The 57,017-nt window shown below is 48.8% G+C and carries 61 protein-coding genes (1 of these 61 running past the window's edge); 24 read left to right on the top strand and 37 right to left on the bottom strand.

Features of this window, described 5'->3' with window-relative positions:
* Positions 1–30: 30 nt before the first annotated feature.
* The 9 genes from IEW74_RS07400 to mutY all read right to left on the bottom strand — a co-directional run bounded on the left by IEW74_RS07400 (position 31) and on the right by mutY (position 6,773).
* Complete coding sequence (locus IEW74_RS07400; protein WP_188663327.1) at positions 31–210, bottom strand: hypothetical protein; 180 nt, start codon at positions 208–210, stop codon at positions 31–33.
* Between the two features lie 17 nt (positions 211–227).
* Complete coding sequence (locus IEW74_RS07395; protein ID WP_188663324.1) at positions 228–428, bottom strand: hypothetical protein; 201 nt, start codon at positions 426–428, stop codon at positions 228–230.
* 74 nt (positions 429–502) lie between these two features.
* Positions 503–709 (bottom strand): cold-shock protein, encoded by a 207-nt coding sequence (locus IEW74_RS07390; RefSeq protein ID WP_188663322.1) that lies wholly within the window; start codon positions 707–709, stop codon positions 503–505.
* 223 nt (positions 710–932) lie between these two features.
* A complete protein-coding gene (locus IEW74_RS07385; protein WP_188663319.1) occupies positions 933–2,066 on the bottom strand; it encodes a murein transglycosylase domain-containing protein in 1,134 nt (377 codons plus the stop codon).
* A 20-nt stretch (positions 2,067–2,086) separates the two neighbouring features.
* Positions 2,087–3,391: an MATE family efflux transporter gene (locus tag IEW74_RS07380; protein WP_188663317.1), complete on the bottom strand. Its 1,305-nt coding sequence runs from the start codon at positions 3,389–3,391 to the stop codon at positions 2,087–2,089.
* A gap of 5 nt (positions 3,392–3,396) precedes the next feature.
* A complete protein-coding gene (msrB, locus tag IEW74_RS07375; protein WP_188663315.1) occupies positions 3,397–3,792 on the bottom strand; it encodes a peptide-methionine (R)-S-oxide reductase MsrB in 396 nt (131 codons plus the stop codon).
* Between the two features lie 87 nt (positions 3,793–3,879).
* Complete coding sequence (locus tag IEW74_RS07370) at positions 3,880–4,782, bottom strand: caspase family protein (RefSeq protein WP_188663313.1); 903 nt, start codon at positions 4,780–4,782, stop codon at positions 3,880–3,882.
* A 77-nt stretch (positions 4,783–4,859) separates the two neighbouring features.
* Positions 4,860–5,666: a hypothetical protein gene (locus IEW74_RS07365; protein ID WP_188663311.1), complete on the bottom strand. Its 807-nt coding sequence runs from the start codon at positions 5,664–5,666 to the stop codon at positions 4,860–4,862.
* A 63-nt stretch (positions 5,667–5,729) separates the two neighbouring features.
* The gene (gene mutY, locus IEW74_RS07360; RefSeq protein WP_188663309.1) at positions 5,730–6,773 is read right to left on the bottom strand and encodes an A/G-specific adenine glycosylase; all 1,044 of its coding nucleotides are present in this window, start codon (positions 6,771–6,773) and stop codon (positions 5,730–5,732) included.
* A gap of 69 nt (positions 6,774–6,842) precedes the next feature.
* On the opposite strand from mutY, the gene IEW74_RS07355 reads away from it, so the two are divergent.
* The 3 genes from IEW74_RS07355 to smc all read left to right on the top strand — a co-directional run bounded on the left by IEW74_RS07355 (position 6,843) and on the right by smc (position 12,007).
* Entirely contained in the window at positions 6,843–7,772 is a 930-nt protein-coding gene (locus IEW74_RS07355) for a DUF721 domain-containing protein (protein WP_188663307.1), read from the top strand.
* Positions 7,773–7,857: 85 nt separating this feature from the next.
* Entirely contained in the window at positions 7,858–8,448 is a 591-nt protein-coding gene (locus IEW74_RS07350) for a DsbA family protein (protein ID WP_188663305.1), read from the top strand.
* 97 nt (positions 8,449–8,545) lie between these two features.
* Positions 8,546–12,007, top strand: coding sequence for a chromosome segregation protein SMC (gene smc, locus IEW74_RS07345; protein ID WP_188663303.1), 3,462 nt, complete (start codon positions 8,546–8,548; stop codon positions 12,005–12,007).
* Between the two features lie 14 nt (positions 12,008–12,021).
* Here the strand turns inward: smc and IEW74_RS07340 are convergent, their stop codons facing one another.
* Positions 12,022–12,342: a BON domain-containing protein gene (locus tag IEW74_RS07340; protein ID WP_188663294.1), complete on the bottom strand. Its 321-nt coding sequence runs from the start codon at positions 12,340–12,342 to the stop codon at positions 12,022–12,024.
* 249 nt (positions 12,343–12,591) lie between these two features.
* Between IEW74_RS07340 and IEW74_RS07335 the strand changes: the two genes are divergently transcribed.
* The 4 genes from IEW74_RS07335 to IEW74_RS07320 all read left to right on the top strand — a co-directional run bounded on the left by IEW74_RS07335 (position 12,592) and on the right by IEW74_RS07320 (position 16,122).
* The gene (locus IEW74_RS07335; RefSeq protein ID WP_188663291.1) at positions 12,592–14,877 is read left to right on the top strand and encodes a sensor histidine kinase; all 2,286 of its coding nucleotides are present in this window, start codon (positions 12,592–12,594) and stop codon (positions 14,875–14,877) included.
* Positions 14,878–14,894: 17 nt separating this feature from the next.
* Positions 14,895–15,293, top strand: a complete 399-nt coding sequence (locus IEW74_RS07330) for a hypothetical protein (RefSeq protein WP_188663284.1) — start codon at positions 14,895–14,897, stop codon at positions 15,291–15,293.
* Positions 15,277–15,711 carry a hypothetical protein gene (locus IEW74_RS07325; protein WP_188663282.1) on the top strand — a complete coding sequence of 145 codons (435 nt, stop codon included), beginning with the start codon at positions 15,277–15,279 and terminating at the stop codon, positions 15,709–15,711. Before IEW74_RS07330 ends, IEW74_RS07325 begins: the two co-directional genes overlap by 17 nt.
* Positions 15,712–15,774: 63 nt before the next feature.
* On the top strand, positions 15,775–16,122 hold the full coding sequence (locus IEW74_RS07320; RefSeq protein WP_188663280.1) for an Hpt domain-containing protein: 348 nt from the start codon (positions 15,775–15,777) through the stop codon (positions 16,120–16,122).
* A gap of 242 nt (positions 16,123–16,364) precedes the next feature.
* Here the strand turns inward: IEW74_RS07320 and IEW74_RS07315 are convergent, their stop codons facing one another.
* The gene (locus IEW74_RS07315) at positions 16,365–17,726 is read right to left on the bottom strand and encodes an aspartate aminotransferase family protein (RefSeq protein ID WP_188663278.1); all 1,362 of its coding nucleotides are present in this window, start codon (positions 17,724–17,726) and stop codon (positions 16,365–16,367) included.
* A gap of 10 nt (positions 17,727–17,736) precedes the next feature.
* On the bottom strand, positions 17,737–18,822 hold the full coding sequence (locus IEW74_RS07310; RefSeq protein WP_188663276.1) for a DUF2125 domain-containing protein: 1,086 nt from the start codon (positions 18,820–18,822) through the stop codon (positions 17,737–17,739).
* Between the two features lie 185 nt (positions 18,823–19,007).
* On the opposite strand from IEW74_RS07310, the gene uvrC reads away from it, so the two are divergent.
* A complete protein-coding gene (gene uvrC / locus IEW74_RS07305; RefSeq protein ID WP_229734270.1) occupies positions 19,008–20,831 on the top strand; it encodes an excinuclease ABC subunit UvrC in 1,824 nt (607 codons plus the stop codon).
* Position 20,832: 1 nt separating this feature from the next.
* Here the strand turns inward: uvrC and IEW74_RS07300 are convergent, their stop codons facing one another.
* On the bottom strand, positions 20,833–21,561 hold the full coding sequence (locus tag IEW74_RS07300) for a substrate-binding periplasmic protein (RefSeq protein ID WP_188663272.1): 729 nt from the start codon (positions 21,559–21,561) through the stop codon (positions 20,833–20,835).
* Positions 21,562–21,782: 221 nt separating this feature from the next.
* Here IEW74_RS07300 and pgsA point away from each other — a divergent pair, with 221 nt between their 5' ends.
* From pgsA to IEW74_RS07270, 6 genes are all read left to right on the top strand, one after another.
* Entirely contained in the window at positions 21,783–22,343 is a 561-nt protein-coding gene (pgsA, locus tag IEW74_RS07295; RefSeq protein ID WP_188663270.1) for a CDP-diacylglycerol--glycerol-3-phosphate 3-phosphatidyltransferase, read from the top strand.
* Positions 22,344–22,850: a molybdopterin-guanine dinucleotide biosynthesis protein B gene (gene mobB / locus IEW74_RS07290; RefSeq protein ID WP_188663268.1), complete on the top strand. Its 507-nt coding sequence runs from the start codon at positions 22,344–22,346 to the stop codon at positions 22,848–22,850.
* A complete protein-coding gene (moeA, locus tag IEW74_RS07285; protein WP_188663266.1) occupies positions 22,847–24,106 on the top strand; it encodes a molybdopterin molybdotransferase MoeA in 1,260 nt (419 codons plus the stop codon). Before mobB ends, moeA begins: the two co-directional genes overlap by 4 nt.
* Positions 24,106–24,357 carry a molybdopterin converting factor subunit 1 gene (gene moaD, locus IEW74_RS07280; RefSeq protein ID WP_188663263.1) on the top strand — a complete coding sequence of 84 codons (252 nt, stop codon included), beginning with the start codon at positions 24,106–24,108 and terminating at the stop codon, positions 24,355–24,357. Before moeA ends, moaD begins: the two co-directional genes overlap by 1 nt.
* Before the next feature lie 4 nt (positions 24,358–24,361).
* Complete coding sequence (locus IEW74_RS07275) at positions 24,362–24,826, top strand: molybdenum cofactor biosynthesis protein MoaE (RefSeq protein ID WP_188663262.1); 465 nt, start codon at positions 24,362–24,364, stop codon at positions 24,824–24,826.
* A 97-nt stretch (positions 24,827–24,923) separates the two neighbouring features.
* Positions 24,924–25,751 (top strand): LOG family protein, encoded by an 828-nt coding sequence (locus IEW74_RS07270; protein WP_188663260.1) that lies wholly within the window; start codon positions 24,924–24,926, stop codon positions 25,749–25,751.
* A gap of 26 nt (positions 25,752–25,777) precedes the next feature.
* Here the strand turns inward: IEW74_RS07270 and IEW74_RS07265 are convergent, their stop codons facing one another.
* Positions 25,778–26,485 carry a Crp/Fnr family transcriptional regulator gene (locus IEW74_RS07265; protein ID WP_188663258.1) on the bottom strand — a complete coding sequence of 236 codons (708 nt, stop codon included), beginning with the start codon at positions 26,483–26,485 and terminating at the stop codon, positions 25,778–25,780.
* A 234-nt stretch (positions 26,486–26,719) separates the two neighbouring features.
* Between IEW74_RS07265 and IEW74_RS07260 the strand changes: the two genes are divergently transcribed.
* Positions 26,720–27,937 (top strand): TIGR03862 family flavoprotein, encoded by a 1,218-nt coding sequence (locus IEW74_RS07260; RefSeq protein ID WP_188663256.1) that lies wholly within the window; start codon positions 26,720–26,722, stop codon positions 27,935–27,937.
* Here the strand turns inward: IEW74_RS07260 and IEW74_RS07255 are convergent.
* From IEW74_RS07255 to IEW74_RS07195, 13 genes are all read right to left on the bottom strand, one after another.
* Positions 27,934–28,599 carry a hypothetical protein gene (locus tag IEW74_RS07255; RefSeq protein ID WP_188663254.1) on the bottom strand — a complete coding sequence of 222 codons (666 nt, stop codon included), beginning with the start codon at positions 28,597–28,599 and terminating at the stop codon, positions 27,934–27,936. The two genes, IEW74_RS07260 and IEW74_RS07255, sit on opposite strands and share 4 nt — an antisense overlap.
* 11 nt (positions 28,600–28,610) lie before the next feature.
* Positions 28,611–29,564 carry a hypothetical protein gene (locus IEW74_RS07250; protein WP_188663252.1) on the bottom strand — a complete coding sequence of 318 codons (954 nt, stop codon included), beginning with the start codon at positions 29,562–29,564 and terminating at the stop codon, positions 28,611–28,613.
* Positions 29,565–29,578: 14 nt separating this feature from the next.
* Positions 29,579–30,064 carry a hypothetical protein gene (locus IEW74_RS07245; RefSeq protein ID WP_188663250.1) on the bottom strand — a complete coding sequence of 162 codons (486 nt, stop codon included), beginning with the start codon at positions 30,062–30,064 and terminating at the stop codon, positions 29,579–29,581.
* Positions 30,061–30,561: a hypothetical protein gene (locus IEW74_RS07240; protein WP_188663248.1), complete on the bottom strand. Its 501-nt coding sequence runs from the start codon at positions 30,559–30,561 to the stop codon at positions 30,061–30,063. The genes IEW74_RS07245 and IEW74_RS07240 overlap by 4 nt, the downstream gene beginning before the upstream one ends.
* Before the next feature lies 1 nt (position 30,562).
* The gene (locus IEW74_RS07235) at positions 30,563–30,946 is read right to left on the bottom strand and encodes a hypothetical protein (RefSeq protein WP_188663246.1); all 384 of its coding nucleotides are present in this window, start codon (positions 30,944–30,946) and stop codon (positions 30,563–30,565) included.
* Between the two features lie 27 nt (positions 30,947–30,973).
* Entirely contained in the window at positions 30,974–31,882 is a 909-nt protein-coding gene (locus tag IEW74_RS07230; protein ID WP_188663244.1) for a hypothetical protein, read from the bottom strand.
* Positions 31,883–31,905: 23 nt separating this feature from the next.
* On the bottom strand, positions 31,906–32,475 hold the full coding sequence (locus IEW74_RS07225; protein WP_188663242.1) for a hypothetical protein: 570 nt from the start codon (positions 32,473–32,475) through the stop codon (positions 31,906–31,908).
* Between the two features lie 91 nt (positions 32,476–32,566).
* Entirely contained in the window at positions 32,567–33,637 is a 1,071-nt protein-coding gene (locus IEW74_RS07220) for a DUF4384 domain-containing protein (RefSeq protein WP_188663241.1), read from the bottom strand.
* Positions 33,634–34,155 (bottom strand): hypothetical protein, encoded by a 522-nt coding sequence (locus IEW74_RS07215; RefSeq protein WP_188663239.1) that lies wholly within the window; start codon positions 34,153–34,155, stop codon positions 33,634–33,636. The genes IEW74_RS07220 and IEW74_RS07215 overlap by 4 nt, the downstream gene beginning before the upstream one ends.
* Positions 34,152–35,621 (bottom strand): hypothetical protein, encoded by a 1,470-nt coding sequence (locus IEW74_RS07210; RefSeq protein WP_188663236.1) that lies wholly within the window; start codon positions 35,619–35,621, stop codon positions 34,152–34,154. The genes IEW74_RS07215 and IEW74_RS07210 overlap by 4 nt, the downstream gene beginning before the upstream one ends.
* Before the next feature lie 48 nt (positions 35,622–35,669).
* Positions 35,670–36,389 carry a lytic transglycosylase domain-containing protein gene (locus IEW74_RS07205; RefSeq protein WP_188663234.1) on the bottom strand — a complete coding sequence of 240 codons (720 nt, stop codon included), beginning with the start codon at positions 36,387–36,389 and terminating at the stop codon, positions 35,670–35,672.
* The gene (locus IEW74_RS07200; RefSeq protein WP_188663231.1) at positions 36,386–36,826 is read right to left on the bottom strand and encodes a hypothetical protein; all 441 of its coding nucleotides are present in this window, start codon (positions 36,824–36,826) and stop codon (positions 36,386–36,388) included. The genes IEW74_RS07205 and IEW74_RS07200 overlap by 4 nt, the downstream gene beginning before the upstream one ends.
* A gap of 29 nt (positions 36,827–36,855) precedes the next feature.
* On the bottom strand, positions 36,856–37,695 hold the full coding sequence (locus IEW74_RS07195; protein ID WP_188663229.1) for a hypothetical protein: 840 nt from the start codon (positions 37,693–37,695) through the stop codon (positions 36,856–36,858).
* A gap of 157 nt (positions 37,696–37,852) precedes the next feature.
* Here IEW74_RS07195 and IEW74_RS07190 point away from each other — a divergent pair, with 157 nt between their 5' ends.
* A complete protein-coding gene (locus tag IEW74_RS07190; protein WP_229734267.1) occupies positions 37,853–38,299 on the top strand; it encodes an outer membrane lipoprotein in 447 nt (148 codons plus the stop codon).
* Between the two features lie 41 nt (positions 38,300–38,340).
* Positions 38,341–40,173, top strand: a complete 1,833-nt coding sequence (locus IEW74_RS07185; RefSeq protein WP_188663227.1) for a caspase family protein — start codon at positions 38,341–38,343, stop codon at positions 40,171–40,173.
* A 4-nt stretch (positions 40,174–40,177) separates the two neighbouring features.
* Here the strand turns inward: IEW74_RS07185 and IEW74_RS07180 are convergent, their stop codons facing one another.
* Both IEW74_RS07180 and IEW74_RS07175 read right to left on the bottom strand, forming a co-directional pair.
* Entirely contained in the window at positions 40,178–42,040 is a 1,863-nt protein-coding gene (locus tag IEW74_RS07180; RefSeq protein WP_188663225.1) for an ATP-binding protein, read from the bottom strand.
* A gap of 113 nt (positions 42,041–42,153) precedes the next feature.
* On the bottom strand, positions 42,154–43,740 hold the full coding sequence (locus tag IEW74_RS07175; protein ID WP_188663223.1) for a peptide chain release factor 3: 1,587 nt from the start codon (positions 43,738–43,740) through the stop codon (positions 42,154–42,156).
* 125 nt (positions 43,741–43,865) lie between these two features.
* Here IEW74_RS07175 and IEW74_RS07170 point away from each other — a divergent pair, with 125 nt between their 5' ends.
* Complete coding sequence (locus tag IEW74_RS07170; RefSeq protein WP_188663220.1) at positions 43,866–44,255, top strand: hypothetical protein; 390 nt, start codon at positions 43,866–43,868, stop codon at positions 44,253–44,255.
* Positions 44,256–44,287: 32 nt separating this feature from the next.
* On the opposite strand, the gene IEW74_RS07165 is transcribed toward IEW74_RS07170, so the two are convergent.
* Positions 44,288–45,571, bottom strand: coding sequence for a GGDEF domain-containing protein (locus tag IEW74_RS07165; protein ID WP_188663218.1), 1,284 nt, complete (start codon positions 45,569–45,571; stop codon positions 44,288–44,290).
* Between the two features lie 166 nt (positions 45,572–45,737).
* Between IEW74_RS07165 and IEW74_RS07160 the strand changes: the two genes are divergently transcribed.
* From IEW74_RS07160 to IEW74_RS07140, 5 genes are all read left to right on the top strand, one after another.
* The gene (locus IEW74_RS07160) at positions 45,738–46,277 is read left to right on the top strand and encodes a shikimate kinase (RefSeq protein WP_188663216.1); all 540 of its coding nucleotides are present in this window, start codon (positions 45,738–45,740) and stop codon (positions 46,275–46,277) included.
* 79 nt (positions 46,278–46,356) lie between these two features.
* Entirely contained in the window at positions 46,357–46,860 is a 504-nt protein-coding gene (locus tag IEW74_RS07155; RefSeq protein ID WP_188663214.1) for a hypothetical protein, read from the top strand.
* A 10-nt stretch (positions 46,861–46,870) separates the two neighbouring features.
* Positions 46,871–47,740, top strand: coding sequence for a phytanoyl-CoA dioxygenase family protein (locus IEW74_RS07150; protein WP_188663211.1), 870 nt, complete (start codon positions 46,871–46,873; stop codon positions 47,738–47,740).
* 100 nt (positions 47,741–47,840) lie between these two features.
* Positions 47,841–48,305, top strand: coding sequence for an Hsp20 family protein (locus tag IEW74_RS07145; RefSeq protein WP_188663209.1), 465 nt, complete (start codon positions 47,841–47,843; stop codon positions 48,303–48,305).
* Between the two features lie 168 nt (positions 48,306–48,473).
* Positions 48,474–48,707 carry a DUF1150 family protein gene (locus IEW74_RS07140; RefSeq protein ID WP_188663207.1) on the top strand — a complete coding sequence of 78 codons (234 nt, stop codon included), beginning with the start codon at positions 48,474–48,476 and terminating at the stop codon, positions 48,705–48,707.
* A 67-nt stretch (positions 48,708–48,774) separates the two neighbouring features.
* Here the strand turns inward: IEW74_RS07140 and IEW74_RS07135 are convergent, their stop codons facing one another.
* Positions 48,775–51,033, bottom strand: a complete 2,259-nt coding sequence (locus IEW74_RS07135) for a hybrid sensor histidine kinase/response regulator (protein WP_188663205.1) — start codon at positions 51,031–51,033, stop codon at positions 48,775–48,777.
* Between the two features lie 149 nt (positions 51,034–51,182).
* Complete coding sequence (locus tag IEW74_RS07130; protein WP_188663203.1) at positions 51,183–51,404, bottom strand: hypothetical protein; 222 nt, start codon at positions 51,402–51,404, stop codon at positions 51,183–51,185.
* Positions 51,405–51,605: 201 nt separating this feature from the next.
* Between IEW74_RS07130 and IEW74_RS07125 the strand changes: the two genes are divergently transcribed.
* Entirely contained in the window at positions 51,606–52,490 is an 885-nt protein-coding gene (locus tag IEW74_RS07125; RefSeq protein ID WP_188663201.1) for a hypothetical protein, read from the top strand.
* Positions 52,491–52,637: 147 nt separating this feature from the next.
* Here the strand turns inward: IEW74_RS07125 and purL are convergent, their stop codons facing one another.
* From purL to IEW74_RS07100, 5 genes are all read right to left on the bottom strand, one after another.
* On the bottom strand, positions 52,638–54,830 hold the full coding sequence (gene purL / locus IEW74_RS07120) for a phosphoribosylformylglycinamidine synthase subunit PurL (protein ID WP_188663199.1): 2,193 nt from the start codon (positions 54,828–54,830) through the stop codon (positions 52,638–52,640).
* Positions 54,827–55,516 (bottom strand): phosphoribosylformylglycinamidine synthase subunit PurQ, encoded by a 690-nt coding sequence (gene purQ, locus IEW74_RS07115; protein WP_188663197.1) that lies wholly within the window; start codon positions 55,514–55,516, stop codon positions 54,827–54,829. The genes purL and purQ overlap by 4 nt, the downstream gene beginning before the upstream one ends.
* A 64-nt stretch (positions 55,517–55,580) precedes the next feature.
* Positions 55,581–55,820, bottom strand: coding sequence for a phosphoribosylformylglycinamidine synthase subunit PurS (gene purS, locus IEW74_RS07110; protein WP_188663195.1), 240 nt, complete (start codon positions 55,818–55,820; stop codon positions 55,581–55,583).
* A gap of 65 nt (positions 55,821–55,885) precedes the next feature.
* The gene (gene purC / locus IEW74_RS07105; RefSeq protein WP_188663193.1) at positions 55,886–56,653 is read right to left on the bottom strand and encodes a phosphoribosylaminoimidazolesuccinocarboxamide synthase; all 768 of its coding nucleotides are present in this window, start codon (positions 56,651–56,653) and stop codon (positions 55,886–55,888) included.
* 115 nt (positions 56,654–56,768) lie between these two features.
* Positions 56,769–57,017, bottom strand: the final stretch of a protein-coding gene (locus IEW74_RS07100; RefSeq protein WP_188663191.1) for an HD domain-containing phosphohydrolase. 894 nt of this gene lie beyond the right edge of the window; the window shows 249 of its 1,143 coding nt (coding positions 895–1,143); the start codon falls outside the window, past its right edge; its stop codon occupies positions 56,769–56,771.

The raw sequence follows: 57,017 nt of genomic DNA, 5'->3' as shown, positions 1-57,017 counted from the left end.
ACGCTTTTCATTTTTTATCAGGGATCGTAATCAGGCGAGACGAATATCAGTCGTTTCGCCGTACATCCCTTGAATCAGTTTTTGTGCATGCTGCACCATCTTGTGATGGGCCGTTTTTTGGATCAAAAAGCTCGGGTTATTGCCCTGCTCGTTGTAACTCACAAAATTATGAATGCCATACCTGATTAAAAAATCTTGTCCTTGGTTCATTTTATTATTCCTTATTATTATTTTTTTGGAACCGCTCTAGCCAGTTTTCGGGTGGCGTTTCTTTGTTTTTCTTCTTTTTCAAGTCTCAATGCCTTGAGATCTGCAATCCGCTCGGTGCGGAGGCGCTCGGCATCTTGTTTTTCTTCGAGAAATTTATCGCTGTCTAATTGGCTTTTTAAGGCCAGTTCTTCCGCCCTCGACATAGTGGGTTTTTTCATGTCAGTTCCTCTTTCGTTCGCTTGTGGAACTGCCCCCCAAACCGAATGTTCGGGAGGACAGTTTCAACACAGCGTTATACGATAGAGAGGTTCGTTACCGACTTCTTACCGTTGCGACCTGTTTCGAGTTCATACTCAACTTTCTGGCCTTCGTTCAAACCGGCAAGACCAGCTTGTTCAACAGCAGAAATATGAACGAACGCATCTTGTCCGCCATCTTCCGGCTCAATAAAACCAAAACCTTTAGTCGGGTTAAACCACTTTACACTTCCAATAGCCATAACATTGTCCTTTAATTGGAAAGAGAATATACGCATCCCACAACGCGTGGAGATACGTTCAATTGAAATCACAATGTATAGAGAAACGTAGTACGTCAGCCTAAGCTGAAAATAACAGAATCGCATAACCGTGCGAAATATTGAGCGCCATAGATAATCTTTATCCATACCGGTGTCAAGTGTATTTGTAAAAACTTTTTAAGCCCATGATTTGCCCTGCCTCTCAGAATTTTCGCTTTGCCATTGTGACTTTCTCAAGATAGCGTTGGCTTTCCTTGGGCATCTTGGTTCGTAACCGTTGATACACTGCGCGTGGTGAAGATTTATTAATCAGGGCAAAGGCTTGATCCTTGTTTTTATGAAAACTGCGCAAGACATTGCCCGCCCCGCCGTTATAGGCGGCGATCACGCAATATTCCCGTGTAGTTGGATTCTTAATGTGCTTTAGATATCTTGATTGCAGGATATGCAGATAGGCACATCCCATCCGAATATTATTTTCAGGATCAAATAAATAGCTGCGTGTTGGTGTACCCGCCCGCCCATGCACAACTTCATAGGCATCGCGCCCTGCCGTTGTTGGCACAATCTGCATCAGCCCATATGCAGGCACCCAACTGACCGCGTAAGGATTAAAATTACTTTCCGTCTTGATAATCGCATAGACCAATGAGCGTTCAAGGCGATAGTGACCCGCATATTTATTCACCAGCCCGCCATATCGGTTTTGGCGGGTATCGGTATGATTGCGCACCAAGGGAAATTCGACAAAAGTTTCCGTCTTGGAGATACCGTTTTCCAGCACCACAGTTCGCGACTGTTTTTTATGATTAAGCAAGTAATCCGCAAACCGGTTTGCGCGCCATTCCCATCGGACATATTTGCCATCGTGATCCACCACCTGACCATATAAAAATGGCTCTTTCCCCAATTTGACAGGGTCGGCGGAAAACAAATCAACCTCGCGCGGATCAATGGGTGACAACAAGGTCGTCACAATGGAGCGTTTTAAATGATCCGGTTCCAATGTTTCCACCCGAACCAGTGATTTATCAAAATCAATAACGCCCCGGCTTTTATAATTATCACTATATTTTACAAATACTTTTTTTGACGGTGTGGTGGCATTATCCTGCCCCCAAACGGTAATCACATCCTTCAAAAACTGTTGGGCAAATTTATCCAGACGTTCAATATCACGTACAAGTGTTTTTGGATTACTGGCCCAACTTGTCGCCTTGGATGTCGCAACAGAACGCACAGCCCCGCTCAAAGACCCGCTGCGTGCCGCTGTGCTGATGGTCCGTACAATTTCAGATGTCGAACACGCCGTCAGCGCCGCTGGTAAGCAGCCCATTAAAAAAGTACGCCGAGAAATCATGCAAAGACCTTTTGTTCAACACGGGTGTAAGTCATTCCCAATGTTATAGCGCGCATTCCCATAAAAAAGGTAAACGCCGCCCATAAACCATGATTTCCCCAAACCGACTGCAACATCAAACTTAAGGGAATATATAATGCCAGCGATAACACCATCATATTGCGCAACATGCGTGTTTGCGTCAGCCCCAGATATATACCATCCATTTGAAACGCCCCGACCGCAACTACAGGCAAAACCGCTGCCCAGATCAGATATTGTTTTGCCGTTTCCAACACAGCCGGGAGATTGCTAAACAGGTTAATCAACACATTTCCAAACAGGAAATAACAAACCGACAGCCCAATCGCCGTTAAAAAAGCTGCCTTGGTCGTCGCCCGAACAGCCCCTTGAAAGGCGGGACGGTCTTTTTTACCCACCCCATGCCCACACAAGACTTCGACCGCATGGGCAAAACCGTCCAGCCCATAAGAGGCAAACATCAAAAATTGCAATAAAATCGCATTGGCGGCCAACACCACATCGCCCATCTTGGCACCTTGGGCCGTCAACCAGGCAAAGGCAGACAACAGGCACACGGTGCGAATGAACAAGTCGCTGTTCATTGAGATTAATTTTGTAAATTTTTCGCTGACAAAGATAACCTCACCGCGCCATGCACCTTCAATTTTCACCAAATTGCGCCGCATCAGGATTAACCCGATCCCCAGACCGCAATATTGGGCCAAAACGGTTGCGAAGGCGACCCCTTCCACCCCAAAACCCAATCCCATCACAAACCAAAGGTCCAGCACCACATTGGCAATATTCGTGGCAACCTGTTGTATCAGGACAGATTTTGTATCCTTACAGGCCAGCATCCAGCCGATCAGGATATAATTGGTCAAAGCCGCCGGGGCTGACCAGATCCGCACCTGAAAATAGGTTTTGGCCAAGGCTTCCACCTCTGCGCTGGCGTCAATCAAATAAGCGGACACTTGAAAAATGTAAGATTGCGCCCCCCATAACAGGGCACTCGCCAACAATGCCAAAATCAGGGCACGGGCAAACAAGGCACGCACTTCTTCCCCGTCTTCACGACCCAAGGCTTGCGCGGTCAATCCGGTCGTTGACAGCCTGAGAAACCCAAATCCCCAATAGATATAATCAAAGATTAAGCTGCCCACCGCAACAGCCCCAAGATAGGCCGCCGTTTCCATATGGCCCATGACAGCCGTATCCACCGCACCGATCAGGGGCACCGTGATATTGGACAGAATAATCGGCAGGACCAACGCCCAAATCGCAGGCGAATTGCGCATAAGACTTACTTTTCGTGTAACTTCAAGGACAACGAATTAATGCAATAACGCAATCCGGTCGGTTGTGGACCATCTTCAAACACATGGCCCAAGTGACTGTCACATTTCGCACAATGAACTTCGGTTCGAATCATGCCGTGAGTCGTATCACGATTTTCTTCAACACTGTCGGGATCAAAAGGTTGATAAAAACTCGGCCAACCACTGCCGGAATCATATTTGGTATCGGAATCAAATAAAGGCTCCCCACATCCGGCACAATGATAAACACCGGGTGTTTTTGTATCCCAATATCGCCCGGTAAAGGCGCGTTCCGTGCCACGCTGGCGACAGACCGCATACTCGTCCGGGCTTAGTTTTTGGCGCCATTCTTCATCCGTTTTTTTAATTTTATCACTCATAACATCTTTCCATTTCATCCATTTTTCAAAACACTAACTTAAATGGAAAGAAGGGTCACGCAATACAAGGCCCACCTCACAGCCTTGTTACTGATCGCGGCGCAGGAAAATAAAATCACCGCCCACATCATGCCCGGCAAAACGGATATTGGAATATTGCGGCGTTTGGCGTGCATTCAATAAAACTTGACGCCGCACTTCGCCAAACAACTGGGTGCCGTCCAGCATTTTGGTATTATCGCGCAGGCTTTTTAAAAAGGCATAGGCGAAAACCGAATGTTGCCCCCCGCCCAGATCACTGACGGGTTCCAGTGCCCCGGATGCCAGAACGGTACGCGATTTTCGTCCGGCAAGTGTTTCCAGATACGCACTGGGTTGTTCCGTCAGTTTCAAACCGCGTGTTTGATCAAGTTCACCCGCAGATCGGGTTAATGTGCCTGCATAACAACTATCGGCAACAATCATCACATGGCGCGCTTTCAATGCCTTCAAGGTATCGGTAACATCGGCATTGGATACCCAGCGCGCGCGCGTCTGACGACTAGCATCAACCGGCAGCCAATAGCCGCGTTCACTTTCTTTATCCATCCAGCCATGCCCGGCATAATAGATCAAAAAATTATCGTCTTTTTTTAAGATTTTTCGATATTCATCCAAGGCTGCAATGATCTGATCACGCGTTCCATTCAGCAAAAGCGTCACGGAAAACCCATAGGATTTGCGCAAAAGGGCCGCAACTTCCTTGGCATCCGTGACAGCTGTTTTCAATTTATCCAAATTGGGATAATCGTTATTGCCGATCACCAAGGCATAATACCGCCCGAAACTGACATTTCCTGATTTAGCTAAAACAGCATTTCTCTTGATCAAAGGAATACTTGGTGAAGGTTTTGCAACAACGGGTTTGGCTTTTTGCGCATCTGGCTGTTGAACCGGCTTTTTCACCTGTTCCTCACAACCTTTCCCCCCATATTCACACCATAAATCCATAAAGGTTGTCTGCGCTTTAAGGGAAAAAGAAAAAAAACACAAACTGACAAAGAAAAAGAAGAAAAAGCCCCACCTTATCATTGTCCCAACAACTCCGCCCGGCGTGTTTCAAATTCATCACTGGGTAAACCATAAACCAGAATTAACTGGTTGTCGCCAGCCTTCACCAAGGCCGTTCCATAAGCCTGACCTTCCCGAAAACCCACCACTTTAAAAACCGCTGGTCCCTTTATCTTGCCCCCAAAACAATTTAGATAAGCCTCCCCTTTCATAGCCATACCGCCCAGATTATACTGACCCTCACATACTTTTTGATCATTTTGCGTATAAAAATCAAAAGGTTGTCTCATACCTGTTCGCCCTGTCGTCAGAGCATAACCGAGAATTTCCTTGCGCCCTTTCGTATCCTTTACCAAGGCAATTGCCGGTAATTGCTTTCTAAAAGGCAGCTCTTTGGGGGACACAAAAATCCGATCATCCAATGCCGCCAGCCGACATTCACATTTCTTCCCCAGATGACGGCTTAACTCCGCCATTCGTTGCATGCAATCTTGCAATGTACGTCTCACCGCCGTACTGGCCTTGGCATGCCGCCAACGTCCGTTATAAGTTGCGCATTGCGCAGGATGCCCGATCGCAATCGCGCGATGTTTCGGTTTATTCAACCAATCTTTGCCAAAACTATTTTCACTGAAAAACGGATATTTTGTCACATCCAACACCTGGCCCTGCATGGAACCATAACGGTTTGCCTGCCCTTCAATCACGCTGAAATCCGAAAGATCATGCGCAATTAATGATCCGGAAGGGACATGGGTCAATCGACTGGTTTGACATCCTGCAAGGATAAGGATGCTCAAGAAAAAGCAGGACAAACGAACCATATTTTCCTCTAGGTATGAATATAATTCGCATCATAGTCTCAACAAATGACAACTTACAAGAGTTTAACGGTTTTCAAAAATTTTCTTCACAACTTTTTTCATCAAAGTCGGCAAAGCATAATCTTGCAAGTTTTCAGGGAGAACCCATACCCCTGTTGTCGGTGGATTGCCGCTTATGCGCCCCTTCAACACCTTCAATTCAAGATGAAAATGCGTAAAAGTATGTCGCACAGTTCCTTCCAGTTCCGACCAAAGGGCTGGTGCTGGCGCTTTGCGTTGCGCCTCTTGTCGGCTCAGCGCCTTTTCCTGCCAATCACTTGACGGAAATTCCATCATGCCCCCCAACAATCCTTTTTCCGGGCGGCGGCGCATTAAAACAGCCCCATCCTTGCGCGTCAGCCAAAACACATAGCCTGTGCGCGTCGGTTTTGGCTTTTTGGCTTCTTTCCTTGGATAGTCCGTGGGGTCGGCCTTCAAGCGCGCCTCACATTCCTTCATCCACGGGCACAAACCGCAAGCCGCCTTTTTCGGGGTGCAAATGGTTGCGCCCAAATCCATCATCGCCTGCGCAAAATCGCCCGCTCGTGTCTGCGGTGTCAGGGTTTGAGCCAGTTCTGCCAGTTTCTTTTTCGCTTTTGGTAATTTTTCCTCAACTTTGAACAGGCGGGACACCACGCGTTCCACATTCCCATCCACCGGGGTTGCCTTATTCCCAAACGCGATTGAGGCAATGGCGGCTGCGGTATAAGGGCCGATACCGGGTAAATCCAGCAATCGTTTTTCATCTTCCGGGAAACGCCCGTTATACTGTCGTGTTACCTCAACGGCACATTTATGCAGATTACGCGCGCGCGCATAATACCCAAGCCCCTGCCAAAGATGGAGCACTTCATCCAGTTCCGCCCCTGCCAAATCCTGCACGGTGGGCCATTTTTCCAGAAAGGCCTTATAGTAGGATTTCACACTTGCCACTGTCGTTTGCTGAAGCATAATTTCGCTCATCCAAACTTTATAGGGATCGGCGTTTTGACCAGGTTCCATCCGCCACGGTAAATCCCGGCGTTCGCGATCATACCAATCCAGCAATTGCGTTGCTCTGTCTGTCATGCAATATCCCACTGTGAATTTTTGAAAGATAGGAGTATTCTCTGTTCCATCAAAAGACAAGGACCTTTCATGTATCCCCTGCTGGATGACTTTCTTATTCGTGAAGAACGGCGGCGCAATCGCAGCCTGCCCAAGCGTTTTATCGCTTGGCTCAACGCAGATAAAGGCGAAAAAACCGCCAAACATCTGGAACGAACACTCGCCAAACCCGGCAGTGAAAATATGGCTGTTCAGTTGTTAAAGAAAGCAGAAGAGGCCTACAAAGCCGATGATGTTTATAAAAAACAGGACGCCAAACGCAAACGGTCCCTGAAACAATTTCAAAAAGTGTTTGAAGACTGGTTAAACGGCAAACCCGGCACACCGTACCGCGAAGAAATGCTGAATGCCAAAGATGATATGGGCCGTGAACTGGCCAGATCAGATGCAGAAAGAGCCTTTGCCCGCGCCAATCCGCATCTTCTCCCCGATGACTACAAAGATGCCTCAAAAACCCGGATTCGCCCCGTTCGAAACGGTTATATGAAAGAGGTGGACGACCTGACCTTTGACGTGATCGAACCGGGATTAAACCAGATGGGACTGGTCGGTGCCGATATTTTACGCAGTTGGGACAAAATCGTCGGACAGGCACTTGCCCAGAACACCCGCCCAGAACGGATTACCTTCCCGCCGAAAGAACGCGCGAACGCCACTTTATTTTTAAAGGTTCGTGCCGGTTTTAACACCATTGTGCAGCATCACAGCGCACAAATTATTTTTCGTATCAACGGGCATTTTGGCTTTCGCGCCGTCAGTGAGGTTCGCATTTCCAAACGCCCGTTTGATGAAAATGAAACCACCGGCAGTCAGGTCAGTCGCAAGGTTCTTGCCCAACGGGTGCAACCTGTGGCCCAGCTTTCTCCGCGTATGGCAGAATTAATTCATGCCATCAAAGACCCGGAAATGCGCCAAGCCTTTGAAGAATTGGGCAAAGTCATCGAAGCCAGAAATCGTTGAATTACAAAATCATCCTTTTTTTGCCACAATCGGGCTCTAGCTTCTCCATAAGCTAGATAAATTGTTTATGTGCGGAGTCTCTCTCGTGAAAAAAATTGCCCGTTTTATTGCCGTTGCTGCGGTTGTTCTGTTCGCTGGTTTTGATGCCAATGCAGAAACTGAATATAAAGAACATGTCGTCGGCAATGCTGACGCACCGGTCACCATGATTGAATATGCGTCCTATACCTGTCCGCACTGTGCTGACTTCCACAATGATATTTTACCGCAAATCAAAAAAGATTTTGTCGATACCGGAAAAGTCAAAGTCATTTTCCGCGATTTCCCGTTTGAACAAATCGGTGCCACGGCTGCGATGCTGTCACGTTGCGTTGAACCCAGCCGTTTTGATGGTTTCAACAGCCTGTTGATGCAACAACAAGCCAACTGGGTATCATCCAAAAACCCGATTGAGGCTCTGTTTAAACTGGCAAAGCTTGCTGGCCTATCCCAGGAAAAAATCGATTCGTGTCTGGCTGATGAAAAACTGCTGGATAAGATCATTGCTGTTCGCAAAGAAGCCATGGATACACATGGGTTCAACTCCACCCCCAGCTTTTTGATTAATGGCGAAAAAGTTGTCGGAAGCGGTGAATATGACCGTTTTAAAGAGATTATCGAAAGTAAGCTGGACTAATCTTCCGTTCAGTTTAAAATTGCCTTTGGAAAGACGCGCCACTAATATCCGGTGCGTCTTTCTTTTTGTCATGGGCTTTTACGGGTAATTCCACACTTTGATCCAGTTCAAGAAACTCCGCTTAACCGGGTTTAAATCTTTTGTCGATCATTCCGAACTCCTGATCAATACTGGCTTGACCGGTGTGGTCGGGCCGAACGGCTGTGGCAAATCCAATCTGGTCGAGGCCCTGCGCTGGGTCATGGGCGAAACCAGCGCAAAACAAATGCGCGGCGGCGAAATGGATGACGTTATCTTTGCCGGCAGCGACAAACGCCCGGCCCGCAACGTTGCCGAAGTCGGTATCTTACTGGACAATTCCGATCGAACCGCGCCAGCCCTGTTTAACGACAACGTCGAACTGCAAGTCACACGCCGCATCGAACGCCAAAAAGGATCCCTTTACAAGGTCAACGGGCAGGATGTCCGGGCCCGTGATGTCCAATTGCTGTTTGCCGATGCCGCCACCGGGGCACGCTCCACCGCAATGGTTTCACAAGGTAAAATCGGTGCCATTATCAGTGCAAAACCCCAAGCCCGGCGCACCATTTTAGAAGAAGCCGCCGGGATTACAGGCCTGCATTCCCGCCGTCACGAAGCCGAACTTCGCCTGCGCGGTGCCGAAAACAATTTATCACGCCTTGATGATGTCCTGATCACACTGGAAACCCAGCAAAAGAATCTTGAAAAACAAGCGCGCCAAGCCAGTCGTTATCGCACCATTTCCGATCGCATCCGAAAGGCCGAAGCCCTTTTGTTTTATATGCGCTGGGGCAATGCACTGGACGACTTGGACAAAGCACGTAATGCCTACAAAGAAGTCGAAAAACGGGTAAATGAACTTAGTTCACGTGCAGCCGAAGCCGCCAAAATACAGGCGGAAGCCTCGCTCCATCTTCCTGCCTTGCGCGAAGCCGAAGCCGCAGCGGCGGCTGAACTGCACCGTTTATCCATTGCACGTGAACAATTGGACGGTGAAGAAAAACGCCTTGAAGAAGCAAAAGCTGAACTGACACGCCGTATTCAACAAAGCGCGCAGGATTTGGAACGCGAAAGTGATTTTTCCAAAGATGCCGAAGCTGCCCATCGCCGTTTGGAAAATGAACGCGAAACCATCCAGCTTCAGGGTGAAGATGATGACATGCTGCGCGAAGAAGCCGTGGAACGACTGGAAATTATTAAAGAAGAAGTCAGCCAGCGCGAAGAACGCCTCAACCAACTGACACAGGATGTCGCCCAAGCCGAAGCAAAACGCACGGGCCTGCAACGCCGCCTGAATGAAATAGAAGCGCAACTACAAAAAAACAAAGCGCGTCAAGACGATATCCTACGCCAGAAGACCGAATTGGAAGCGACCCGCATCTCACCCGACGATCTCGCCCATGCCGAAGCGAAACTGGAAGAACTGAGCGAACGCCGTCTCGAACAGGAAGAGGCCATCGAACAGGCTGAAGCAAAACGTAGCACCGCACAGCAACATGTTCAAGAAGCCTTGGAAGCGCTGCGAACCTGCGAAAGCGCCGTTGCCAAACTCGAGGCCGAAGAAGATGCATTGGCTGAATTGCTGGACCCCAAAGAACGCGCAGCCGGCAAACCTGTTTTGGACGACATCAGTGTTCAACCGGGATTTGAAGCCGCCTTGGGGTCCGCCCTTGGTGATGATCTATCCGCACCTTGTGACCCGGATGCCAGCTTACACTGGCAAGACTTGTCCCCCTTGAATACGGCCCTTCCTTTACCTGAAAATGTCATCCCACTATCTGATGTCGCACAAGGTCCAAGCGCGTTACAACGTCGATTTATTCAAGTCGGCATTGTTGATACCCCCATTGAAGCCGCCCGCCTTCAATCTGAACTACAACAAGGCCAACGTCTTGTCTCCAAAGTCGGTGGCATGTGGCGTTGGGATGGATTTATCACCTTGCCCGGTGCCCCCAGTGCGGCGGCACAACGTTTAAAACAGAAAAACAGACTAGCCGAAATTCGCATTGCGTGGGAAGAAGCCCGACAAAAAAGCGACGAAGCGCAGGAACGTCTTGATATCACCAAAGAAGCCGAAGCCAACTGTAGCGAACAGGAAAAGATCTTGCGTGAACAGTTGCGACAAACCAACAGCCGATTGAACGAAGCCCAAAATGAGTTTTCAAACCTGAATAACAAACTCGCCAGTTTCGAAGCCAAACTGGAAAACCTGATCGAAACACTGCAACGCAGCCGTGAAGAAGGCGAAGATATCCAAGCCAGCCTGATCGAAGCGCAAGACGCCTTAGGCGACCTTCCCGCCGATAACGAAGGGCGTGAACAGCTTGCCCTATTGCGCGAAGAATTGGCCGATAAACGCAATTTATTACTCGATCATCAAAGTGCTTATGAACGCATCAATCAAGATGCACAAAACCGTGCCCGGCGCCTCAGTGAAATTGGCGAAGAGATTGAAACATGGAAAAAACGATCCGAACGCGCCCACCATCATATGGACGAACTGAAAATGCGCCGCGAAGGATTGGTCGAAGAACTGGAAATCCTGGCCGAACGTCCGCAAGAGATTGAAGAAAAACGCCATGCCCTTTTGGACGGTATTGAGCGTTCAAACGAAAAAAGAAAACTCTGCGCCGACAAACTGGTCGAAGCCGAAACCCATTTGCGTGACGTGGACGGACATGCCCGTATGGCCGAAGCCGAACTGGGGAAATGCCGTGAAGAACGCGTGCGTTTTGAAAGCCATGTCGAACAAGGCAAACAACTGTGCATGGCCTTGGCTGAACGTATTCGTGACCGTCTGGATTGCAAGGCCGAAGAACTGGAAGCTATTGCCGAGATTGAGGAAGGGTCCGAACTGCCCGATCTGGATGCCGCCGAAAAACGCGTGGACCGCTTACACCGTGAACGCGATACCATGGGGCCGGTAAACCTGCGCGCAGAAACCGAACTGAACGAACTGAACGAACAAGTCAGCACCATGACCAGTGAGCGCGATGATCTTCTTAAGGCAATCGATAAACTGCGCCAAGGCATTGCGGAGTTAAATCGCGAAGGGCGAGATCGCCTTCTGACCTCTTTTAACGAAGTAAACCGCCATTTTCAGGAACTGTTTATCCGATTGTTTGGCGGCGGTCAGGCACATCTGGAACTGATTGAAGATGACGACCCCCTTCAAGCCGGGCTGGAAATTTTAGCCTCCCCACCGGGCAAACGCATGCAAATTCTGTCTCTGTTATCTGGTGGGGAACAGGCCTTGACGGCCTTGGCTTTGCTGTTTGGGGTCTTTTTGACAAACCCGGCCCCTATTTGTGTACTGGACGAGGTCGATGCTCCGCTGGATGATGCCAACGTTGATCGTTTCTGCACAATGTTGGAAGAAATGTCCAGAAGCGGACAGACCCGCTTTCTGATCATCACCCATCACCGCATGACAATGGCACGTATGCACCGTCTGTTCGGTGTCACCATGACAGAACGCGGTGTCTCACAATTGGTTTCTGTCGATTTACAAAAAGCGGAAGAACTGGTCGAAACTTAAATCAAAAATGCGTCTTAATCCCACGTATAGTCTGTTTTTTCTTTGACACCGCGAATACGGATTTGATTGTTGAAGTTTCGAACATCCGAATTTCGACGAACAATCATTTCCAAAACATATCTTTGCGCACCGGTATCGACATAGCCATTTATCGTGACAATCGCATCCTTGACATCAACCTGAAGGTCTGTCGGATTATTTTGAAATGTTTTATCTATTTCACGGGTGATCTGTTGATAAATCCGTTTGTCCGCCGGATCCATCGCGCGTGCGACATCGCTGCAAACCGCAAACATCATCCCTATAGCCAATAGATACCCAAGGCGTTTGATCAAAGACTTTCTCCTCTTTTTCCCCGAACAGATAGAATGGGCCGAAAAGGCGTAAAGGTCAAACATAATCCCGGAAAAAGCAACCCGTGATTGCATTCTCTACAGATAATTTTCAAAATTCCCGGTCCCCTCTTTAACCTCTCCCATTGCCAAACAGAATTTTCCAGCTAATTTAATGCGTTAGACGCAAATCTTGTACTCTGTACAATAAGTGCGTAGAATCGAAAAAAATATTTCAGGCAAAGACGGTAGATGGATTTATTAGGGGCGTTCCTGATTGGCATGGTTGCGATGGCTGGCTTAAGCGTGCCCGTAATTGTATGGCTTTGGCAACGTGATAAAAAGACCAAGCAGGAACGCGAGGTTCTTGGTCAACAAATTATCCAGCTTCAGGAAGTTCTGGTCGGTATCCCCGATGGGCTTTATCGCTGGAACGTGGTTAATGGCGTTGAAAACTGTTCCGCGCGTATGGCTGTTTTGCTGGACCTGCCCAAAGGAACCCAATCGCGTTACGGCGATATTCTCCAGTGCTTCGACGAAGAAGCCGCACGTACACTCAATGGCGCGGTCACAGATTTGCATCACGAAGGATTAAGCTTTGATATCATCCTGCCCCTTCATGGCGGGGATGACCGGGTTGTGCAAGCTGTCGGGCAGCGGGTACTAAGTGAAAACGGCGATCCCTTGGTTGATCTGTTATGGATGCGCCTTGCAAACGGGGCTGTTGTTGCCAACGGACCGATGGCAAGGTCCCTGCAATCCATGACACAGGAACGTGACCGCCTCATTGCGGTGCTGGAAAGCCTGCCCCTGCCCATCTGGATGCGCGACAGTGCCGGTCATATCATCTTTCATAACCCGGCTGCCCCCGATGGCGATCATACCCGTCATGTGGCCCAACGCGCAGCCGAGACCGGACGCGCAGCAAAAGAACGTGTCAGCCTGCCGGTTGCACAAAATGCCCGTTTGTTCGAAGTCACCGAAATTCCCCTGCCCGGTGGCGAAGGATTAATCGGTCTGGCTGAAGATATCAGTGCGCTTGATCTCGCCATGAAAAACGCCAAGCATGGTGAAAGCCTGTTGCGCGCCGCCCTTGAAAACCTCGTCACCGCGATTGCAATTTTCGACGGCAATACGCGTTTGAGCTATTATAACAGTGCCTATGCGCATCTCTGGGATCTCGATAAAAAATGGCTGGATGCACACCCTTCATACGGGGAATTGCTTGATCGTCTGCGCGAAACCCGTAAATTACCGGAATATGCCAACTTCAAGGCATTCAGACAGGAGCAACTGGCAAAATTTGTCGAACTGCAAGCCCCGGAAGAAACCAGCCTGCACTTGCCGGACAATTCCACCCTGCGCGCCATTATCAGCCCGCACCCGGTCAGCGGTCTGGTTATGACGTTTGAAGATGTCACCGATACACTTGCCCTTGAAAGTTCCAACAAGGCGTTATCGGCTGTTCAACGCGAAACACTGGACAACCTGTTTGAAGGGGTCGTCGTGTTTGGTCCCAACGGTAAAGTCCGTTTATCAAACCCGGCCTTCAGCCAAATCTGGCATCTCCCGGACGGATTTATGGCACATCATCCCCATATCACCGATGTCCTTGAAAAATGCCGTGATTTTTACGAAGGGGTTGAAAATTGGTCCAGTTTCCGCGAACAACTGGTGGCGCGCATCATGATGCGCGAACCCAACAACCAACGCCTTGTGCGCAGTGACGGGTCCATCCTTGAATATGCCTCCGTCCCCTTACCTGATGGCGGATCGCTTCTGTCCTATCTGGACGTGACCGACAGCGCGATGGTCGAACAGGCCCTGCGCGAACGATCCGATGCCCAACATGAAGCCGATCGTCTGAAATCAGAATTTATCGCCAATGTGTCCTATGAAATCCGCACACCCCTGACAACGGTTGCCGGATATGCCGCCCTGTTATGTGAACAGTATTTCGGTGAACTGAACAATCGCCAAATGGAATATGCCAAGGGGATTCAAACCAGCGCGGACCAGCTTGCTGCCCTCGTCAACGATATTCTGGAACTTGCGAGTATCGAGGCCGGACAGCTTGCCCTTGAACTGGATAGTTTCGACGTTCAAAACATGATGGTGTCCGTTCTCGGACTGGTTCGTGAAAGTGCCAAACATGCCCGGCTCAGCATTGAATTCAACTGCGCACAGGATATCGGGTCCATTACGGCTGATGAAAAACGCCTCAAACAGGTTATGTTCAACTTGTTGACCAATGCCATTCGCTATACCCCGCCAAACGGCGTGATTACAATCACGGCACAACGCGACCCGCATCAATTGGTCTTCAGCGTTGCAGATACCGGAAGCGGCATCCCGCAAGCCGATCAGGATCGCATTTTTGGCAGTTTCCAGCGCGGTGACCATGACGCAAGCGGACAAAGCGGGGCCGGATTGGGATTAACACTGGTCAAACGCTTTATTGAGTTGCATAACGGCACCGTCACCTTGGATTCCATCCCAGACAAGGGCACAATGGTGACCTGTCGTATTCCGTTATAAAAAGGGAAAAGAAAAACATGAGCCAACAGGACATGGAAGCTATCGCCCAGCGCCTTGCCACCATCCGCGATATCATTATGGACCGGGAAGGCGATGATGTTCAGGATCAGTTTGAAGTCGCCCCCTTCATCATCATCGTCAATATCGAAGGCAGCGGTTATGCCGATGATGAAGATGTTTTCACCTTGATACAAGTCGAACGCGGCGCACCCGGGATGGAAGAACTGCTTGCCTGCGCAGTTGAAGATGCCAACGAAGAAAGCTATATCATCGCTTCTGAAGATGAAAACCTGCTGGACCAACTGGACGAGGCCTGCGATAAAGTCTATCGCCATTGGCATTGGCTGGATATGCCCAATGCACTGGCGGGTTCCGACATACAGGACGACGATTTGGACGATGACGAAAATATCTGAAAATTATAAATTCTACGCAGGTTTCTTGCGTTTTGTCGCTGCGAAAACAGACAAAAGCAACATGACCGTAAACGCCATGATGGCAGAATTAAATCAAGCCGCCGATCAATTGGAAAACGGATCAAGAATCAGTCTTCTCGCCAGTCGCGCCCAAGCTGCATCACGCGCCTTTGCCGGGGTTGCCCAGTTTTTGCAACACCGAATTCTGCCGGAAGCACAGGCGCATGGAGATCAAACAGCCCTTTCCCAACTGGAATGGGCAATTGCCGCCTCCCTGCAAATCGGACGTGCGGTTATTTTGCATCTGGACGATGTGGAACCGGAACAAATTTCCACAGCAATCATCGAAATAAAAATGCCACCGTTGGATCGCATCCCCGGTATGCACTCGCAAGACGACAATCCAACATTGCATTGATAGTGCGGATAGGTCATTATCACGTAAAATGTGAAACGTCTAATGTAGAAAAATGAGTTACATATGAGCAATTTACTCTGTGAGGATACCTTAAAAGAGCTGGCGGAACAGGTTGGTATTGAATTGATCGAAACACTTTTGGTCGATTTAACCGACGATGCTGGTAATCGCGTGGCACGTATGCAGGACTTACTGGCAAACGGCGACATGGATGAATTACGTAAAGAGGCTCATACCCTGAAATCGTCCACAGGCACACTGGGGCTCAAAGAGATTTCCGAACAAAGTGCGATTATTGAACGCAAACTTGTCACGGGTGAAGGCCCGGATGTTGCCCCAATTGTACCAGAACTGCCCAAAATGCTGCAGAACGGCCTAACCGCCGCAAATAACTGGGTTGCGGCACAGTAAATTTCAGACTTCAAAAAATAAAAAGAGCCTCTCGTGAAAGAGGCTCAGATTATTGACCAAGCCCCTAAACTGTCATCCCCGACCCTGATCGGGGATCCATCTTTGTCCAATGAGTAACATCTAATCCATTGGTTTTAAATGGATCCCGCATCAAGTGCGGGACGACGGCTTTTGGTCAATTATTTACTGAAAACACTTTATCAGCAGTCTGAGCCTCTCGTGAAAGAGGCTCTTTATCCAGATTAGCCGATGGCTGCCAAGGCTTTATCAAAGCGATTGAACAATTCTTCTAAATCCGGCTGTTCGCTGATCAACGGTGGGCAGAAGGCCACGCAATCACCCGGCATGGCGCGCAGGATCAAACCGTTTTCTTCGCACTTCTTCATCAACCCCGCAGCCTTTGCAAGGCCGGGATCAAACGGTGTTTTCGTTGCCTTGTCCGCGCTGAGTTCAATGGCCCCGATCAAGCCAACACCCCGCACTTCGCCGACCAGTGGATGATCACGATAACTTTGCAAACGTTCCTGAAAATACGGACTAACCGCATTAACTTGCCCCAAAATATCGCGTTCTTCATAAATTTTAAGAACTTCGAGTGCTACGGCACAGGGAACCGGATGGCCCCCATAGGTCAGCCCGTGACCAAATACACCCAAGGCATTGCTTTGTTCTTTGATTGTTTGATAGAGATGATCGGACACCGCCAAGGCCGAAATGGGCAAATAACCGGATGATAATTGTTTCGCCATCGTCATCATATCCGGTTCAATACCAAAATATTCTGAGCCGAACATTTTACCTGTCCGAGCGAACCCACAAATCACTTCGTCGGCAACTAACAGAATATCGTATTTTTTCAAGACCGCCTGAATTTTGGGGAAATAGCTTTGCGGTGGAACAATAACACCACCGGCCCCTTGAATTGGTTCGGCAAACATTGCGCCCACGGTGTCTGGACCTTCGCTCAGAATCAGTTGTTCCAACTCGTTTGCCAGACGGGTGGTGAATTCGTCTTCGCTTTCCCCCTCCTGTCCATAACGATAAAAATGCGGGCAGCCTGTGCGTAAAATACGTTCGCTTGCCGGCAGGTCAAAACCATTTTGCGCATAGGCCAACCCGGTTAAAGACCCGGCCGCCACCGTTACACCGTGATAGGCTTTTTCACGGGCGATGATTTTCTTTTTCTCCGGCTTGCCACGGGCATTATTATAATACCAGACGAATTTAATCGCCGTGTCGTTCGCTTCGGAACCGGAATTGCAGAAAAAGACGCGGTCCAACCCATCCGGTGTCACTTGAACCAAACGTTCTGCCAGTTCTGCGGTGACATCTGGCACTTTACTGCTGAAACTATGATAAAATGGCAATTTTTCCATTTGCGTTTGGGCCGCTTTGACCAGTCGCGGTTCATTAAACCCTAAAGACGTACACCACAGGCCGGACAGACCTTCGATATATTCTTTGCCGTCTTCGCCGAACACACGCACCCCTTGCCCCCGTGAAATCACAAGTGGACCTTGTTCTTCATGGACCTTTAAATTTGTATAGGGATGTAGATGATAGGTCTGGTCTTTCGCCGAAATAGAATTTGGATTTTTTGTCATTTTATCTTTCTCACCACTTAAGTTGCGGTATTTCAATAAGTCGGACCGGGCCTGCAAACAAGGCACGTTCCTGCAAGGTTAGCGCCACGCTTATCGTTGCCGGTCCGCCGTTTCCTGGATATTTCGCCAGCATTCCCAAAACAACCTTGGCCATGCTGGCATCGGGGCCACGAATAACGCGAGCACGGCGCAAACGTTCCACTGTTTCAAAGAACCCCTGAATACGGGCACTAAAGGCCCCTACAATCTGCAAGTCACCATCGAGTGCCAGTGTCCCGTTACCCTGCAAGGACAAAGGCGCATAGTCAATCAACAATCTTTCAAATTCTAAAGTCCCCCCCCGATCACGCCATTCTTCAATCGCTGTTTTTGACCATTTTTGTGTCGCAAAATTATGTGTGAAACGACCACGCGCCAAAACTTGCGAAAGTTTTTTGCCCATACCGATGATGGCATTCGGCAAATCAATATCCTGCCCTTTTAGTTCAAACTGATAATCCCCGGACGATTGGCGCCGGGCATCCAGTTGTACGTGATCAAGGCTTAAAGCCTGTTGTTCCCCATGCAAGTTCCACTGCGCAATATCCAGCGATATTTCATCCGGCACCCCTTTTGACATCCAGTCAAATGTCAGTTGAAACCTTTTTGCCTGCCCCCGATAGGTCTGAGCATTCATTGATAGGCTTTGGGGAGCACTCATATCCACGTTTAGGGTCCGCAATGTCCAAGGCAGCGGCAGTGTCGATAAATCCAGTGATGCGATTTGCCAGCTCCACGCCCGTTTTCCTGATGCATCAAGGGGTGGTGCAAACACGACATCTTTCAAACGGATATTCAGCGCAAAAGGAAACCCTGTAATGCGGGCTTTTTGATCATCATATTTTGCGACATAACCTTGTGCGTTGCGCGCGGCAAACCAGTCCTGAACGCCAGCGCGCAGCAACATGGACGTTCCAAACCACGCCAGACTATAAAGAATGGCCAGTACAGCAAAGCTCGCCCCGCTATAAGCCGCATAACGTCCAAGGCGCACCGACAACGGTTCCTTATAATTCAGGGCAATATGCGTTTTTGTGGGATGGGGAACGCGGGCCATTCTTGTCCTAACCAAAATGAATTTTTGAAAATGTTATAGCCGACAAATCCCGCAAAGGACAATGACATTGGTTGACGAATTGATGGGAATGGGCCATCTCTGAATTTATGAACGAACTCAGGCACGAAGAAAACAGCACATTGGAAGTCCCGGACAGCGGCATTAAAGGCTCGCTCACCCGGGGTATGGATGTGATCAAAGGTTATTTGAAAACACTCGCCTCTCGCCCCGGTGTCTATCGGATGTTGAATGAAAAAGGCGATGTTCTTTATGTGGGGAAAGCCAAGTCGTTAAAAAAACGGGTCGCAAACTATACAACGCCACAACGCCTGACCATCCGCATTCAACGCATGATCTCGCAAACCTATGCGATGGAATTCATTACCACCCATACCGAAGCCGAAGCCTTGCTTCTGGAATCGAACCTGATCAAGAAATTAAAGCCGCGTTATAATATCTTACTACGCGACGATAAATCTTTTCCCATGATCCTTGTTACCGGGGACCATGACTATCCACAAGTCCTCAAACATCGCGGTGCAAAAAACCGCAAAGGGCGCTATTTCGGCCCCTTTGCATCCGCCTGGGCCGTCAACGAAACCTTGAACACCCTGCAACGGGCTTTTTTGCTGCGGCCCTGTTCAGACAGTATTTTTGCATCCCGCACACGCCCTTGTTTACAATATCAAATCAAGCGATGTTCTGCCCCTTGTGTCGGGCGTATTTCTGTGCGCGAATATGCAAAACTTGTGGAACAGTCCGAACGATTTTTGCGCGGTGACAGCAAAGCCTTGCAAAACGAATTGGCGCAACGCATGGCAGAAGCGAGCGAAAACCTCGAATTTGAAGAGGCCGCGATTTATCGAGACCGCATTTCAGCAATGACGCGTATTCAACAACGCCAGGATATCAATATTGAAGGACTGGAAGAAGCCGATGTTATCGCCGGTTTCCTTGATGGCGGACAAACCTGCATTCAGGTCTTTTTCTTTCGCGCCGGAGCCAATTTCGGTAACCGGGCCTATTATCCCGCACATGGGTCGAAAGAAGAATTGCCCGATATTCTGGAAGCCTTCATCGGACAATTTTATGCCGATAAACAGCCGCCCAAACAAATCCTTGTCAGCCATGACCTCCCCGGTCACGCCATTTTAGAAGAAGCCCTTTGCGTACGGGCTGAACGTAAAATTTCACTGCAATGCCCAAAACGCGGCGAAAAAACCAAATTGATTACTCATGCCATGAACAACGCCCGCGAAGCCTTGGGACGCCGATTGGCGCAAAGTGCGTCACAACGTCGTTTGTTGCAGGAAACCCAGCGCATTATGCAAATGGAGTCCATGCCGGAAAGGATCGAGGTTTACGATAACTCCCACATTCAGGGGACCAACTCGGTCGGAGCCATGATTGCTGCCGGGCCGGATGGTTTCATCAAAAATGCCTATCGTAAATTCAACATCAAAACGGCGCAAAGCGATGATGATTACGCCATGATGCGTGAAGTCTTAACCCGCCGTTTCAGCCGCGCCATCAAGGAAGACCCCGATAAGGAAAAAGGCCAATGGCCGGACCTTGTCATTATCGATGGGGGCAAAGGGCAACTGGGGGTCGCAATTTCCGTTTTTGAAGAACTCGGCATCGACGATGTCACCTTGGCCGGGATTTCCAAAGGACCGGAACGAAATGCCGGATATGATAAAATCGTCATCCCCGGACAGGAACCGTTTCAATTAGAACATACCGACCCGGTCAATCATTTCATCCAGCGCCTGCGCGACGAGGCCCATCGCTTCGCCATCGGCACCCATCGTGCCAAACGCGGCAAGGCCACTACAAAATCCGTTCTGGATGATATTAACGGGGTCGGCGCCAAACGAAAAAAAGCCTTGCTCCATCATTTCGGGTCCGCCAAAGGTGTGGCCCAAGCGGGCTTAAGCGATCTGGAGGCCGTTGACGGTATCAACAAGACAACCGCCAAACTGATTTACGATCATTTTCACGAAAATTAATTTATTTTGCCAGATAGCGTTCCCGCAATTTTGCCGGATCAAGCGGCGCTAAATGCAGATTTGGAATACTCTTCAAACGCCGAACCAACGAGAAATCCAGATTTGATTTCCATGACCAATAGAGCCAAAGTTCCCTCGGTTCCAGCGGAACAGGTTCCGCCAATTCTGCAAACGTCACCATATTCTGATCCACCGCATCCAAGAGACGGAAATCCGCCGTAACCAAGGCATCAACACGTCCATACTGTAAAAGGCGCGTCCCATCGTTGTGATTATTAAAGTAATAATACTTCAAACCCGGCACCCCCTTCAGGGTCTTGATTTCCGCCCCGCCCCGAATACGGGCAATGGATTTATTTTCCAATTCGTTGATGCTACGGATCGGTTTGTCTTTTAACGAGACAATAATGAACTGGGCATCCCCCAACTTCACAATCGGCATACCGATCTGATTGCGTTTAGAGCTTTCCATAAAGACACCAAAATCGGTATCGCCTTCTCCCACCATCAGCACCGCCCGTTTAAAAGGCACCATGCGCAAATGAAAAGGAATGCCAATTTCCTGTTCCGCACGCTTTAAAAGGTCAATCAACGGACCTTGCCATTTCCCGCTCCCGTCCTGATGCACCAATTGTGAAATAATGGGGACAGCAACTTCCACATAGTTTTGTGAAGGGTTGGCAAAAGATATCCGCAAGGGTGCCGATAAAAACAGGCACAAAATAAACATATTTATGAGTATCTTCTTTCCCATAAAGTCTAATTATCCCCCATTCTGATGTGCACCTGTTTTCTTTTAGCTTACACTTGGATAGCTTGCTTGGCAAAAAGGAAAAGATTTACCTGTCAAAATATGTAAAAAGACGATAAGAAAAAAGCCGCTTTTTTTTAAAAGGCCTATGGTCTATTTTGGCCTTTGCGCTCATCCTGTTCATATAAAGAAAAATTCAAATGCTCTGGAACGTTCCCAATATCCTGACAGCGTCACGCATTCTGATCATCCCCGTTTTGGTCGGTCTATATATGGTTGGCGAACCCGAAGGCAACTGGATGGCCTTTTCATTATATGTCTATGCCTGTATCACCGATTTCTTTGATGGCTGGCTCGCCCGCAGAATGGACCTGCAATCCGCCCTTGGTAAATTTATGGACCCGATTGCTGACAAGCTTCTTATCGGGACGCTGATTGTCATGCTCATGGGGTTTGGCCCGATCGAAGGCATCCATGTTTTGGCAGCAGGCGTTATTTTGGTGCGTGAGTTACTGGTTTCCGGTTTGCGCGAATTTTTGGCAGAAACCAAAATATCCGTCCCCGTTACCCTATTGGCCAAATGGAAAACCACCATTCAAATGCTGGCCTTGGGTTTTCTGATCGTCGGAAACGCCGGGCCTTATTTGTGGGTCGCTGAAACAGTTACGGTCGGATATGTCGGTTTATGGCTTGCAGCCCTTTTGACGATGATTACCGGGTACGATTATTTGCGCACCGGTTTAAAGCATATGGTCGATTAAATGAAAATATTTGGTATCGTTGGTAAAAGCGGCAGCGGCAAAACCACCTTGCTGGAAGTTCTGATCCCGGCAATCACCAAACATGGTTTTAACGTTTCCACCATCAAGCATACCCATCACCAGTTCGATATCGACCAGCCGGGCAAAGATTCTTATCGCCAGCGCGAAGCCGGGGCCAAAGAAGTCATGCTGGCTTCCAGTCATCGCTGGGCCTTACTGCACGAATTGCGCGGGGATGAAGAACCCGAAATCGAAGATCTCATCCAGCATATGAGCGATGTAGACCTTGTCCTGATTGAAGGTTTTAAATTTAATAACCATCCCAAAATAGAAGTCCATCGTCCGTCTTATGGGCGCGAACCGCTTTGGCCCGACGACCCGACCATTCTTGCCGTCGCCAGTGACGAACAATTACGTGATATTGACCGCCCCTTGATCGACCTCAAAGACATCGAAGGCATTGCCGACTTTATTATCTCGCATCTGGATTTGCGGAGAGAACCATGACACCCGTTTTTGACTGCTGTTTTTCCCATGCCGATGACATGATGCCTCTGCCCGAGGCACGGCGCAAAATCGCAGAAACGGTCAAGCCGATTGCACAAACCACCTCTTTACCTTTGCGCCAATGTGTCGGTAAAATTCTGGCAGAAGATATCATCTCCCCGCGCAATGTTCCGCCACACGATAATTCCGCAATGGATGGGTATGCCCTACGCTTTGCCGATTTGAATCCACATGGTGAAACCAAGCTGCCCGTCACCGCCCGGATTGCCGCCGGACACCCGATGGACCGCCCCCTTAATCCGGGCGAGACTTTTCGTATTTTTACCGGCGCAGCGATGCCACAAGGCGCCGATACGGTTGTCATGCAGGAAAACGCCTGTGAAAAAGACGGGGTCGTGACCTTTGCGCAAGGATGTGCTGCCAAACAAGGGGCCAACCGCCGCAAAGCAGGCGAAGACATCCAGACCGGTGACGTTGTCCTGAAAAAGGGCCGCAAATTGCGCGCTGCCGATATCGGTGTATGTGCTTCAATCGGCAAGACAGACTTAAATGTGTACGTCCCTTTAAAAATCGCTGTTTTTTCAACGGGTGATGAAATCCGCGACCCGGGACAGGATTTGGAAGACGGCTGCATTTACGACATCAATCGCTACACCGTCATGTCCATGTTGGACAGCATGGGGTTTGAAGTCACCGATCTTGGCATCCTACCGGATGATTTAACCACTATTACCAATGCCTTGAAACACGCCGCACAAGATCACGATATCCTGTTTACCTCCGGCGGGGTTTCGATGGGGGAAGAAGACCACGTTAAATCCGCTGTCAAAACACTGGGGAAAATCGATTTCTGGCGCATTGCCATTAAGCCCGGTCGCCCCATTGCCCTGGGGGACATTGCAGGCAAACCCTTCATTGGGCTGCCGGGTAATCCGGTTGCAACGCTTGTCACCTTTATGATGATTGCCCGGCCCATGATTGCCGGTTTTGCAGGGCGAAGCGATATTCAAAGTCGCAGCTACAAAGTTGCCGCCGCTTTTGAACTGGATCACAAAGGTGGACGTTATGAATGGCAACGGGCCTATCTAAAAGACACACCTTACGGCCCGGTCGTTGAATTGTTCCACACCACCGGGTCCGGTGTTTTAACCTCAATGGTCAAAACGGACGGGCTGGTGGAAATTCCCGATCATGTGCATAAAATTGAAACCGGTGATCTGGTCGATTTCATCCCTTATAGCGAGGTAAATCAGTAATGAAAGTTCTCTATTTCGCATGGCTGCGCACAAAAATCGGTTGTGCCGAAGAAGAAATCGACCTGCCCGACACCGTTAAAACCGTTGGCGATGTTTTGGATTACCTGCGCACCAAGGGAGAGGTTTATGCAGAAGCCTTGGGTGAAGACAAAGTCATCCGTGTTGCCCTAAATCAGGATTACGCCCAGATGGACGACACCATCCAAAACGGTGACGAATTCGCCATTTTCCCACCTGTCACAGGGGGGTGATTTTATGATCCGCGTTCAGAAAGAAAACTTTGATGTCGGGGCGGAAATCAATGCCTTGAGCCACGGCAACACGGCCATAGGCGGCATTTGTTCTTTTGTTGGATTGGTTCGCGATTTCCAGCATACCAAAGAAGACAACACCCGCGTTTGCGCCATGACGCTGGAACATTACCCCGGCATGACAGAAAAAAAACTGGCCGAAATTGAAGAAACGGCACGCCAACGCTGGCCCTTGGAAGATGTCCTGATCATTCATCGCTATGGCCGTATGGAACCCGGGGAAAATATCGTCCTGGTGGTGACGGCTTCGGCCCATCGTCAGGCTGCCTTTGAATCTGCGCAATTCCTGATGGACTTTTTAAAAACCAAGGCCCCTTTTTGGAAACTTGAAGAAGACAATACAGGGACCGGCAGTTGGGTTGATGCTCGCGAATCTGATGATGATGCCCTTTCCAAATGGGAAAAATAGCCTCTTTATAAAAAATTCAAAAAACCGTCCTCCCTCTTGCAATTTTTATTAACAAATACAAACTATTATAAAATAACAACAAAAATTGAGGTGTCGCATGGTTGAGTCTCCCTATCCCCCCGTTCAGGCTTATTTGAACAAACATTTTATCGAGGGTCGCGAAGGCCGCCCATTGCGTATCCTGTCGGAATATATCGAACCCGATGCCCGTTTTGAGTCGCAAAACGTCGAAGACACCATCATCTTTTTTGGGTCCGCCCGCCTTCTTCCTCGCGATATCGCCGAAAAAAAACTGGAAGAAGCCAAAAAACTGAGCAGTGATTTAGTGCGCGCGGAAATGGATGTCAAAATGTCACGTTATTATGAAGACGCGCGTGAACTTGCCCGGCGCTTGACGCTCTGGTCCAAAAATCTGGAAGGCAGCAAGAAACGTTTTGTTATCTGCACTGGTGGTGGTCCCGGCATTATGGAAGCCGGAAATCGCGGCGCATCCGAAGCCAAAGGGTTAAACCTCGGCTTCAATATCACCTTGCCGTTTGAACAAAGCCAAAACCCCTATATCACCCGCCAGCTATCTTTTGAATTTCGCTATTTCTTCATGCGAAAATTCTGGTTTATGTATCTTGCCAAGGCAATGGTCGCCTTCCCCGGTGGCTACGGCACATTGGATGAATTGTTTGAAGCCTTGACCTTGATCCAAACCGGAAAAGTCAGCAAAAAACTGCCGATTGTTCTATATGGCAAAGAATTCTGGAATGATGTGGTCAATCTGGAAGCTCTGGTCAAATACGGTACCATCAGCCCGGAAGATTTAAAACTTTTTACCGTTACTGATGATATTGACGAAGCCTATCATTACCTGACAAACTATCTGGAAAACCATGCCATTGAAGAAATGGCACGCAGTGAGTCAAAAGCTCCCTAACCATATCGACAGACCAAGCCGCCGGATCAATCGAATTCGGCGGCCTCTAACACATACTGCAAGGCTTGTTCATTCAAGATCGTTACCTTGCCACGGGCCAGTTCAATCCAGCCCTGATTGCGCCAGATTTGCAGCTGTTTATTCACGCTTTCCCGACTGGTTCCCATCATACGGGCTAGTTCCTGTTGCGGCAGGTTCAAACCGATTAACACACCGCCACCGGGCTGTTCCTGTCCATAAAGGTCCGCTAAGTTTAAAAGGCGTTTCGCCAAACGTCCATCCAATGGCAAAAAGGCCGCATCTTCGACCATTTCCGATGTCAGACGCACACGATGACACAATAACTGCATCACCTGAATACACAGTTTAGGATGTTTTTCCAGAAACGGGATAAAATCGCGCCGTTGAATGACCAGAACTTCGGTTTTTTCCATCGCAATGGCATCGGCGGTACGGTCCATACCATCCAACAAGGCAATCTCCCCGAAAAATTGCCCTTCCTCGATAATATTCAAGGTGACTTCCTTACCGTTGGGCGAAGTCGTCACAATTTTTATTTTTCCTTCCTGCACACCGAACAAACTATCGCCCGGATCCCCTTTTACAAAAAGTGTCTCGTTTTTATCCAGTCTGCGTGTCACCGTCATCGACAACAGGCGATCAAGCATGGCTTCGTCCAGACCGCTCAGTAATTCACTGTTGGACAGAAGCGCCTTTTTATCCCTAACAACCATCTTTGATTTTAGCCCTTGGTATTATTGTTGAAGATAAAATAACAGGTTTGTGAAGCACCTCACAGAAAAACCGATCCGAACTGGCGTATAAAATAAGCATCTTCTCTGCTTGCCCTTAAGAGAAGCCTCACTTTCAAATGGTGTGCCCCTCTAGACACCGTTTGAAATAGACCCTATAGAGAGGATGGTCCACCCCGAACCATCCTCTCTTTTTATTTTAGGGCGTATCCGACCATGACAAAACCCGTTATTGCGATTATCGGCGGTGGCCCTGCCGGATTAATGGCTGCCCAACACCTTGTTGCCAAAGAGTTTGACGTTCATTTGTTTGACGCCATGCCGTCACTGGGACGCAAATTCCTGATGGCGGGTAAAAGCGGGATGAACCTGACGCATGGCGAAGATTTTGACACATTTCGCTCGCGCTATCACACGACCTTTCCCTCTTTTCAGGATATCCTCGAAGATTTCAAACCCGAAGACGTCCGTAACTGGGCACAGGATTTAGGGATCGAGACCTTTATCGGCAGTTCCGGGCGCATCTTTCCCACCGATTTTAAAGCCGCCCCGCTTTTGCGCAGTTGGTTACGCCGATTACGCCACAACGGTTTAACAATCCACACCCGTCATCGCTGGTTGAATTGGGCTGAAAACGGTCATCTTTTTGAAACACCCGATGGGGAAAAGACGTTTTCTTGTGAGGCCACGCTTTTTGCAATGGGCGGTATAAGCTGGCCGAAATTGGGGTCTGATGGTCATTGGCGCACGCCCTTTGCCACCCGCCATATCAAGATGCATGATTTCAGACCAAGCAATTGCGGCTTTATACGTGACTGGTCCCCTGTTTTTATCGACCGTTTTGCCGGTACCCCGGTCAAATCCGTTGGTTTGCGCGCAGGTAACGTCAACACCAAAGGCGAATTCGTCATTTGTGAAAACGGTGTTGAAGGCAGTGCAGTCTATACCCACAGCCGAGCTTTGCGCGAATCTATAGAACAGACAGGGACAGCCTCCCTCTATCTCGACCTTTGCCCGGATCGCAGCCTTGAAACCCTGAAAGCTGCGCTTAACAAACCACGCGGGCGGGCCTCTTTATCCAACCATATCCGCAAAACAACCGGGCTGAGTGGGGTCAAGGCCGCGCTCTTGCGTGAATGTCTCAGCAAGGATGTTTTTTCAGATATGAATAAACTGGCTGAATCGATTAAGAACCTGCCGATTGACCTGCACGCCACACGCCCGATTGAAGAAGCCATCAGCTGCGCCGGTGGGGTGTGTTTTGACGATCTAAACACAGACCTGATGCACAACGATCACCCCGGTTGGTTTTTCGCCGGTGAAATGCTGGATTGGGATGCCCCGACCGGGGGGTATTTGCTAACGGGCTGCTTTGCCCTTGGCAAACGTGCCGGGCTGGGCATTGAAAACTGGCTGAACGAAAAAAACGCTTAAGAGCCAGCCTCTGCCATACCATAGGGTAATGTCCACACCATTCGACGCAGGGCATCATCAATCAAAGAGGGCATAATCTCGTTATCTTGGGCAAACATCGTCGCACTTGCCATACCGCTGAGCGCCCCAATGGGGGAGAGAGGCAAACCACCATCGGCGCGCCACACTGTATGGGCGGCTTGCCACAAAAGCGCATCATCGGAAATCCGTTTTAAATCCACCCGTACCCCGATATGTTTTTTGGCAAAGATACCGACATAATCATCGCCTAGATCATAGAGTTCCGCCACGGCAAAGAAGCGACATTTTGTCTGACGGGAAAATCGTTGCCGGTCCCTTTTATCTTGTAAATCAAGTCCTAAACGTTTTGCCAAATGGCGGGTTTTACGTGGAAAAATCACCCGATCCACTTTTTCACCCAAATGACGTGCCAATGCGGTTGAGATTAACCCATTCATTTGCGGGTTTTCTTTATTATGGGACATCATAACCGCCACACAATCCGGGGGATCGCGATAAAAGGGCGAAAGCACATGGAAATTGACATCTGTGGCTTTGATTTCAGCCTCATCCGCCTGTTTCAAATCCCGATATTGCGGATTACTGACACAGGCACTCACCCCCATTAAGGTAAGAAGAACGATCAATACTGATTTCAACATGACTTTCTCCCTCAACACCGTTTGTATGGAGCAAGGGCGATCATGCCGTCCATCACCGCCCCATTCAGGCGAATATCGCGAACAACCACCCGATTATTTTGTAATTCATAGCGTGCGCGGATGTGATTGGCCTGCATGTAATTGGGACCCGCAACAGATTGAAGCCCCCCCAGCAACGAGGCATCGACGCGACGGGGGAAAATCCGGACCAACGATGGATCGTTCAGCCCGCGATGATGGCGCAAAATCGCCTGTTCAATACGGCGTTCGGCTTGTGGAATCTGTCCGGCAGCCTGCCGCAAAAAACCGCTATAACGATCCATATTGATTTCCCAACGCGTGCCGCGACCTTCGGCTGTGCGATACAGATTACCCGCCCCATCCATCACCACACTTTCCATCCCGAAACATTGTTGAAAGCGTGCAAACAATAAATCACGCGCTTTGGCCTCTTGTGGCCATGCAATTTCAATCTGCGGGCCTTTGCCATGTTCCAAAACCCGTAACAAGGCCCGGCCCCCGGTTGCCTGTGCCACACTGACTTCTTGAACGGTTTCAATCGGCGGGGCGGGCTTTATCAGTTTTGGTTCAGCTTGTCTTTCAACGGGTTTGGGGGCTGGTTTTGGCTTGGCCTGAACAACGGGCAGGGGTGTTGGTTTGACAGGTTGTTTTTCAACGATCTTCTTTGTTGTTTTTTCCGGCTCAACCCGTTTGGGGGCTTTCACAACGGGCTTTGGCGCTTCAACCTTTGTTATTTCCACCTTGGGCGGTGACGGTAAAACAAGTGTCGCCTGCACAACCGGTGAATCTTCGACAGGTTGGGTTATGGGTTGTGCTTCACGAACCTGTTGTTTCTTCTCAACTTTATGGTCTTCCTGTCCCGGCATGACCCACAACAGCACCAACCAGAGCGCAAAACCCAGCGTCATCGTCAGGGAAAGTTTATGGGGAAGGCTGCGCATCATAACCGGATTATCCTTTATTGGGTCATCTTGCGGGCAAACATTTGTTCCATATCCGCCACCATTTGACGCAAGGCTTTACTGCGTTCTTTTGCACTCATCAGGGCTGTTTCCGGTTCTTGTGTCGTTTGCGCAACTTCAACCGATTGCGTGATGGGTTCAACGCTTGGGGCGGGTGCTTTCTTTGCTTCCACCTTCGCCACTTTTACAGCGCTTGGCAGAGGTGGGGGTGTGGTCGGTTTTTTGACTTCTTCAATCGGTTCAGTTTTTTCAACCCGCTTTTTCTGCGAAACACTCGGTTGAGGTTCAATCGGCTGAGCAACCTTGGTTTCTATCGGAATTGCTTTAGAAACAGGGGTCGGTTTTGCCAACGCCGCTTGGGTTTGGGCTTTCACCTTTTGCACCGACTGTTCCATATTTGATTTGAATTCTTTTGGTTCTCCCCCGGCAATCAGATAGCCAAGGGCGAGAAACACAACCGCGTTGAAAACAAGATACTTCATTGGATTTTCTCCTCTTCCAGACGGCTTTGATGGCTGATGGATAACAGGGCGCGCAACAAGGCTGCACTCGGTAACCCAACCACAGTGGTTAAAAAAGCCAGTGAAAAATGCTTGGTCAAATCACGGATAATAGGTTGCACGGTTTCAGGGGTCAGTTCCTGATGGGCCAACGTCCCGATCCCCAGACTGATCCCCAGCAAGGTATAAGTCAGCGCCAATGTGGAGACACCATTTGCCCCATGCAAACCGACTTCCAGCCAGAAATCTTTGCGGTCCCTAAACTGTCCCATACGGACCCATGAAAATAAGCTGACGAAAACAAGGGACGAAAACAAGGCGACAAAAGACACGCCGAAAACTTCCAGCGTCCATTGTGCAATCGCAGCCGGCGCCATTGAGGTGGCAAACACCCCTGCCGCCAAAGCAAGGGATAAAGCGCCCAACAGATAACTTAAGGCACGTGATCCACTATCAGCCATATGAAGGACGTTTCGCATATCACCGTCTCCCGACCCGACTGGACATCACGCTGTCTGTATTGACACCGAATTGCGTCAACCAATGGTCCACCATCGTGTGTCCTTTTTCTGCCGATGCATGCCCCAAAAACGTGACATCGTAGTTTTTAAAGGCAATTCGGACATTTTTGGTATTTTGCCCGCGCAACGATTTATCACGCATCACAATGCGTTCCAGATCAACCAAACGGCGGCGTTGGCTGTCCAGTTTGGCTTGTCGTTCATCAATGGTAAGGGATGAGTCAAGAAACGTCTTGATCGTCATGGCGCGTTCGCGTTCCAGGTTTTCAAGGGTTCCGGCCTGTGCAATGCCACTCATGGCAATCAGGGTCGCCGCACCAAGGGCAAAAATTTGCGTTTTCATGGTTCTATACTCCTTCAATTCTTCAAATCAGTTATTCAGAAAGAACGATACATTATCGGCAGGCGTCAGGCTGGATTGTGCAACATCGCTGTCGATCATCTCTTCATCCATGCCTTCTTCAGCCAAGGTCATTGCATCAAGTGCCACCAACTTCGCCATATAACCAAGAATGGTTTCTTCCTGTTCCAGAACTGCCAATTCTGTCTGCACATCGGCAACCATGCGACGAACATGTTCCACCCGTGTCAATGGCACCCCATTGTCAGACATGGGGGTTTGGTTCATACGGTGATTGTCGATGCGGGCAATCAATTGTTCAATGGCCGTCCGGTTCTTGCTGTATTGCTGGGAATATTTGCTTTCTTCCAGATCAGGTGTTTCAAACAAACGTTGATCAACCTTGGCAACGGAGGATTCAAACCGTTCGGCAGCCGCTTTTTGCAACTCGATCAATTCTTCCTTTTCCGGGGTCATCTCGCCCTCTTCACGGCTGAGACGTTCGAGCATATCGTCAAACAAACGGCGTTTGGTCATCAGGTGTTTGCGGCGCAGCTCATTACGATCGGACATCATGTTCAGATAAGCGCGTTTTTCCGCCAAAAACTGATGCCGCAAATCACCACGCACCTCCCCATCTGACGTTTCAATCGCTTTTTGCAAATCGCCCAATGTGTTGCCTTTCAGGGAAATATCTTCTTCCGTTTTTTGAATGGCGGTCCCCAGTTCGGAATTGGCAAAATCATGGTCAATGGATTTTTGCAAATAGCTGGGCGGCAGCTTCACAAGACGTTCCGAACTTTGCGGTGTCCAGTTTGGTGCACTCCAGGCAACGGTTGACCCCGCCATTAACATCGCACCACCCAGAAAAACGGCTCCTAATGTCAAAGCCAGACGTTTGGGTTCTACACGATCTATCAGTAAAGGTAATTCAGACATAAGCGACCTCCCTATCCTTTTTCCTAGTTGCGTTCCCAATAACGCACACGGCGCAATTCGGATTTCAGATCATTATTGACATTGGCATCACTGTAACGCCCGATAGACCCTGCCCCGCGTTTACCCAACAGGACCTCCATCGTTTGGATGAAAGACGACCCATCAGCAAAATAAAGGTCTTGCCCATCAAAGTTCGCGGCGAATTTATCCAGATTTTCACGCGCCCCTTCTACGTCCCCGCCCTTTAGATGGTTCTGCACCGTCAAGGCATAGGCACGCATACGTTCATCCGTTGCAATTCCGGCAACATCCGGTCCCAGATCGGATTCACATTTTTCAATCATACGTGCACTGGCAAGATATTTGGCCGGGTCATGATTGGTCTGGGCTTCGCGGTCCAGTTCCAAGGCGTGATCGCGACATTCGCGATAGGTGCGCATTGCTGAAATTTCGTTATAACGCGCTTCCCGAAAATCAATACCACTGCCAAAAGACGGCGGTTGGGTAACACAGGCGCTCAAACCAAGTGTGGCCCCCAGCAACACGGCACCGAAGGTCAAACGTTTGGACGTTGTTTTGATAAAAGCAGACATGCTCCTGACTCCATTTGTTTAAACTGCTTGATGAGTTTATGGAGAGGTCAGAGGCGTTTTTTTGAGCTGAGCTAAATTCTTTTGAGACGATTTACGGTTTCAACGTCACACGCATGCGATCCATTGCCGCATTCACTGGGCGGGCTGAGCCACGAAACGGTTCTTCACGGGCATAACAGGTAACCGTTTCCTGCCCGGCAGGCGGGCCAAGACGGATACGAAACGGCGCGTTCTCGCTGGCACTTAGGATATGATCTGTATGGGCGTCAAAAGCCTGAACATCGCGCACCTGATCATTGGGATAAATGCGGATAACCTTACCATCCACCTGTTCATAATCACACAAAAGCCAAGCCTTGCGGTTCACGCGCACTTGTAAATTTAGATCTTCACCAAACGCATATGTGGGATGCTGTCCCCGATCGGAAAAGATATCAATTGTCAATTTGGGCTTTGCTTCAGGAATTTTTATTTCAAGCTCTGGTTTTTCGCCCTCTTGCGGGAATAGACCGCTCCATGCGAAAACAACCCCAAGGGCCAGCGTTGCCGCTCCGGCCATCATCCAAAAGGTCGTATTTCCCCGATCCTTATCTTTCGTGCCCAATCCCAAAACATCCATCAGGTCACGGGTTGTTTTCAGGCTGGCAACGTCAATACCGCCCGGTGGTTTATGGGCGGATAAAAAGGCGGCATTTTCTACGCCCGCCCCAAACACAATCGGCGTTCCCTTGGCGATATAATCCGCCAACATCCCCGCAGACGCTTCGACCTTTTGCGCCATATGATCGACATCACCGATATTCAGGTCGTTGTCAACGGTCCCGGAAAGCCAAACGATCAAATCGGCGGTTTCAAGATCGGATAATTCACAAGATTTCGATTTAAAAACGGCATGGGCAGCAAAAACCCCCAATTGCCAACTTAACCCTGTCCCGATGGGACCGGAAACATCCAAACGAAAAGCGCCTTCTTCATAAGGGCCAAATTCTCGCATAATGACACCGCTGCCCGCGCGGACAAAATCGTCATAATCCAGACTGATGGGCAAAACCTCGGATTGACGGCGCAGGCACATCATGGATTGCGGGGCCGGTTCCGGTGTTATACGATCCACAAGGACCGGGCCACCTGTTGTCGCAATGAGAATGGCGATGCGCTTCACCGCAGGAAAATCTCCGTCTTTGGCTCACCCAACAGTCGGGCAGCATCTGAATTTCTCTCGATAATGGTTTGGATAACACCGTTACGTGCCGCTGGCAAGGCAACACGCACCATTGTTTCATCCGGGCCAAACAAATGCAGACTTTGTGGCATATCGCGGCGTTGATCGCTCATTTCCACAATAAGATAAAGCTGATCACTTTGCGCCCTTGAGGCCTGAAGCCGGATATGACAGCCATCTGCATGGCGTTCCGGATAATCTTGCGTACTCGCAGCCAAGGCTTGCGGCATATGAACAAGGGCCGATTTTTGTAATAAGCTGCGATAAACCCGGCGCACTTTCAGATCACGGCCCAAGATATCCTGAACCGCGTCATCCTGTGCACCTTGTACATAGGCATATAAACGCCCGAGCGAAATCGCACCGCTTTCGCGTTTCGTCATAACCTCGCGCACGTTGTGCAATTCGCCAAAGCGTTGTTGGGCATCCTCAAGAAGATCGGGATGTATATGTGTCATGTTCGGACCTCCTGATAAAGGAGTTGAAACTGGGATTTAAATTTTTCCCGATCTTGCGGGAAAAGTGTTTGTACCTTTTTGTCTTCCAATGCCTTCATATAACGTACAAGCTGGCTTTCCATCGCCACCAAGGCATGCGCGGCACGTTCAAAAACGTCACGGTGCGCCATCGCCTGATCATCAAAGCCTTTGCGTTTCATTTTTGAAAAGGCCTGTGCGCCGCGTTCCACAGCCGCAGTTGGAAAAACCACCAGATTATCCCCACCACTGTTATTTAAGACATGCAAACTCGCGGCTTGCAGATTTTTAATATGGGACAAAATCGCCTGACATTCCTGCAAACGCTCTTCGTATGTTTGAACGTCCTCACAAGCAATGCGTTTTTCAACGCTAGACTTTGGTCGACCAACCTGCAAATCCGTTGTAATCCCGGATTGGACCTGACCAAAAATTTCATACCGCAAAAATGCCAAAGGTAGACGTAACGCATCAGGGCCATAGGTCATCAAATTTTCAATGGGCGCGCGTTCCGTCTTTATCTTAAAGAAACGAATATCCCCGCTTTCGTCTTCATCAAAAATATCAAAAGGTGATGTCCAATCGTCAAGGTTCACATCTGCAACCAAATCACTGGCAATATCGACTTCGCCGGCCTCACTATCCAGTCCCAAGGGGGCTGCATGGGCCGCAGCCGTAGCCAGTCTGCTTTCTTCAAACGCCCGGGCAAAATCGCAAAAGAGATCAAACACAGTTCGGTATCCTCTATAATCTTTGCCTTGGTTATGGAGATGCCAGAAGTCGAAAACGCATTCATCGTGCAAAATAATCCCGTTTTCTTCATCAAAGCGATCTTGCAGGAATTTATAAACCTGTGAAAATTTACCATCGGCCTGTGCACTGTTCAGATAAGCAATCCGGTATTTTCGAAGATCGGAGGCCAAAGCATTGCTGCATGCCCTTATATTTTTCTCATCCGGCGGTCCCTCCAGCAACCTTTCAAAAAGATCGTTGAACGTCTGATAATAAAAAAAGCCGTCCATCGAACAGAGGAATTCATAAAGTGCCACCAAAAACGGCATACGACCAAACCGGACTTCAAAGGATTTGTCATCATACCTCAGGACAAGTCCGCTTTGTGAAACGCTCACCCCCGGTGTCGTGCCATTTAAAACCTGTTTATAAAATGCCGGTGTCGCTTTATTCGGTGCCAGAAAAAAATCGCTCAGCCCCGTCACGCCATGTAATGCCCCGACCCCGCACACCAGATGGCTGAGTTCAAAAAGCGCCATATCTTTGTTGGGACCATTGCCTTGGGCACATATGAATTTTGCCAAGGTTTCCATCGTGGGGCGCAAGGCATATTTGGGCGCACCTTGCAACGTGGTCGTTTCACACAACGCCGTAAAATCTGCGAGTAACGGATCTTTGCCCCCCGCGTTCCTCAATATATTTTGTGTATGATCCACCGATATCCTCCCTGAACCAAAAGAGGATATCCAGATCACACCTTTCAATCAATGGAAATAGGGCCGTGGCGGTGGGCGATGCCCAAATCCACGACGATGCGGCGGGGGTGGGGGTGCACGATAAAAACGCGGCTCAAACCGATCAGAGCGTTCCACAATGATAATTTCCGTGTTCACATCTTCATCATATCGGTCCGCTGCCCCACGTACCCGCCATTCCCGTAAATCAACCGTGTCGATATCTTCATCGTACCACGCAATCAAGGCATCGTCCGTCTGGTTATCCGATCCCTCCCACAAGCTGGCCTGTTCAATATAAATTTGCTGCCATTTTTGCACCATCGCCACATATTTACGGGTGCGCACATGCGGGCGGTTATTTTTCAGGCTGCCGCCATTATAATGGGACAAAGCCAAATCCCATTGCCCATCATACTGATCATATAAACGTTCCAGAAAACGGACCCCCAACCGGATATTGGTTTTCGGGTTCCATAACGCATCAGGTTCAACACCAAATTCACCACGTGCCGTTTGCGGCATGATTTGCATCACACCACGTGCCCCGGCAGAACTTAACGCGCGTGCATTAAAATCGGACTCAACCTTCGCCACCGCCATGACAAGGGCAACGGGAACGCGGCTGTCGGCGGCTTCTTTCAGGATCATCTGTTTGACTTCAAACCGGGTTGCCGCCTGAGCAGTAGATACATATGCGGCGGCTAAAAACAGGGCCACGATCCAGATAAAAGTTAAAACGGATTTCATAACTTCGCCTCCTGTAAGGCTTTCAACCATTTGTCATTCAACACAACAACCGTGATATCCTGTGCCGAGACACGTTTGCGCACCTGCATGGTCGCCGACATGGACAAATCAGGATCAACCGCAAGCACAATTTTGTCGCGCCCGACCAGCCGTGTTGGATCCACGGGTTTGAACCTATGATCAAGGAAACGATCTTGATAATAGATCAACAGATTTTCCGGCTGAACGTTGCGGCTTGCACCTTTTGCTTGGTCTGGTTCATTTTTCTCAACCGTATTGGCCAGTGCAACCGGGTCATCATCTAGTGCCGATTTGACAGATTGGCTCATCATCCCCCCGCCCATCGACACCATCGTCAACACCATGATGGAGAAAAACCCCATGGCAAGGGCCAAGGCGATTTCCGCCATTGCATTGGTTTGGGTTGTATCGCTCATTCTCTTTCTCCTTCTCGCCGCTCATGCCCTTAATCCAGATAGGCAAGGTCCTGAGCTACTTTTTCCAAAATCACTTGGCGGGGTGTTTGAATAATGCGGGCTTTCAGGTCCAATTCCGACAGCACTTGAGAGAGATCATCACGCACATCCCCTGCGCTTTCGCGGCGTTCCAACCAAAAAGCCGGTTTATCGGGCTGCGAGGTTAAAGCACTGAGGTCTTTCGTATTTTCCAGACGCACAAGACGATCTTCGATATGGCGGATTTCACGCGGTTTAAACCCTTTCAAGGTCAGGGTCAGTTTGCTGGACGACAGCATTTTTTCTTCATAACTTGGTTCCATTTGTGCCAAACGATCCACCAACCGATCTTTAAAACGCGGCAGGATTTCACGCACATGACGACGCATGACCAGATCAAAACAAGCCGGGCCGCAGCGTCTTTCCTGTAATTTCGCAACCGGACTTTTAATGCGCAATGTATCGACAACATCAAGAGTGCGTACATCGACAATTTTCGCAATTACCACCATGTGATCACGAAGACGTTGCCCATCCTGCTCCTGAATGTGTCGCAAGGAAACCAGCACCGCAAAATCAACCTTATGGCGCGGGCTTTGTGCAACCACATTCATCGCTTCTTTAAAGTTCAGCCCTTGTCCGTTTCGGCTGTTTTCTTCAAACAATCGAAATTTCCGATGATGAAGATAATTCCCCGTATGTTCAAAAACACGCCGAAACGCCGGGTCATGTATATCAAGCAGGTTCGGTCCCTGATCCACGGCCATATAAAGAATACGCGGCTGAGAATTTGCAAGCGCAGGATTTGCAAACATAAAGGTCATCAAAACCATCATTATTTTTTTCATCATTTCATCACCTCGTTCTAGGTGGTTGTCCATCTGCGCAAGGTTATGGAGGGCTGAGAGATAGAATTTATTTTCCCGTAGAAAAAAGTTTCTAAAAAAATGCCCTCTGCCCCCTTCATAGCCCGCAACAGAATTCGACAACTTCAAAAGGATGAGTTCGATGAAACGTTTTATGATCCCTTTGGCACTTGCCGGTGCCCTGATTTTCAATACCGGCATGGCGCAGCAGGTGCAGGCCAGTGATGAAACTGTCGGCACAATTATCGGTGCCGTTGGCGGTGGCTTACTTGGATCCGCAATGGGAAAAGGCAAAGGTCGACTGGTTGCCACGGCTGCGGGAACCGTAATCGGTGCCGTGATCGGCCATGAAATCGCACATGACACCTATGACAACGATCCTTATGAGCATCCCCGTGTCCATGCAAAAAATCGGGATTATCGCGATTATGATGATTATGATCGCCCACGCACCCGTGTTGTTTATCAACGTGTCCCCGTCAAAGTACACAAACATCCCAAACACAAAAAATGGGACCGTGTGGCCCGTTATGACAGGGATATCCTTATCTGTAATAAAAATGGTAAACGTTGCCATTGGTATGATTGACACTATATGATTAACGCAGATGTCATTCAGGCAGGTAAGATATGAAAACACTGCACCTTTTCGCAATGGGCTGCTTCCTTTGGGCTGTTTCAACCACAACAGCCCAAAGCGCGCAGGCCGATCAAAACAACGCTGATGTCGCCGTCATCATTGGCAACAAGACCTATGCGGATCAAGATATTCCCGAAGTTCGCTTTGCCCATAATGATGCCAAGGCGATGAAGCAGTTTGTGCAAAGTGTGCTGAATATCCGCGAAGAAAACATCATCTATCTGGAAGACGCCACACAGGCCAAGATGCAAAGCACCTTTGGGCGCCAAGGCAATCATCGGGGCAAAGCTTTTCAATACGTCAAACCCGGTGTTTCCAAACTTTATGTCTTTTATTCCGGCCACGGTCTGCCCGGACAACATGACCAGAAAAGCTATCTCCTGCCTGTTGATGCCGAAATTGCAACCGCTGACATTAACGGCTACCCGACAGATTTGTTATATAAAAACCTGAAACAGGTTGAGGCAAAATCCGTCATGGTTTTTCTGGATGCCTGTTTCAGCGGTAATAGTGCTGGCGGCAGTTTGATCACGCAAGCCTCCGGTGCCTCTATCCTGCCAGCCCCAGACGATAACCAGAATGATACCCTGACAGTCATTACCGCTGCCTCTAACGATCAACTGGCAAGCTGGGATGAAGAAAGCCGTCATGGACTGTTTACCGAATATCTTTTGCGCGCTCTATATGGCGAAGCCGACAAAAATAATGACGGAAAAGTGAAACTGGACGAAGTGTCCGCCTTTCTCAAAGAAGATATGCGCTATAAAGCACGACGCACCTATAATCGGGATCAAGTGCCTGACATTTCGGGCAATAGCGATCAAATTCTGGTCGCGGCTGTCGACGGTATCTATCCCACCCGTCCGACCTTGTTACAAGAAAGCGAAGACCTGATTGATCCCCCGGCCATAGATACGGGAAACTATGACCTTTATCCCGTTGAACAAAATATGTTCGCCCTGAAAAATGCCAATGTGCGCCGCCTGCCCACCGTGCGCGCACGCAAAGTGATGATGTTACCCAAAGGCGAACCTATCCATGTTGCCGCAAAAATCATCGACCAGCCCTGGTATGCGGTCGAACGCGGTGACGGCATCATCGGCTATGTTTTTGCCGACCTTTTGGGGGAAGAAAAAGACATTGCAACCGAAGAAGAAAACCGCAGCATTCGTGAGTTAAAAGAACGCCTGGAAAAACTGGAAGAACGCACCCGCCTTTCCACACAGGATATTTTACCGGCCCCGCCGAAAACCCAAGCCGACAGCCCACAGGTTGACGAACAGCCTGTTGAGCAGCCCCGGCCTGAACGCGCCCGCCCCCCTCAGGATCGTTATGATCAAATTGAAAGCGGCCTGAAAACAATGGGGGCAATCCTTGCCAGACAAAGCTTTATTCTTCCCGGAGAAGACGGCGATCGACAAACTTCTTTTTCCTATAACTGGATCCGCGTTCATGCTGATCGATGCAAGCTCAGCGCCTCTATTTCCTTAAGTCATAATGATAAGATCAACATTTATGATCGCCAGATTGAAGGCACATTTTGGCAGACGCTGGACAATAAAAAACACATCCTCAGAAGCCGAGATGTAAACGGTTGGAAAAAAGAAAAGATCGAATTGTTTAAACACGGCCCCTTTATCTTTAAATCAAAACAAGACCGCAATCGCTTTGCCCGTCAAGCTGACAAAATGCGCGACATCTGCCCGCGCCCGCGCCACGTGCAAGCCAATGATGACGGATATAACCCGCAGTCACGCTACCAACGCCCGCCACCGCCGCCTTTTAAACGACCGCCGCCGCCCTTTAGGCGCAATAACGATTAATGTATCAGATATATTCACCTGTCTGATGACCAACATAGGTGTATGGCAGTAAGGCTTCCATCAACGCCTCACGACGGACCGGTTTTGCCACATAGCCCTGCATACCGTGCTTGGCATATTCTTCAATACTGTCCTGCATCACATCTGCGGTCAGGGCCAAAATAGGGATGTTTGCTTTTTGCCGATCTGTCATGCCACGGATTTTGCGTGTTGCTTCCAGACCATTGAGACGCGGCATATGAATATCCATGAGGACCAAATCGAAATCATATTCAAAGACAGCATCCACGCCTTCCTGCCCATCATTGGCAACCGTCACGTGATGGCCCATTTTTTCCAGCAATCCCCGCGCAACAGTCCTGTTGATTTTATTATCTTCAACCACCAGAATATTAAGGTCCCTTGTCACCTCCCCCTGCGGGCTGGGGGCACAGATATGTTGCGGCGGTTGGGATTTCGGCAAACGTAACTCGAAATAGAAGGTTGTTCCCTCATCCAGAACACTATGAACGTGAATGCGGTCCCCGCCCATTGTTTCCACCAAACCGAACGAAATTGCCAATCCCAGTCCCGTTCCGCCAAACCGTCTTGAAATTGATGTATCAACCTGTGTGAAAGCTTTAAACAAACTATCAATCTGTTCTTGCGGAATACCAATACCGGTGTCTTTCACTTCAAAATGGATCAACGCATCTTCCGGCGTACTTTCCACAACCTTGATTGAAATCGCGACTTTGCCTTCATCGGTAAACTTAACCGCATTGCCCGCCAGATTGGTCAGGACTTGCGTAATCTTCGCCCCGTCCCCCCAGAAATATTCGGTCTTACCCAACTGAATATTGACTTCAATATCAATCCCTTTCCCACGGGCCTGAGGTAAAATCAGTTGTTCAACCGTTTTCACCGCATTTTTCATGGAAAAGGCATGGTGGTCAATTTCCAGTGCGCCAGCTTCGATTTTGGAAAAATCCAAAATATCGTTTACCAACGACAGTAACAATTCCCCGGAACTGCGCAAGCTGTGCAAATAATTGCGTTGGCGGTCATCAAGGCCCGTATCTTCCATCAATTGCGCCATACCGGTAATGCCGTTCAACGGGGTGCGCAATTCATGTGACATGGTTGCCAGAAAAGAAGATTTTGCCTTGTTGGCTTTTTCCGCTGTTTCTTTGGCTTTGATCAGGGCTTCCTCTTCCTGATTAAGGCGATTGATCATGCCGTTATAGGCATCAATTACAATGCCGAATTCGTCTTCTGTATCCCAGCTAATCGGTTCACGGCGTTGATGTCCTTCGGTTTTTTGAATACCATGCAGAAGGGTTTCCAGCGGGTCTGAGACAAAACGGCGGATCGCCCCTGTAACCGAGACACTTAAAACCACCATTAACAAGAGCAAGAGACCGGAAATCTGTATAACGGAGTCCTTTAGCAAGACTTCCAGACGTTCTTTGTGAAACAAAATAACGACTTCACCAATAGTTTCCCCGCCAACATCCGTATCGGAACGAATGGCACGGCGTACCAGCAAGGGGGTCTCTTTGCCTTTAGGTAAAACACCACCCACAGTTGCAAGAACGCCGGAAAACTGTTCTCGCACTTCTGCCCCGGCAACATCAGGATCAAGGCTCAAGGCCGCCAAAATGGCTTCCGCACCGGATTGGTCAAGGTTCCACACGGCATCGGACAAGGCCGTTGCATAAATGTCGGCCAATGTCTTTTGCTTGGTTTCCAGTTCTTCGTCCAGATCCGTATAGGTCAAAAATGAAAAAAGCCCTGCCATAAATACAGCCGCCAAAACAAAAGGCGGCATAAGTGCCAAACGAAGTTTGCCACCAATTGACTTTCGACTACCGGATAAGACAGACACGCGATGCAGAACCCTAAAACTATACTAAATTCCCAGTTAAACTACGCGCTTTAACTTTTAGATGCAATCTCTTGATACGGTCTTTCGCATATTGTACAAAACGATAAAAAACGTCAGGTGATTTGTTCTTTCGTTTTATGAAATTCCAGATCGGGATAATCTTCCATCGCCTTGTCTAAATGCCAAGCATTGCGGGCTAGGAACACGGGCTCACCATCATGGTCATCGCCAATGGCGCCACGATTTTCATCCAAAAACTTTTTCAGTTTTAAATGGTCGGAACAGGTAACCCAACGCGCCGTGTACAACTGTGTAGATTCGAAATGAACCGGAATATTATATTCCGTTCGAATACGATCTGCCAGTACTTCAAATTGCAAAGCACCGACAACCCCGACGATCCAATCCGAACCGATCAAGGGTTTGAAAACACGCGCGGCACCTTCTTCGGCAATTTGTTGCAAAGCCTTGCCCAAATGCTTGGCCTTCATCGGGTCTTCCGGGCGGGCTTTTTGCAAAATTTCAGGGGCGAAGCTCGGAATCCCGGTAAAGCGTAAATCTTCCCCTTCCGTCAAGGCATCCCCGATGCGCAAATTGCCGTGGTTAGGCAAACCGATGATATCCCCGGCCATTGCCTCTTCCGCCAATTCACGGTCCTGTGCCAAAAACAAGGTGGGATTATGAACGTTAATCATTTTTCCGGTACGGATATGTTTTAACTTCATGCCGCGTTTGAAATGCCCGGAACATAAACGCACAAAAGCGATACGGTCACGGTGTTTCGGATCCATATTGGCTTGAATTTTGAAGACAAAGCCGGAAACTTTTTTCTCGCTCGGGTCAACATCCCGGGTGGTGGTGGCTTGCGGGCGTGGGCTTGGTGCCATTTCGGCGAGCCCTTCCAACAATTCACGGACCCCGAACGTATTGATGGCAGACCCGAAATAAACTGGCGTCAAATGCCCGCCAAGGTAACTTTCAAGATCAAATTCCGGGCACAAGCCACGGGCCATCTCGACTTCTTCGCGCAATTTAGACACGGCATCATCCGGCAACAAATCATCCAGCTTGGGATCATCCAGACCATTACATTCGATCCCTTCTGAAATCTGATCATTTTTGCCTTTGGCCACCAAGATCAAACGGTCATTGAACAGATCATAACAGCCGAGGAAATTACGCCCCATGCCGATCGGCCAGCTGGCCGGAACCACATCCAAGGCCAGCTCCTGTTCGATCTCGTCCAGAATTTCAAAGGGATCACGGCCTTCACGGTCAAGCTTGTTCACGAATGTTGTAATCGGAACATCGCGCAGGCGACAGACTTCAAACAACTTACGGGTTTGGTTTTCGATCCCTTTGGCCGCATCCAGAACCATCACAGCCGAATCGACAGCCGTCAACGTGCGATACGTATCCTCGGAGAAATCCTCGTGCCCCGGCGTATCCAGCAAATTGAACGTCTTGTTCAGATAGTCAAATGTCATCACGGATGAAGCAACAGAAATACCGCGTTCCTGTTCCACCTTCATCCAGTCAGATCGCGCACGGCGGCGGTCGCCCTTGGCCTTCACAGCACCGGCAAGCTGGATCGCACCCCCGAATAACAACAGTTTTTCGGTCAGTGTGGTTTTCCCCGCATCCGGATGAGAGATAATCGCAAATGTTCTGCGTTTGTGGATTTCAGTTTCGAAAGTCATGGTTTATCCGAAAGTAAATAAATTTTCCAGACAATAGGCATATTCACAAAAATCACCAGCCCTTTTTTTTGACGCATGGCAAACGAATTGTTACCCTGTCTGACGAACAAGGGAGGAAATGGATCATGACTGACGAAAAGACTGCGCCCAAAACAAATATAAAAACCAAACGCACCCGACATGCCAATGCACAGGCCAATTATATGGAACGCAAACGCGCCGAAGGGAAGGAATGGCTGGCAACCTGGGTCCCCGGCGAGGCAAAAGAATGCCTGAAGGAATTGATAAAGCGGGCCAATTCAGACGAACACCAACCCACAGAGGCCTATATTGCACGCATGGAACAAGCTGTTGAGGACAGTGCCCCGGACTGGGCCAAAACAAACATCAGTCTGTTGAACATATGGCTTGTCGCAACCCATAACGTTCAAATCGACTTTAATCCCACAGAAGAAAAATCGGAGAAAATAGAAAAAAAAGCCAAGAAAGAAAAAAAGAAGAAAAAGAAAAAGTAATTGCGCCCACACACAACCAACACAATATTGCATTAATTCACAATCGCATTTGCAGCAAGGCAGAAGTCGCGTTTCCCGGTATTTTTCACCCGGTACATGGCTTTGTCGGCCGCTTTTAACAAGGCCGGAATATCCCGTCCGTCTTCGGGATAGAATGCAACCCCGACACTCGCGCCGATTTGAACCGATTGCCCGGCGACATGAAAAGGGCGACAGGCTTCATCGATAATTTTTTGCGCCACAACGCTGGCATCGTTATTTCGATTTACATCCGTAATTAAGATAACGAATTCATCCCCCCCGATCCGCGCGATATCATCTGCGTTGCGCAAAATACCTGTAAAGCGGCGGGATAATTCTTTCAGCAACAAATCCCCACCTTCATGGCCGCAACTGTCATTCACCCCTTTAAAACCATCCAGGTCGATAAACAACAAAGCCAGTTTCTCGTTGTTACGATCGGCATGCGCCAACATCTTGGCCGCATTGCTTTGCAAGAAACGTAAACTGGGTAAACCGGTCAGCGCATCATAATGAGCCAGCCTGCGTAATTCTTCCTGTGCATCGTGCAATTCCGTCACATCATATTCGACCACCAAAATCAGACTATCCCCGCTAAGAGGATGACGTGACATGCGAATATCCAATGTGTGTAAACGTTTGCCTTCCAACGTATTCATTTGATAGGTCCAGCGACCGCCTTTTTGATCGATGGCATCGCGCAAACACTGACGACCATCTGCGGGATTGTAAAAGCGTGCGATAAATTCGCTTTCAACGCCATCGGGCAAATCTTCAGCATGGACATGTTTATAAGCAGCCGTTGTCGACGGATTTTCAATTACGGCTTTGCCATCCAGTGTAAAACTGGTTACCAACACATTAGTGTATCGCATCGCCTCAACCAACAACAGGTTTTCAGGCGCTTCCCCTAAATTCACCTCTTCATTGATGTAGGCAATGATGCCGCGATGACGGTCCGGCCCAAGGGTCACGGCACGATGCATCATAAACAGTGTTTTAGGTTTTCCGTTGGGGTAAGTCGTCCACGGGTCAATCGTCAATCCATTCTTTACCGCCAGATCAAACGTCTGAACGGTGCGGTCGCGCGCGCCTTGGGTATCATCGGACAAATCTTTATTGATTAAATCATCCAGCGTGTCCAACCCCCAAAAATCAATCGCGGCCTGATTGCCCCACCACCAGCCGTGCTTGTCCAGATCGAAAATCCAGACGACATTGGGGATCAACTCATAGAGTCGCAACTCGTCCAGACTTTCGATATGGGTCAAATGACTGTAGTCTTTATTTTTCATCTATAGGTTGTTCTTATTACATTGTATTTATTATAGAAAATATACCTTTAAACTTCCCCAAGCCCAAGCGGAATGATCATTAATTTAAATCTTGTTTCACCTCCCCATATGGCTTAGGGTCCGCGATTAAGTCTGGAAGGAAGGACATCAAGGGGAAACAGGGCCTATGAATATTGTTCTCATCGGTATGCGGGGTGCCGGAAAATCAAAGATTTCGCGCCGCCTGAGTGTCCTGACCAAACGCGATGTTTTATCCTCAGACCTCCTCATTCAATATGACCATGATGGCAAATCCATCCCTGAAATTATTGAGGAATGTAACGGCGATTGGCGACAATTTCGTGACATGGAATATGCCACCTTGCAAAAAATCACGGCACTGGACGGCAATATTATCGACTGTGGCGGTGGTATCATTGTTGATATTGATGAAGATGGTCACGAAATATTCTCGGACCGTAAAATCAATCTGTTGCGCGCGAATGGACGTATTATCTGGTTAAAAGGGGATATTCCCCGCCTTGCCGCCAAGGTAAAAGGCGATGCAACCCGCCCCAGCCTGTCACAGACCAAAAGCGCCGAAGACGTGATGTATCGCCGCTTGCCGTTCTATAAGAAAGCTGCCGATATTGTCATCGACATTGAAGGCAAATCCAAACGCGAACTTGTTGAGGAAGTTCATAAAACAATCGCCAAATATCTCTGAATATTGTCATTCCCGCACGATCCTTAATTTAGTAGACTGTTCCGCAACGATATGACGTAAAACAACAGGGCGAACCCGAATGAGATACCTTTCCCAGATATGCAGCGTTGCCCTGATCTTTATGCTGGGCGCGTGTGGTGAACCTGCCCCGGCCGCCTGGACCGCCAATTTGGACATTAACTGCAAGCCACAGGATCCATTGGATAAAACCTATGCGGCCCTGTCGCCCGAAAAATTCTGGCGTGAACAAGAATACGATATGGGGAACCTGCTAAAAGCCGGACAAAAGAATTTGGAAATGAGCACAAAAGTCCTTGAAGACAGCGTCTCTCAAAAAGGGGAATATCTGCAACTTGCCCAAAAAGCTGCCGATGACCTTGGCCTGAGCGGGACTGCCCGGCGGGATCATATTCGCGATAACATCGATCGCTACAACAAAGAAGTCGATGCCATTAAGCAACGACTGGACGCACAGGAAAAGGCCTTAAGCTGGGTGCGCAAATGCACAAACGCCGTCCATCAGGAACTTCGCAAACTTAACCTTACCCCCATTGAATATGATCCTGAAAAACGCCCGATGTAAATGACATTCCATGACGATAGATACCCGCAGACTTCTTGACCTTTCCTATTGGAAAGCACTCAATCCGCATTTAACGATCTCGCAATCCCCCAGCTTTCGCCCGCCGTTAGAGATTGAGCGTACTCGGCTGGATCACATCTCTGATACCCTGCACCATGACGGTTATCTTCATCAATCTCCCTTGCTGCAAGATAAGGATATTGCCGCCCTGCGTCTGGGGATTGAAAACCTTGTTCACGCCGGATGGCCTGCCGCTTTTATCTATGTTTACGACCAGGTCTGGGATTTCTTTTACCAGCTCAACGGATTTCTCTCTCATTTTCTGGGGGATCGCTATGGGTTGCTTCCCCATTTTTGGGCGTGGTATATCGACAAAGATGACAAAGGCACAACGTCCGGGTGGCCGCCCCACGTGGATTACAGCGGTGAATGCGCCTTTTTCGATGACTATCTCATCAGTCTGTCTTTGTGGATTCCCCTCACCGATGCCACACCTGAAAATGGCTGTATGAACATTTTGCCCTTATCGCGGCAAAAAGAATACGAAACACCGATCAAAGAACCCACTGACATTTTATTACAGGACGTGCGCTGCCTGCCAGCAAAGGCCGGATCAGTTCTAGGTTGGCGACAGGATTTATGGCACTGGTCGGGGCGCAGTTCAAAATATGCGACAGAACCGCGTATTTCCTTATCATTAGAATTCCAAAATCGGGCTTTTGATCCCCTTTGCCCCCCGCTTTACGACCTGACAAGCCCGCCCGCCCCCGAACAGCGCATTCGCCTGATCTGTGGTCAATTTGCCAAATACGACCATATGGAACGTGTCGCGGTCGAACTGGAACAAGCCGGTAAAGAAATCGGCATTACGCAGACTTGACTCTTGGATCGGAACTGACGACATTAGGGATAGCTTTTCAGTGCCTCCAAGAGGGCTGAAAGCTTATATTGCTCTCGCTTTTTTAAAAGGAGATACTGACATGCCTCGACTGTCCGTATTTAACAGTCCTCTTTTGTTAGGGTTCGATCATTTCGAACAGGTTCTGGATCGCGTATCAAAATCCAGTGCAGAAGGCTATCCACCCTACAACATTGAACAGATCGCACAAAACAGCTTGCGTATATCTTTGGCCGTTGCGGGGTTTTCAATGGATGACTTATCGGTCACCATCGAAGACAATCAATTGATGGTCCGTGCAAAGAATACTCAGGATAACAGCGACCGGATTTTCATTCATCGCGGGATCGCCGCACGCCAATTCCAACGCAGCTTTGTTCTGGCCGAAGGGGTTGAGGTCAAATCCGCCAAACTGGAAAAAGGCCTGCTGCATATTGATTTGGTGCTGCCGATACCGGAAAGCCAAATCCGACAGATCCCGATTGAAGATATGGAAAAAAAAGCAATCCCAACCAATACGAAAACCATCGACGTCAAACCGGACTAAAATTTTTCAATTAATTCTAATTTAGAGTTAATACTTAAGAATTGCCCCTAAACTTTCGGTTTTTGTTATACTGTATATGTAAACGTGCCGGTGCCACAGCGCAGAAGGTCGCGTGGGCAGGCTGTATAATAATCACCGCATGGTGTCGAATTAGAAATGGAGGCCGCCATGACAAACTATATTTTTAGCGAGGAACACGCGCTGATCTCATACGATATATCAGAGGCCCGTAAAGCCTTTGACCATGATCGTCTGGCCTATGTCGTTGCCGAAACACTGGAAGGAATGCCCGGTTATTCCATCTACAGCGGAACAGGCGAACATCTTGGTCATCTCGACAGTCGCGACATCGCATTCGCAACCGCCTTTCAGTATGACATGCACGCTCTCAGCGTTCATTAAACCTTATCCCCCCTAAAAAAAGCCCTTTTCTTTTTCGGGACAAGGGCTTTTTTTTAAGATAGCAGCATCACTGCATCCTGCGTTTATTCAAGGCATTCTTAATCTTGCTTTCCAGAACATCATATTTGACCGGTTTCACAATGACATCGTCAAACCCCTTTTGGATAAACTCTTTCGCATGTTCATGGATAGCATCTGCTGTGAAGGCAATGATCAAGCTATCCTGATTGCAGCCTTCGTTGTCGCGAATATATTGTGTTGTGGCAACCCCATCCATAACCGGCATGTGAACATCCATTAAAATAACATCATATTGCTGTTTTTGCGCATATTGCACGGCAACCTTGCCATTTTCGGCAAGATCGACTTTATGGTTATACTGCGTCAATATCGCGACCAGAACTTTTTGATTGATCAGATTATCTTCCGCCAACAAAATATGCAGGGGTGGTAAACCGGACCTTTCATTAGGCGATGCATGCGGTTCTTCACAGCGTTCGACTGGAAGGGAAAAGGCAAAACAGCTTCCTTTTTCAGGTTCACTTTGAACCGTCAGTTCGCCGCCTAAAAGGTTTGCCAATTCCTGTGAAATGGCCAAGCCAAGGCCACTGCCGCCATACTTTTTGGTTGTCGAACCATCCGCTTGGGTAAAACGTTCAAATATGCGTTTGATTTGTTCTTCTGACAGACCAATTCCGGTATCCACAACTTTCACATTCAATCGCTCACAAACATCGCCTTTTTGGATCTCAAGCCGGACTTCAACCGAACCTTTTTCCGTAAACTTAATCGCATTATTGATCAGGTTCGATAGAACTTGCCGAAATCGCAAGGCATCGAGCATATACCAGTCATTTTCCTCAACGTTGGACGTAAAGTGCAAAACAAGACCTTTGCCCAGCGCACTGGCTCGAAACACATCACATATATCGCGACATTGCACATAGGGCTGAACCGGTGTGACATGAATATGCATTTTCCCGGCTTCAATCTTGGACAAGTCCAGAACGTCATCCACCAACGACATCATGGCATTGGCCGAATTATCCAGAAATTGTAAATTCTGCCGCCCTTCCTGATCCAGTGAACGGTTATTTTTCAACAGCTCCAGTCCACCTTTGATCCCCATCATCGGGGTTCTCAGTTCGTGACTGATATTGGCGAGGAATTCACTTTTGGCCCGGCTGGCCGCCAATGTTTTTTCCAGAAGAATGGTAATTTCACCCGCTTGGCGTTTGACTTGATCTTTCAAATGGGCTTGAACAGAACGCAATCCAAAGAAAATCAAAATTTCAATAAACAGAAAACCGAAAACGCCATAAACAATATTGGTTTGCGTATTTTGATAAAGCGTATCGAATTTATGTTCGACCTTTGACCACATTAAAATGTCGCCCACCGGTTCGTCATGCTGATCGCGTATCCCGATATAATCGCGCAATCCAAAACGGGTCAGCATATAACGTTCGTCATCCAGTATGATGATATCGGTCCGCAATTTAAACGGATCACCCGGGGGTAATAACTTCGGGGCAATTTGGTCCAGTATATCCGACAGTCTGTCACTGGTCGTTGCCTCAATAAAACAGGCACATGTTTCAGCATGGCCTCCCCCTGTACCTGTTTTCCATTTCACGCTGGAAACACGCTTTCCATTCAATAAAACCGCAATGTCCGCACCAATTTGGCGCTGCAACGTCCCGACAATCTCGGCAAAAGACGTTCCGGCCTCCAACACACCGATAAAGGCCCCTTGCTCATCAAACCTTGATGGCCCATAAACTGGCACAGCCCCGCGAATTCCCGCATAGACGCGGCCCAGTTCAAACCCTTGCGTTGGCTGCTGATCTTTCATCACATCCACGATCATATAACGAAGCGGTGAAAGGTCATCGCCCCATTTTTCGGGACGATGAACCCGCAACAAACTGGTATCCGGGGGCACATGGAAATGCAGTTGGCGCACATAAAACCGTTTTTTCATTTCCGCCCAACTGTTGGCCACCTGCTCGTACAGGGCAGCGCGCCATTTTTCGCTCATCATTTTATCAGACTGAGCTTCTTCACGCTGAAAACTCTCTGCCGCCAAGGCAAATATTTTTTGAATGCGAGGGTCATGGGCCACATAGGTCGCCAATTGCGACATATTGACCATCGTCATCGTCAAGGCAACCTCAAACCCCGTTTGGTACTGTTCGCTTTGATCGTTCAGATCGCCTTCCAGATTTTCACGATCATTATAATAGTTAATCGCAACAAACAGTGCGTCCGCAACGAAAATACAGACCGTAATAAAGGCAAAGATTTTTTTGTTGCTTAAATTCATAAAATCAGCGGCTTTCCGATGAGGACAAGGCTCTGTCTAAAGAAGGGATGACAACGAAGAGTTGGCTATCACGTTCGTTATAATCTTCTTTCAGAGTATGGCACTTGCCTACAATAAAGAAAGTTTTTTCGTTTATAAATACCACATACTCAGCCAAACCGATGACGATCTGCTGCAATTTCCAGTTGCTCGGTGATCTCTTCCAACGTGCCTTTGGCTTCAAAAGTAATCGGATAATCACTGCCCGGCTTTTTCGTGCGCATAAACACCCGCACTCCAGTAAACACCGCCGTCTGCACCGGTTCGATATAACTGATATCCAGCGCATTCAACATAAACTTCTTTTCCTGCGTCTCAATCGTAATAAACATGATCACACCTCCCTTCGGCTGCTTAAAAATCTATGATGTTTGCAAACACGGCAAGATATCGGACCTGTACATCGCCGACCCTACACCTCTTTAGCTTAAGCGCATGTTCATTAAGAGGCAAAATATTTTTAATTTACAACCAAAGGAAATAAATTTAGATTCTTTTTCCAAAAGGAATATTTCTATTAATATGGAACGCATATGAACTGTCCAATCTGCCAATCTGCAATAACACCTACTGGTGACACCTTCTCACAAAAATACGACTGTCCTTGCTGTGGTCACTTCACAGTATTTTCGCCTTACTTTCACCACCTAACTGATGACGATAGGCGTAAAATTTCAGGCTGGATTAAAAAAGAAAACCAACAACAACGTCACCCTGATTTCAAGAGGGGAGATACTCAACTCGAAAACATACTAAAATTGCCAATTCCAGGACTTCGCCAAAGAGCTGACGAAATTCTATTGGAAGCATTAAATGATGTAACAGCGTTAGATGTTAAGATTGATGCAATTGACAAACGTTACATTGCAGCAAGCTACTCATTAGATAATCGTGAAGTTCGGCGGCTTTGCGATTTTCTTGTCAAACAAGGACTATTAGAAAAAGAAAGTGAGCAGCATTATACAGTGTCTGATGCAGGACACATTCGATATGACGAGCTTAAAAAGTCCAATATCCAGCTATCAAATAAAGCTTTTGTCGCCATGTGGTTTGATACAAATATGAATGATATTTTTGAAAACGGACTAGCCGCAGCAATCGAACAAGCTGGTTACGAACCTATCAGAATTGATCGTGTGGATCATATTGACAAAATTGACGATCAAATCATTACGCATATACAAGCATCAAAATTCATCGTTGCAGATTTCACAGGACATAGAGGCGGTGTTTATTTCGAAGCTGGATATGCCTTGGGACGAGACATTCCGGTTTTCTGGACCTGCCGAAAAAACCATTTGGATGATTTGCATTTCGATATTCGCCAATACAACTGTATTATGTGGGAAGAAGTAGAAGAGTTAAAAGAGAAGCTTTACTATAGAATCAAAGCTGTATTAGGGCATGGACAAAACTAACAATAATTTAAATTTGATTTTTAGCAATACAATCAATAGCTTTTTTAAAAAAATGGATTCTTGATCAAGTCGGGAATGACGCAAAAAAAAGGTCCCTGCCGATAACGCAGAGACCTTTTTCTTTAGGTATGGACAGAAAAAAACAGCTTATTCGCCAGCCGCCATATAGGTCGGCATCCAGCTTTCGTGCAGGTCTTTCAGTTCGGCGACGCTAACGCTTTCACCACCCAGTACCACGTCTGATCCACCGGTTTGACCGATGATATTGGCAACCACGCCGGCTTCGCCTGCTTTGATCACAAACTCACCCGCTTTATCCGCATCGATTGTAACGATGTAGCGGCCTTGATCTTCGCCAAACAGCCATGCATAGGCCTGATCCACGTTTGCCGGGATGTCAACGCTGCAACCGATGTTGCCAGCCATTGCCATTTCCGCCAGTGCAACCGCCAGACCACCGTCTGAAATATCATGACAAGTTTCAACACCTGCCAGAATTTGTTCACGAACAAAGTTGCCTGTTTTGAGTTCCTGATCCAGATCGACCGGCGGCGGCGCACCTTCTTCGCGACCACACAGAACTTCCAGATAACGTGACGCACCCAACCAGCCTGTGGTTTCGCCCAGAACAACAATTGCCTGACCTTCTTTTTTGAAGGCAACGCTGGCCGCATCATCAATATTCTGGATCAAACCGACAGCCCCCAAAGTCGGGGTCGGCAAAATGCCGGTGCCGTTGGTTTCGTTATATAACGACACGTTACCGGACACGATCGGATAGTTCAACGTACGGCAGGCTTCACCGATCCCTTCGATACAACCAACGATCTGGCCCATGATTTCCGGGCGTTCGGGGTTGCCGAAATTCAGGTTGTCGGTCACCGCCATCGGCACAGCGCCCACAGCCGTGATGTTACGATAGGTTTCCGCAACGATCTGTTTGCCGCCTTCGAACGGATCCTGGTAACAATAACGCGGCGTACAATCGGATGTCACGGCAACACCTTTGTTGGTGCCATGTACACGGACAAGCGCACTATCCCCACCCGGACGGCCCACGGTATCGCCCATAACCATATGGTCGTACTGTTCCCAAATCCAGCGTTTGGACGCCATGTTGGGATGGGAAATCAAGGTTTTCAACGCGTCAATGCGGCCCACATTGCTTTCCACATCAGCGGCCTTAACTTCTGCTGGACGTTCGGTTTTCACCCACGGGCGGTCATATTCAGGGGACGCCAGTGCCAACGGGTCAATCGGCAGGTCACCAACGACTTCACCATTCCATTTCAGAACCATGTTGCCTGTATCAGTCAGCTTACCAATCACAGCAAATTCAAGGTCCCATTTATCCATCACGGCCTTGGCAACATCTTCCATACCCGGCTTCAGGATCACCAGCATACGTTCCTGTGATTCAGAAAGCATCAGTTCGTACGGGGTCATGCCTTCTTCGCGCATGGGAACCTGATCAAGTTCCAGTTCCACACCCACGCCGCCTTTCGACGCCATTTCAAAAGATGAAGATGTCAGACCTGCCGCGCCCATATCCTGAATGGCAACGATAGAACCTGTCTTCATCAATTCCAGTGTCGCTTCGATCAACAGTTTTTCGGTAAACGGATCACCGACCTGTACGGTAGGACGTTTTTCTTCACTGTCTTCGGTAAATTCAGCGGACGCCATTGTCGCACCGTGAATACCGTCACGGCCTGTTTTAGAACCGAAATAGACAACCGGATTGCCCACACCTGCAGCCGCCGAATAGAAGATGTTATCCGCATCCGCCAAACCGACAGCCATCGCGTTAACAAGGTTGTTACCGTTATAGGATTTGTGGAATTCACATTCGCCAGCAACCGTCGGTACGCCAACGCAGTTGCCATACCCACCGATCCCTTCGACCACACCGGACACAAGGTGACGGGTTTTTTCATGGTCAGGTTCACCAAAACGCAGCGCATTCAGGTTACAAATGGGACGCGCGCCCATTGTGAAAACATCGCGCAAAATACCGCCGATCCCGGTTGCCGCACCTTGATAGGGTTCGATATAGGACGGGTGGTTATGCGATTCCATCTTGAAAATAATGGCCTGATTATCACCAATATCAATGATACCGGCGTTTTCCCCCGGCCCGCAAATGACCCACGGCGCTTCGGTCGGTAAGGTTTTCAGCCATTTTTTAGAGGATTTATAGGAACAATGCTCCGACCACATGACGGAGAAAATACCCAACTCGTTCAGGTTCGGCTCACGCCCCATGATCTCAAGGCAGAGCTTCCATTCGTCTGCAGACAGGCCGTGTTCAGCGACGATTTCCGGTGTGATCTCGCTCATGACAGCGCCTCCACAAGTGCATCAAACATCGGCTTGCCGTCTGTCCCGCCCAACTGTGTATCACACAGGCGTTCCGGGTGCGGCATCATACCGAGCACGTTTTTCTTTTCGTTCAAAATACCCGCGATATTGTTTCGCGATCCATTGATGTTGGCTTCATCGGTTACATTGCCCGCCGCATCACAGTAACGGAACGCAACTTGACCGTTACCTTCAAGGGCCGCCAATGTTTCATCATCGGCAAAGAAATTGCCATCGTGATGGGCCACGGGGACACGGATTGCCTGACCGGCACTGTATTTGTTGGTAAATTCCGTTTCGGCGTTTTCCACTTTCAGGTGGACATCTTTACAGATGAAACGCAGCTTGGCGTTACGCATCAAAACACCCGGCAGCAGGCCGGCTTCGGTCAAGATTTGGAAACCGTTGCACACGCCCAGAACGCGTACGCCCTGATTGGCTTTTTTCACCACTTCGCGCATGATCGGTGAATGGGCGGACATCGCGCCACAACGCAGGTAATCCCCATAGGAGAACCCGCCCGGTACAGCGATAAAATCAACATCCGGCAATTCTGTTTCTTTATGCCAGACCATCTCGGGCTTGCGGCCCAAGGAATGTTCAATCCCGACCATCATGTCACGGTCACAGTTTGAACCCGGAAAAACGATTACGGCGGCTTTCATTGAAAGACCCCTTTCCCTTCATTGTCACTCGGTCCCGCAACCTGTTGCGGGTGACGTCTGTCTCTTACTCGACGATTTCAACGTCAAAGTTTTCGATCACGGTGTTCGCCAGCAGTTGCTTACACATGTTTTCGATATTTTCTTTGGACTTTTCTGCCGCATCGGTCAGTTCCAGTTCGATATATTTACCGATACGAACTTCACCAACACCGGCAAAACCGAGGGTACCAAGTGCATGCTCAACCGCTTTTCCTTGCGGATCGAGTACGCCATTTTTAAGGGTCACGTGGACTTTAGCTTTCACTGTGCTTTTCCTTCATCTGAACGAAAGAAGGGTCCCGCACGATCGGTGCGAAACCCTTGGGTAAATTATTGAACGGTATCCGGGCCTTTATGATCGCCCGGTCCATCGCCTTCCGGCTCGATCCCAAGGCGGCGCGCCACTTCCTGATAGGCCTCGCCCACCCCGCCAAGATCCTGGCGGAAACGGTCTTTATCCATCTTCTCGCCGGTTTCGGCATCCCACAGACGGCAGTTGTCCGGGCTGAATTCATCCGCCAAAATCAGACGAACCTGATCCTGTTCGTAAATACGACCAAACTCGACCTTAAAATCGACAAGCTGAATACCGATTGCGGCAAACATACCGGACAGGAAATCATTGATGCGCAGGGCCATGCCTGTCATTTCATCAAGTTCCATCGGGTTGGCCCAGCCAAATGCGGTGATGTGCTCTTCTGACACAAGCGGGTCACCCAGCGCATCGTCCTTGTAATAATATTCAACGATGGAGCGCGGCAGGCGCGTACCTTCCTGAATCCCCAGACGTTTGGTCAATGATCCGGTTGCGATGTTGCGCACGACAACTTCCAACGGCACAATTTCACACTGGCGTACCAGCTGTTCGCGCATATTCAAACGGCGAATGAAATGGGTCGGAATGCCAAGATCGGCGAGTTTGGTAAAGACATATTCGGTAATGCGGTTGTTCAACACGCCTTTACCTGTGATGGTGCCTTTTTTTTCTGCGTTAAACGCAGTCGCATCATCCTTGAAATACTGAACGATGGTCCCCGGTTCCGGTCCTTCAAAAAGTACCTTCGCCTTGCCTTCATAAATCTGGCGACGACGTGCCATGGCAATCAATCCTGCTTTATGGAAAATGTGGCCTTCCTATAGCAGGACTCAACGCGTGGGGCAATGGTAGAAGACGGCAATTTCGAATTATCTTAAGGTTATTCCGGCTCAGGCTCTAATGCAAATCGCCTTCACTTGCCGCATCCAGCAAAAGCTCTTTGAAAGAGGTCAGGAAATGACGGTCCAGATGACCATCGCCCATGCCTTCCATAATCTTCATGGCTTCCACCGGGGTCATGGGGTCCTTGTAACAACGCCGATCCGTTAAAGCACTGAAAATATCGATAATGCAGGCCATCCGCGCCAGCTCGTTCAGTTCTTTCCCCTTCAGACCATAAGGGTAGCCCGTCCCATCAATTTTTTC

It is taken from the genome of Terasakiella brassicae (genome assembly GCF_014641495.1).
Taxonomy (GTDB): Bacteria; Pseudomonadota; Alphaproteobacteria; order Rhodospirillales; family Terasakiellaceae; genus Terasakiella; species Terasakiella brassicae.
The sequence above is the reverse complement of the archived record's forward strand: the minus strand, read 5'-3'. Positions and strand labels throughout refer to the sequence as shown.

What these genes read in the sequence shown, in the direction of transcription:
- IEW74_RS07400 (WP_188663327.1), bottom strand. Translation starts at nt 210, where the DNA reads ATGAACCAAGGACAAGATTTTTTAATCAGGTATGGCATTCATAATTTT.
- IEW74_RS07395 (WP_188663324.1), bottom strand. Translation starts at nt 428, where the DNA reads ATGAAAAAACCCACTATGTCGAGGGCGGAAGAACTGGCCTTAAAAAGC.
- IEW74_RS07390 (WP_188663322.1), bottom strand. Translation starts at nt 709, where the DNA reads ATGGCTATTGGAAGTGTAAAGTGGTTTAACCCGACTAAAGGTTTTGGT.
- IEW74_RS07385 (WP_188663319.1), bottom strand. Translation starts at nt 2,066, where the DNA reads ATGGGCTGCTTACCAGCGGCGCTGACGGCGTGTTCGACATCTGAAATT.
- IEW74_RS07380 (WP_188663317.1), bottom strand. Translation starts at nt 3,391, where the DNA reads ATGCGCAATTCGCCTGCGATTTGGGCGTTGGTCCTGCCGATTATTCTG.
- msrB (WP_188663315.1), bottom strand. Translation starts at nt 3,792, where the DNA reads ATGAGTGATAAAATTAAAAAAACGGATGAAGAATGGCGCCAAAAACTA.
- IEW74_RS07370 (WP_188663313.1), bottom strand. Translation starts at nt 4,782, where the DNA reads ATGGATTTATGGTGTGAATATGGGGGGAAAGGTTGTGAGGAACAGGTG.
- IEW74_RS07365 (WP_188663311.1), bottom strand. Translation starts at nt 5,666, where the DNA reads ATGGTTCGTTTGTCCTGCTTTTTCTTGAGCATCCTTATCCTTGCAGGA.
- mutY (WP_188663309.1), bottom strand. Translation starts at nt 6,773, where the DNA reads ATGACAGACAGAGCAACGCAATTGCTGGATTGGTATGATCGCGAACGC.
- IEW74_RS07355 (WP_188663307.1), top strand. Translation starts at nt 6,843, where the DNA reads ATGTATCCCCTGCTGGATGACTTTCTTATTCGTGAAGAACGGCGGCGC.
- IEW74_RS07335 (WP_188663291.1), top strand. Translation starts at nt 12,592, where the DNA reads ATGGATTTATTAGGGGCGTTCCTGATTGGCATGGTTGCGATGGCTGGC.
- IEW74_RS07330 (WP_188663284.1), top strand. Translation starts at nt 14,895, where the DNA reads ATGAGCCAACAGGACATGGAAGCTATCGCCCAGCGCCTTGCCACCATC.
- IEW74_RS07325 (WP_188663282.1), top strand. Translation starts at nt 15,277, where the DNA reads ATGACGAAAATATCTGAAAATTATAAATTCTACGCAGGTTTCTTGCGT.
- IEW74_RS07320 (WP_188663280.1), top strand. Translation starts at nt 15,775, where the DNA reads ATGAGCAATTTACTCTGTGAGGATACCTTAAAAGAGCTGGCGGAACAG.
- IEW74_RS07315 (WP_188663278.1), bottom strand. Translation starts at nt 17,726, where the DNA reads ATGACAAAAAATCCAAATTCTATTTCGGCGAAAGACCAGACCTATCAT.
- IEW74_RS07310 (WP_188663276.1), bottom strand. Translation starts at nt 18,822, where the DNA reads ATGGCCCGCGTTCCCCATCCCACAAAAACGCATATTGCCCTGAATTAT.
- uvrC (WP_229734270.1), top strand. Translation starts at nt 19,008, where the DNA reads ATGGATGTGATCAAAGGTTATTTGAAAACACTCGCCTCTCGCCCCGGT.
- IEW74_RS07300 (WP_188663272.1), bottom strand. Translation starts at nt 21,561, where the DNA reads ATGTTTATTTTGTGCCTGTTTTTATCGGCACCCTTGCGGATATCTTTT.
- pgsA (WP_188663270.1), top strand. Translation starts at nt 21,783, where the DNA reads ATGCTCTGGAACGTTCCCAATATCCTGACAGCGTCACGCATTCTGATC.
- mobB (WP_188663268.1), top strand. Translation starts at nt 22,344, where the DNA reads ATGAAAATATTTGGTATCGTTGGTAAAAGCGGCAGCGGCAAAACCACC.
- moeA (WP_188663266.1), top strand. Translation starts at nt 22,847, where the DNA reads ATGACACCCGTTTTTGACTGCTGTTTTTCCCATGCCGATGACATGATG.
- moaD (WP_188663263.1), top strand. Translation starts at nt 24,106, where the DNA reads ATGAAAGTTCTCTATTTCGCATGGCTGCGCACAAAAATCGGTTGTGCC.
- IEW74_RS07275 (WP_188663262.1), top strand. Translation starts at nt 24,362, where the DNA reads ATGATCCGCGTTCAGAAAGAAAACTTTGATGTCGGGGCGGAAATCAAT.
- IEW74_RS07270 (WP_188663260.1), top strand. Translation starts at nt 24,924, where the DNA reads ATGGTTGAGTCTCCCTATCCCCCCGTTCAGGCTTATTTGAACAAACAT.
- IEW74_RS07265 (WP_188663258.1), bottom strand. Translation starts at nt 26,485, where the DNA reads ATGGTTGTTAGGGATAAAAAGGCGCTTCTGTCCAACAGTGAATTACTG.
- IEW74_RS07260 (WP_188663256.1), top strand. Translation starts at nt 26,720, where the DNA reads ATGACAAAACCCGTTATTGCGATTATCGGCGGTGGCCCTGCCGGATTA.
- IEW74_RS07255 (WP_188663254.1), bottom strand. Translation starts at nt 28,599, where the DNA reads ATGTTGAAATCAGTATTGATCGTTCTTCTTACCTTAATGGGGGTGAGT.
- IEW74_RS07250 (WP_188663252.1), bottom strand. Translation starts at nt 29,564, where the DNA reads ATGATGCGCAGCCTTCCCCATAAACTTTCCCTGACGATGACGCTGGGT.
- IEW74_RS07245 (WP_188663250.1), bottom strand. Translation starts at nt 30,064, where the DNA reads ATGAAGTATCTTGTTTTCAACGCGGTTGTGTTTCTCGCCCTTGGCTAT.
- IEW74_RS07240 (WP_188663248.1), bottom strand. Translation starts at nt 30,561, where the DNA reads ATGCGAAACGTCCTTCATATGGCTGATAGTGGATCACGTGCCTTAAGT.
- IEW74_RS07235 (WP_188663246.1), bottom strand. Translation starts at nt 30,946, where the DNA reads ATGAAAACGCAAATTTTTGCCCTTGGTGCGGCGACCCTGATTGCCATG.
- IEW74_RS07230 (WP_188663244.1), bottom strand. Translation starts at nt 31,882, where the DNA reads ATGTCTGAATTACCTTTACTGATAGATCGTGTAGAACCCAAACGTCTG.
- IEW74_RS07225 (WP_188663242.1), bottom strand. Translation starts at nt 32,475, where the DNA reads ATGTCTGCTTTTATCAAAACAACGTCCAAACGTTTGACCTTCGGTGCC.
- IEW74_RS07215 (WP_188663239.1), bottom strand. Translation starts at nt 34,155, where the DNA reads ATGACACATATACATCCCGATCTTCTTGAGGATGCCCAACAACGCTTT.
- IEW74_RS07205 (WP_188663234.1), bottom strand. Translation starts at nt 36,389, where the DNA reads ATGAAATCCGTTTTAACTTTTATCTGGATCGTGGCCCTGTTTTTAGCC.
- IEW74_RS07200 (WP_188663231.1), bottom strand. Translation starts at nt 36,826, where the DNA reads ATGAGCGATACAACCCAAACCAATGCAATGGCGGAAATCGCCTTGGCC.
- IEW74_RS07195 (WP_188663229.1), bottom strand. Translation starts at nt 37,695, where the DNA reads ATGATGAAAAAAATAATGATGGTTTTGATGACCTTTATGTTTGCAAAT.
- IEW74_RS07190 (WP_229734267.1), top strand. Translation starts at nt 37,853, where the DNA reads ATGAAACGTTTTATGATCCCTTTGGCACTTGCCGGTGCCCTGATTTTC.
- IEW74_RS07185 (WP_188663227.1), top strand. Translation starts at nt 38,341, where the DNA reads ATGAAAACACTGCACCTTTTCGCAATGGGCTGCTTCCTTTGGGCTGTT.
- IEW74_RS07175 (WP_188663223.1), bottom strand. Translation starts at nt 43,740, where the DNA reads ATGACTTTCGAAACTGAAATCCACAAACGCAGAACATTTGCGATTATC.
- IEW74_RS07170 (WP_188663220.1), top strand. Translation starts at nt 43,866, where the DNA reads ATGACTGACGAAAAGACTGCGCCCAAAACAAATATAAAAACCAAACGC.
- IEW74_RS07165 (WP_188663218.1), bottom strand. Translation starts at nt 45,571, where the DNA reads ATGAAAAATAAAGACTACAGTCATTTGACCCATATCGAAAGTCTGGAC.
- IEW74_RS07160 (WP_188663216.1), top strand. Translation starts at nt 45,738, where the DNA reads ATGAATATTGTTCTCATCGGTATGCGGGGTGCCGGAAAATCAAAGATT.
- IEW74_RS07155 (WP_188663214.1), top strand. Translation starts at nt 46,357, where the DNA reads ATGAGATACCTTTCCCAGATATGCAGCGTTGCCCTGATCTTTATGCTG.
- IEW74_RS07150 (WP_188663211.1), top strand. Translation starts at nt 46,871, where the DNA reads ATGACGATAGATACCCGCAGACTTCTTGACCTTTCCTATTGGAAAGCA.
- IEW74_RS07145 (WP_188663209.1), top strand. Translation starts at nt 47,841, where the DNA reads ATGCCTCGACTGTCCGTATTTAACAGTCCTCTTTTGTTAGGGTTCGAT.
- IEW74_RS07140 (WP_188663207.1), top strand. Translation starts at nt 48,474, where the DNA reads ATGACAAACTATATTTTTAGCGAGGAACACGCGCTGATCTCATACGAT.
- IEW74_RS07135 (WP_188663205.1), bottom strand. Translation starts at nt 51,033, where the DNA reads ATGAATTTAAGCAACAAAAAAATCTTTGCCTTTATTACGGTCTGTATT.
- IEW74_RS07130 (WP_188663203.1), bottom strand. Translation starts at nt 51,404, where the DNA reads ATGTTTATTACGATTGAGACGCAGGAAAAGAAGTTTATGTTGAATGCG.
- IEW74_RS07125 (WP_188663201.1), top strand. Translation starts at nt 51,606, where the DNA reads ATGAACTGTCCAATCTGCCAATCTGCAATAACACCTACTGGTGACACC.
- purL (WP_188663199.1), bottom strand. Translation starts at nt 54,830, where the DNA reads ATGAGCGAGATCACACCGGAAATCGTCGCTGAACACGGCCTGTCTGCA.
- purQ (WP_188663197.1), bottom strand. Translation starts at nt 55,516, where the DNA reads ATGAAAGCCGCCGTAATCGTTTTTCCGGGTTCAAACTGTGACCGTGAC.
- purC (WP_188663193.1), bottom strand. Translation starts at nt 56,653, where the DNA reads ATGGCACGTCGTCGCCAGATTTATGAAGGCAAGGCGAAGGTACTTTTT.